The 56,995-nt window shown below is 49.3% G+C and carries 57 protein-coding genes, 1 tRNA gene and 3 pseudogenes (1 of these 61 cut by a window edge); 10 read left to right on the top strand and 51 right to left on the bottom strand.

Going from position 1 to position 56,995, the window contains the following annotated elements; translation table 11 throughout:
* From DWZ44_RS00325 to DWZ44_RS00310, 4 genes are all read right to left on the bottom strand, one after another.
* A protein-coding gene (locus DWZ44_RS00325; protein ID WP_117804014.1) for a DUF2298 domain-containing protein crosses the window boundary here: on the bottom strand, positions 1-24 show its start. The gene continues 2,340 nt to the left of window position 1, outside the view; only the first 24 of its 2,364 coding nucleotides appear in the window; it begins with the start codon at positions 22-24; the stop codon falls past the left edge of the window.
* A 2-nt stretch (positions 25-26) separates the two neighbouring features.
* Complete coding sequence (locus tag DWZ44_RS00320) at positions 27-1,658, bottom strand: ABC-F family ATP-binding cassette domain-containing protein (RefSeq protein WP_022462526.1); 1,632 nt, start codon at positions 1,656-1,658, stop codon at positions 27-29.
* A gap of 121 nt (positions 1,659-1,779) precedes the next feature.
* Positions 1,780-3,849 carry an LTA synthase family protein gene (locus tag DWZ44_RS00315; RefSeq protein WP_117804013.1) on the bottom strand — a complete coding sequence of 690 codons (2,070 nt, stop codon included), beginning with the start codon at positions 3,847-3,849 and terminating at the stop codon, positions 1,780-1,782.
* Positions 3,850-3,880: 31 nt separating this feature from the next.
* Entirely contained in the window at positions 3,881-4,654 is a 774-nt protein-coding gene (locus tag DWZ44_RS00310; RefSeq protein ID WP_117509116.1) for a DUF6062 family protein, read from the bottom strand.
* A gap of 238 nt (positions 4,655-4,892) precedes the next feature.
* Between DWZ44_RS00310 and DWZ44_RS00305 the strand changes: the two genes are divergently transcribed.
* Positions 4,893-5,126, top strand: coding sequence for a helix-turn-helix domain-containing protein (locus DWZ44_RS00305; protein WP_022462523.1), 234 nt, complete (start codon positions 4,893-4,895; stop codon positions 5,124-5,126).
* Between the two features lie 87 nt (positions 5,127-5,213).
* Here the strand turns inward: DWZ44_RS00305 and metA are convergent, their stop codons facing one another.
* The 12 genes from metA to nrdR form a co-directional block, all read right to left on the bottom strand.
* A complete protein-coding gene (gene metA / locus DWZ44_RS00300) occupies positions 5,214-6,146 on the bottom strand; it encodes a homoserine O-acetyltransferase MetA (RefSeq protein WP_055228462.1) in 933 nt (310 codons plus the stop codon).
* Positions 6,147-6,297: 151 nt separating this feature from the next.
* Positions 6,298-8,253, bottom strand: coding sequence for an NAD-dependent DNA ligase LigA (gene ligA / locus DWZ44_RS00295; protein ID WP_117804012.1), 1,956 nt, complete (start codon positions 8,251-8,253; stop codon positions 6,298-6,300).
* On the bottom strand, positions 8,250-8,951 hold the full coding sequence (locus DWZ44_RS00290; protein ID WP_117509172.1) for a pseudouridine synthase: 702 nt from the start codon (positions 8,949-8,951) through the stop codon (positions 8,250-8,252). Before DWZ44_RS00290 ends, ligA begins: the two co-directional genes overlap by 4 nt.
* 75 nt (positions 8,952-9,026) lie before the next feature.
* Positions 9,027-9,905: a hypothetical protein gene (locus tag DWZ44_RS00285; protein ID WP_117509117.1), complete on the bottom strand. Its 879-nt coding sequence runs from the start codon at positions 9,903-9,905 to the stop codon at positions 9,027-9,029.
* A 144-nt stretch (positions 9,906-10,049) separates the two neighbouring features.
* Positions 10,050-10,122 (bottom strand) — tRNA-Arg (locus DWZ44_RS00280).
* 127 nt (positions 10,123-10,249) lie between these two features.
* The gene (locus DWZ44_RS00275) at positions 10,250-11,161 is read right to left on the bottom strand and encodes a DUF5688 family protein (RefSeq protein WP_118666314.1); all 912 of its coding nucleotides are present in this window, start codon (positions 11,159-11,161) and stop codon (positions 10,250-10,252) included.
* Positions 11,162-11,430: 269 nt separating this feature from the next.
* Positions 11,431-11,988: an elongation factor P gene (gene efp / locus DWZ44_RS00270; protein ID WP_022462517.1), complete on the bottom strand. Its 558-nt coding sequence runs from the start codon at positions 11,986-11,988 to the stop codon at positions 11,431-11,433.
* An 84-nt stretch (positions 11,989-12,072) separates the two neighbouring features.
* A complete protein-coding gene (locus DWZ44_RS00265; protein WP_117509173.1) occupies positions 12,073-12,597 on the bottom strand; it encodes a YqeG family HAD IIIA-type phosphatase in 525 nt (174 codons plus the stop codon).
* Positions 12,598-12,671: 74 nt separating this feature from the next.
* Positions 12,672-13,559, bottom strand: a complete 888-nt coding sequence (locus tag DWZ44_RS00260) for a patatin-like phospholipase family protein (protein WP_055218274.1) — start codon at positions 13,557-13,559, stop codon at positions 12,672-12,674.
* Between the two features lie 104 nt (positions 13,560-13,663).
* Complete coding sequence (locus DWZ44_RS00255) at positions 13,664-15,022, bottom strand: citrate/2-methylcitrate synthase (RefSeq protein ID WP_117509174.1); 1,359 nt, start codon at positions 15,020-15,022, stop codon at positions 13,664-13,666.
* Between the two features lie 130 nt (positions 15,023-15,152).
* Entirely contained in the window at positions 15,153-15,788 is a 636-nt protein-coding gene (locus DWZ44_RS00250) for a DUF3786 domain-containing protein (RefSeq protein WP_117509119.1), read from the bottom strand.
* Positions 15,789-15,802: 14 nt separating this feature from the next.
* On the bottom strand, positions 15,803-16,255 hold the full coding sequence (nrdR, locus tag DWZ44_RS00245) for a transcriptional regulator NrdR (RefSeq protein WP_022462512.1): 453 nt from the start codon (positions 16,253-16,255) through the stop codon (positions 15,803-15,805).
* Positions 16,256-16,397: 142 nt separating this feature from the next.
* Between nrdR and DWZ44_RS00240 the strand changes: the two genes are divergently transcribed.
* Entirely contained in the window at positions 16,398-16,649 is a 252-nt protein-coding gene (locus tag DWZ44_RS00240; RefSeq protein ID WP_022462511.1) for a YlmC/YmxH family sporulation protein, read from the top strand.
* Here DWZ44_RS00240 and DWZ44_RS00235 read toward each other — a convergent pair whose 3' ends face one another.
* The 3 genes from DWZ44_RS00235 to DWZ44_RS00225 all read right to left on the bottom strand — a co-directional run bounded on the left by DWZ44_RS00235 (position 16,650) and on the right by DWZ44_RS00225 (position 20,883).
* A complete protein-coding gene (locus DWZ44_RS00235; protein WP_022462510.1) occupies positions 16,650-16,955 on the bottom strand; it encodes an acylphosphatase in 306 nt (101 codons plus the stop codon). It abuts the gene before it with no gap.
* Positions 16,956-16,982: 27 nt separating this feature from the next.
* Positions 16,983-18,149 (bottom strand): GNAT family N-acetyltransferase, encoded by a 1,167-nt coding sequence (locus DWZ44_RS00230; protein WP_117509120.1) that lies wholly within the window; start codon positions 18,147-18,149, stop codon positions 16,983-16,985.
* Positions 18,150-18,342: 193 nt separating this feature from the next.
* On the bottom strand, positions 18,343-20,883 hold the full coding sequence (locus DWZ44_RS00225) for a heavy metal translocating P-type ATPase (protein WP_117509121.1): 2,541 nt from the start codon (positions 20,881-20,883) through the stop codon (positions 18,343-18,345).
* Between the two features lie 253 nt (positions 20,884-21,136).
* Here DWZ44_RS00225 and DWZ44_RS00220 point away from each other — a divergent pair, with 253 nt between their 5' ends.
* Positions 21,137-22,024, top strand: a complete 888-nt coding sequence (locus DWZ44_RS00220) for a LysR family transcriptional regulator (RefSeq protein ID WP_117509122.1) — start codon at positions 21,137-21,139, stop codon at positions 22,022-22,024.
* Positions 22,025-22,123: 99 nt separating this feature from the next.
* Here DWZ44_RS00220 and DWZ44_RS00215 read toward each other — a convergent pair whose 3' ends face one another.
* From DWZ44_RS00215 to DWZ44_RS00135, 15 genes are all read right to left on the bottom strand, one after another.
* Positions 22,124-22,405: a hypothetical protein gene (locus tag DWZ44_RS00215; RefSeq protein WP_022462506.1), complete on the bottom strand. Its 282-nt coding sequence runs from the start codon at positions 22,403-22,405 to the stop codon at positions 22,124-22,126.
* A gap of 35 nt (positions 22,406-22,440) precedes the next feature.
* Positions 22,441-23,133 (bottom strand): YoaK family protein, encoded by a 693-nt coding sequence (locus tag DWZ44_RS00210; protein ID WP_242991102.1) that lies wholly within the window; start codon positions 23,131-23,133, stop codon positions 22,441-22,443.
* A gap of 249 nt (positions 23,134-23,382) precedes the next feature.
* Complete coding sequence (locus DWZ44_RS00205; protein WP_117509123.1) at positions 23,383-25,281, bottom strand: ABC transporter ATP-binding protein; 1,899 nt, start codon at positions 25,279-25,281, stop codon at positions 23,383-23,385.
* Between the two features lie 2 nt (positions 25,282-25,283).
* Complete coding sequence (locus DWZ44_RS00200) at positions 25,284-27,056, bottom strand: ABC transporter ATP-binding protein (RefSeq protein WP_158554957.1); 1,773 nt, start codon at positions 27,054-27,056, stop codon at positions 25,284-25,286.
* A 330-nt stretch (positions 27,057-27,386) separates the two neighbouring features.
* On the bottom strand, positions 27,387-28,913 hold the full coding sequence (locus DWZ44_RS00195) for a Na+/H+ antiporter NhaC family protein (protein WP_117509125.1): 1,527 nt from the start codon (positions 28,911-28,913) through the stop codon (positions 27,387-27,389).
* Between the two features lie 34 nt (positions 28,914-28,947).
* Positions 28,948-30,195, bottom strand: a complete 1,248-nt coding sequence (locus tag DWZ44_RS00190; protein WP_117509126.1) for a 3-isopropylmalate dehydratase large subunit — start codon at positions 30,193-30,195, stop codon at positions 28,948-28,950.
* Between the two features lie 18 nt (positions 30,196-30,213).
* Positions 30,214-30,705: a LeuD/DmdB family oxidoreductase small subunit gene (locus tag DWZ44_RS00185; RefSeq protein ID WP_022462500.1), complete on the bottom strand. Its 492-nt coding sequence runs from the start codon at positions 30,703-30,705 to the stop codon at positions 30,214-30,216.
* A gap of 45 nt (positions 30,706-30,750) precedes the next feature.
* A complete protein-coding gene (locus DWZ44_RS00180) occupies positions 30,751-32,001 on the bottom strand; it encodes a 3-isopropylmalate dehydratase large subunit (RefSeq protein ID WP_117509127.1) in 1,251 nt (416 codons plus the stop codon).
* 5 nt (positions 32,002-32,006) lie between these two features.
* Positions 32,007-32,489, bottom strand: coding sequence for a LeuD/DmdB family oxidoreductase small subunit (locus DWZ44_RS00175; RefSeq protein ID WP_055218301.1), 483 nt, complete (start codon positions 32,487-32,489; stop codon positions 32,007-32,009).
* A 139-nt stretch (positions 32,490-32,628) separates the two neighbouring features.
* On the bottom strand, positions 32,629-33,273 hold the full coding sequence (gene pcp / locus DWZ44_RS00170) for a pyroglutamyl-peptidase I (RefSeq protein ID WP_117804011.1): 645 nt from the start codon (positions 33,271-33,273) through the stop codon (positions 32,629-32,631).
* 48 nt (positions 33,274-33,321) lie between these two features.
* On the bottom strand, positions 33,322-33,594 hold the full coding sequence (locus DWZ44_RS00165; protein ID WP_191892600.1) for a hypothetical protein: 273 nt from the start codon (positions 33,592-33,594) through the stop codon (positions 33,322-33,324).
* Between the two features lie 333 nt (positions 33,595-33,927).
* Positions 33,928-34,923, bottom strand: a complete 996-nt coding sequence (locus DWZ44_RS00160) for an asparaginase (protein WP_117509129.1) — start codon at positions 34,921-34,923, stop codon at positions 33,928-33,930.
* 416 nt (positions 34,924-35,339) lie between these two features.
* A complete protein-coding gene (locus tag DWZ44_RS00150) occupies positions 35,340-35,555 on the bottom strand; it encodes a hypothetical protein (RefSeq protein ID WP_022462490.1) in 216 nt (71 codons plus the stop codon).
* A 270-nt stretch (positions 35,556-35,825) separates the two neighbouring features.
* Complete coding sequence (locus DWZ44_RS00140) at positions 35,826-36,035, bottom strand: hypothetical protein (protein WP_243001817.1); 210 nt, start codon at positions 36,033-36,035, stop codon at positions 35,826-35,828.
* A gap of 292 nt (positions 36,036-36,327) precedes the next feature.
* On the bottom strand, positions 36,328-37,629 hold the full coding sequence (locus DWZ44_RS00135) for an MFS transporter (protein WP_117760423.1): 1,302 nt from the start codon (positions 37,627-37,629) through the stop codon (positions 36,328-36,330).
* A gap of 617 nt (positions 37,630-38,246) precedes the next feature.
* Between DWZ44_RS00135 and DWZ44_RS00130 the strand changes: the two genes are divergently transcribed.
* Complete coding sequence (locus tag DWZ44_RS00130; RefSeq protein WP_117804163.1) at positions 38,247-39,089, top strand: 4Fe-4S binding protein; 843 nt, start codon at positions 38,247-38,249, stop codon at positions 39,087-39,089.
* Positions 39,090-39,138: 49 nt separating this feature from the next.
* On the opposite strand, the gene DWZ44_RS18100 is transcribed toward DWZ44_RS00130, so the two are convergent.
* From DWZ44_RS18100 to DWZ44_RS00080, 10 genes are all read right to left on the bottom strand, one after another.
* Positions 39,139-39,300, bottom strand: coding sequence for a hypothetical protein (locus tag DWZ44_RS18100; protein WP_158565074.1), 162 nt, complete (start codon positions 39,298-39,300; stop codon positions 39,139-39,141).
* Between the two features lie 172 nt (positions 39,301-39,472).
* Complete coding sequence (locus tag DWZ44_RS00125; RefSeq protein WP_055228476.1) at positions 39,473-40,507, bottom strand: alcohol dehydrogenase; 1,035 nt, start codon at positions 40,505-40,507, stop codon at positions 39,473-39,475.
* 4 nt (positions 40,508-40,511) lie between these two features.
* Positions 40,512-41,162, bottom strand: a complete 651-nt coding sequence (locus DWZ44_RS00120) for a vWA domain-containing protein (RefSeq protein WP_117804010.1) — start codon at positions 41,160-41,162, stop codon at positions 40,512-40,514.
* Positions 41,163-41,351: 189 nt separating this feature from the next.
* Entirely contained in the window at positions 41,352-42,368 is a 1,017-nt protein-coding gene (locus DWZ44_RS00115) for an O-acetyl-ADP-ribose deacetylase (protein ID WP_117804009.1), read from the bottom strand.
* 780 nt (positions 42,369-43,148) lie between these two features.
* Entirely contained in the window at positions 43,149-43,409 is a 261-nt protein-coding gene (locus tag DWZ44_RS00110) for an ArsR/SmtB family transcription factor (RefSeq protein WP_256359688.1), read from the bottom strand.
* Positions 43,410-43,418: 9 nt separating this feature from the next.
* A complete protein-coding gene (locus DWZ44_RS00105; protein ID WP_117509135.1) occupies positions 43,419-45,419 on the bottom strand; it encodes a heavy metal translocating P-type ATPase in 2,001 nt (666 codons plus the stop codon).
* A gap of 98 nt (positions 45,420-45,517) precedes the next feature.
* On the bottom strand, positions 45,518-45,736 hold the full coding sequence (locus tag DWZ44_RS00100) for a cation transporter (protein WP_117509136.1): 219 nt from the start codon (positions 45,734-45,736) through the stop codon (positions 45,518-45,520).
* A 50-nt stretch (positions 45,737-45,786) separates the two neighbouring features.
* Entirely contained in the window at positions 45,787-46,215 is a 429-nt protein-coding gene (locus DWZ44_RS19415; protein ID WP_117804008.1) for a FeoA family protein, read from the bottom strand.
* Between the two features lie 197 nt (positions 46,216-46,412).
* Positions 46,413-47,330: a radical SAM mobile pair protein B gene (locus tag DWZ44_RS00090; RefSeq protein ID WP_117804007.1), complete on the bottom strand. Its 918-nt coding sequence runs from the start codon at positions 47,328-47,330 to the stop codon at positions 46,413-46,415.
* 254 nt (positions 47,331-47,584) lie between these two features.
* Positions 47,585-48,130 carry a flavin reductase family protein gene (locus tag DWZ44_RS00080; protein WP_243002013.1) on the bottom strand — a complete coding sequence of 182 codons (546 nt, stop codon included), beginning with the start codon at positions 48,128-48,130 and terminating at the stop codon, positions 47,585-47,587.
* 112 nt (positions 48,131-48,242) lie between these two features.
* On the opposite strand from DWZ44_RS00080, the gene DWZ44_RS00075 reads away from it, so the two are divergent.
* The gene (locus DWZ44_RS00075; RefSeq protein WP_117800764.1) at positions 48,243-48,596 is read left to right on the top strand and encodes a winged helix-turn-helix transcriptional regulator; all 354 of its coding nucleotides are present in this window, start codon (positions 48,243-48,245) and stop codon (positions 48,594-48,596) included.
* Positions 48,597-48,763: 167 nt separating this feature from the next.
* Here DWZ44_RS00075 and DWZ44_RS00070 read toward each other — a convergent pair whose 3' ends face one another.
* Genes DWZ44_RS00070 through DWZ44_RS00060 form a run of 3 tightly spaced genes read right to left on the bottom strand, consistent with a single transcriptional unit; the run spans position 48,764 to position 51,475 of the window.
* Entirely contained in the window at positions 48,764-49,600 is an 837-nt protein-coding gene (locus tag DWZ44_RS00070) for an NAD-dependent protein deacetylase, SIR2 family (protein WP_117804005.1), read from the bottom strand.
* 16 nt (positions 49,601-49,616) lie between these two features.
* A complete protein-coding gene (locus DWZ44_RS00065; protein ID WP_117800762.1) occupies positions 49,617-50,498 on the bottom strand; it encodes an NAD-dependent protein deacetylase, SIR2 family in 882 nt (293 codons plus the stop codon).
* A complete protein-coding gene (locus tag DWZ44_RS00060) occupies positions 50,495-51,475 on the bottom strand; it encodes an NAD-dependent protein deacetylase (protein WP_173841546.1) in 981 nt (326 codons plus the stop codon). Before DWZ44_RS00060 ends, DWZ44_RS00065 begins: the two co-directional genes overlap by 4 nt.
* Positions 51,476-51,602: 127 nt before the next feature.
* Here DWZ44_RS00060 and DWZ44_RS00055 point away from each other — a divergent pair, with 127 nt between their 5' ends.
* Genes DWZ44_RS00055 through DWZ44_RS00045 form a run of 3 tightly spaced genes read left to right on the top strand, consistent with a single transcriptional unit; the run spans position 51,603 to position 53,607 of the window.
* Positions 51,603-52,145 (top strand): Rrf2 family transcriptional regulator, encoded by a 543-nt coding sequence (locus tag DWZ44_RS00055; RefSeq protein WP_243002012.1) that lies wholly within the window; start codon positions 51,603-51,605, stop codon positions 52,143-52,145.
* Between the two features lie 53 nt (positions 52,146-52,198).
* Entirely contained in the window at positions 52,199-52,585 is a 387-nt protein-coding gene (locus tag DWZ44_RS00050) for an ArsR/SmtB family transcription factor (RefSeq protein ID WP_055228485.1), read from the top strand.
* Positions 52,582-53,607, top strand: coding sequence for a helix-turn-helix domain-containing protein (locus DWZ44_RS00045; protein ID WP_117804004.1), 1,026 nt, complete (start codon positions 52,582-52,584; stop codon positions 53,605-53,607). The genes DWZ44_RS00050 and DWZ44_RS00045 overlap by 4 nt, the downstream gene beginning before the upstream one ends.
* Before the next feature lie 95 nt (positions 53,608-53,702).
* Here the strand turns inward: DWZ44_RS00045 and DWZ44_RS00040 are convergent, their stop codons facing one another.
* The gene (locus tag DWZ44_RS00040; RefSeq protein ID WP_442857661.1) at positions 53,703-53,840 is read right to left on the bottom strand and encodes a hypothetical protein; all 138 of its coding nucleotides are present in this window, start codon (positions 53,838-53,840) and stop codon (positions 53,703-53,705) included.
* A 273-nt stretch (positions 53,841-54,113) separates the two neighbouring features.
* Between DWZ44_RS00040 and DWZ44_RS00030 the strand changes: the two are divergent.
* Both DWZ44_RS00030 and DWZ44_RS18955 read left to right on the top strand, forming a co-directional pair.
* Positions 54,114-54,269: pseudogene (locus tag DWZ44_RS00030) on the top strand (winged helix-turn-helix transcriptional regulator); the annotation flags it as partial.
* Positions 54,270-54,446: 177 nt separating this feature from the next.
* Positions 54,447-54,647 (top strand): annotated as a pseudogene (locus DWZ44_RS18955) (transposase); the annotation flags it as partial.
* A gap of 258 nt (positions 54,648-54,905) precedes the next feature.
* Here DWZ44_RS18955 and DWZ44_RS00015 read toward each other — a convergent pair.
* The 3 genes and pseudogenes from DWZ44_RS00015 to DWZ44_RS00005 form a co-directional block, all read right to left on the bottom strand.
* Positions 54,906-55,321, bottom strand: a pseudogene (locus DWZ44_RS00015) (AAA family ATPase); the annotation flags it as partial.
* A complete protein-coding gene (gene mobQ, locus DWZ44_RS00010) occupies positions 55,318-56,814 on the bottom strand; it encodes a MobQ family relaxase (protein ID WP_117804003.1) in 1,497 nt (498 codons plus the stop codon). The pseudogene DWZ44_RS00015 and the gene mobQ, both read right to left, overlap by 4 nt.
* The coding region (locus tag DWZ44_RS00005; protein ID WP_117804002.1) for a DUF3847 domain-containing protein at positions 56,780-56,995 on the bottom strand (216 nt) is incomplete at its 5' end. The genes DWZ44_RS00005 and mobQ, both read right to left, overlap by 35 nt.

The following is a 56,995-nucleotide window of genomic DNA, read 5'->3' as shown; positions in this document are numbered from 1 at the left end:
GGAAACTGTCGTCTTTTTGCTCATCTTTAATTATCTTCCTCTGTCATTGTATAGACATGACGTTTTCTTGCCATCTCATCGCTTGCAAGATACTCGTCGTAGGTGGTCATCTTATCGATCAGCGCGCCGTTCGGAAGGATCTCCATGATACGGTTTGCTGTAGTCTGTACAAACTGATGGTCGTGGCAGGTGAACAGCAGCACGCCCGGGAATTTGATCAGACCGTTGTTCAGTGCAGTGATGGACTCCATATCCAGATGGTTGGTCGGCTCGTCAAGAACGAGAACGTTTGCACCGGAAATCATCATCTTGGAGAGCAGGCAGCGCACTTTCTCTCCTCCGGAAAGGACTCTGACACGTTTCACGCCGTCCTCACCGGCAAAAAGCATTCTTCCGAGGAATCCGCGGACATACGTTACGTCCTTGATCTCGGAATACTGGGTCAGCCAGTCTGCGATCGTCAGGTCGCAGTCGAATTCTGCGGTGTTGTCCTTCGGGAAGTAAGCCTGTGTAGTGGTTACGCCCCATTTGTAGTAACCGGAATCCGGCTCTTCTTCTCCGGTCAGAATCTTGAACAGCATGGTGATCGCCTGCTCGTTGCTTCCGACGAAAGCAACTTTATCTTCTCTTCCGAGGGTGAAGCTTAAGTTATCCAGGATTTTCACGCCGTCTACGGTTTTGGTCAGTCCCTCTACCTGCAGAACGTCGTTTCCGATCTCACGGTTCGGACGGAAATCGATGTAAGGATATTTCCGGCTGGACGGTTTGATATCGTCGAGCTGGATTTTCTCCAGGGCTTTCTTACGGGAAGTAGCCTGTTTACTCTTCGATGCGTTGGCGCTGAATCTAGAGATGAAGTCCTGTAACTCTTTGATCTTCTCCTCTTTCTTCTTGTTCGCCTCTTTCATCTGTTTTACCAGCAGCTGGCTGGACTCAAACCAGAAGTCGTAGTTTCCGGCATAGAGCTGGATTTTTCCGTAATCTATATCTGCGATCTGGGTGCAGACTTTATTCAGGAAGTAACGGTCGTGGGATACGACGATAACGGTATTCTCGAAGTTGATCAGGAACTCCTCAAGCCACTCGATCGCATCGAGGTCCAGGTGGTTGGTCGGCTCGTCGAGAAGAAGGATGTCCGGGTTTCCGAACAGGGCTCTTGCAAGAAGAACTTTGACCTTCTGGCTACCGGTCAGGTCTGCCATCTGTGCGTAGTGCAGTTCCGGCTCAATGCCAAGGCCGTTTAAGAGCTGCTCTGCATCGGTCTCTGCCTCCCAGCCGTTCATCTCTGCAAACTCACCCTCGAGCTCGCTCGCTTTGATACCGTCCTCATCTGTGAAGTCTTCTTTTGCGTACAGCGCCTCTTTCTCTTTCATGATCTCATAGAGACGGGCATTTCCCATGATAACGGTGTCGAGTACCGGATAGCTGTCGTATTTGAAGTGGTCCTGCTCGAGGAAGGAAAGACGCTGGCCCGGTGTGATGGTTACGTCTCCGTTTGTCGGTTCAAGCTGGCCGGACAAGATTTTCAGAAAGGTTGATTTTCCCGCTCCGTTGGCACCGATCATGCCGTAGCAGTTTCCCTCGGTGAATTTGATATTGACATCTTCAAACAACGCTTTTTTTCCGACACGAAGTGTCACATTATTTGCTGCAATCATACTTTTTAAAACCTCATTTTCTTATTCTTAATTGTAAACGTGAAGTTACCGCCGGGGTTTCCCGGTCATACGGAGTATAGTCTACCATAGGTTTCCGTTTTCTGGCAAGTAGGGAAAGCCCTTATTCTTCGTCTTTTTCACCGGAAATTGTAAAAAAGCTGTCATCCCGGTCTTTTTTGTCGATCAGTTCATTGTACTGCAGGCATTCATACTGCCGTTCGTACTCGAGATCCTCCTCCGGCGCATCGCTGTCGTTCCAGCGGTACCAGGTTCCGTCACTTGCTAAAAAGCCGAGGTGATTGAGCGCCGGCATCTTCTCGCGCAGGTCAAGCAGATACTCGTTGTACGGCGTCAGTTCCAGGCCGGTAAGGCTTAACGCATAGCTTGAGAGATAATTTGTGCTGATCCAGACATTGCTCTCGGATTTCATGCTGTAGTTGGTCCAGATGAAGAACGGGGTTCCATAGAACTTCTCCTGATCCTCGACCGAAAGATTCTGATAGGCGTCTCCGGCAATCCATGTTTCAAACGCATCCGGCAGTTTCGGGGAATGATCGCCGAACATAATGATCATCGTCGGCTCGTCCACCTGCTGGAAATACCGGATCAGATAGGAAATTGCCTCATCGGAAAGCTTTAACAGGGAGAAATACTGATCGGCCTCATCACTGTCGTAGCCGTTGCAGTTGATATCCGCCTGGAAATAACGGTTCGTGTAGCCGCTGTGGTTCTGCATCGTCACATCAAAGAGGAAGAACGGGCTGCCCGGCTCCTTGTTCTCGTAGGTTTCCACGATCTTCTCATAGTTCGCCTGATCGCTGATCATGCCGCGGTACCGCTTGGCCGTATCGGAGAACTGATCAATCGAGATGAAATCATCAAAATCAAGGAAACGGTATGCCGTGCTCCGCTTCCAGTTTGTCGCCTTGTTCGGATGCATCGCAATTGCCTGATAACCCTGGTCTTTTAACGTCGTGACAAGGGAATACTGGCTGTGCGTAAAGTAGCTGACGTACGGCACCATGCCCGGGAACCGCTTGCAGGAGTTTCCGGTCAGGAACTCATACTCCGTTTTTGCTGTTCCGCCGCCCTTGGTACACGTCAGCGTGTGCCCTTTGATGATATTTTCGGTCAGCGAGTCGAGGAACGGCATGTAGCTCTCGCTCGTCTGCGGATCGCCGACGGAACGGTAGTCAAACCACGACTCGTTCATGATCGCGATGATGTTGACGGGTGTCACGCTATCCGCATTATCTTTTCGAAGATCTTCTGTTTTCGTCTCTTTCTCGCTCGTATCGGCAATCGCTGTCACTTCGTCTTTCGAATAGCCGTCCGGCGGTGTCAGGCGCATGTATTTGGCGACCGCGGTAAAACCGACTGTCGTTCCGTACTGGCGGTATGTCTTCGCCGGATTCCAGAGGTCACTGATGACACCGAACTCGGCGTTCCAGTTCAGATTCATGTACGCCAGGTATGTTCCGAGCGTCAGCGCAGCAGCAGCCACGCGGAGCAGAATTTTATTTCTCGTTTTCCGTGCAAAACGATATTCCCGGCTCTGCAGCCAGAGGCGCACAACGAGCATCATCGTGATAAACGAAGTCACGATTTCACCTGTGATCTCGAATTTGTAGCCGCCGACTACGTCCGCCGCCGTCGCAATGCTGTACAGGTCGATGAGCTGGAACGCTTCTCCGCGGAACAGATAAACATAGTAGAATACCAGACTCATGCAGAAATAAAAGATGTTCATGAAAATCATCGCGCGGCGGATGGAGTTCAGAAAGAGGGAAACGAGAATGGAAAGTACGAAAATGACACCGATATTCAACAACGCATAATACCATTTCATCTCCCGGAACTGGCTGTTTGTGACAAATTCCAGTGTGGCAAACAGATAGGCTGCGTTTGCCAGCATCAGAATCGGCTGTTTCCATCCCACATAGCGCGGTTTTGGTTTCTGGTCCGGCTTTGCAGCAAACCGGCAGAAACTGACAACTGTCGTCAGTATGATACACGCCAGCAGGCATGGGAACAGAAAGTGAATACTCCACTCCCGGTCTGCCGCCGTCGTATCCAGCAGCGGGCGCGCCAGAAACAGCAGCACCGCCAGCACGCCGAAATCCAAAACAAGAAACGCGCACCGGGCGCGCTCCTTTTGATTCTCTTTTAATCTCTGATAAAACTTCTGCATCGAAACTTTATGCTCCTTTTATAAACAAGAATTATAATCCTTCCGTAAACGGCTCGTCCGCCGGATAGCCGCCGCCTAATTTTTGCATACAGCGCTGGATGGAATCTTTTGAATTTCCCCAGTCCTTATCCTTGTTGCGGTAATCGAATTTGTCAGTAAACCATGTTACCTCTTCCTGCAGCCGCTGGTAATTTTCTTTCATGATTTTGAACAGAGTCGGGTAAAATTCCGCTTTCTGTTTATCATTCAGCTTTTTCTCCGCCGTTTCTACCAGATCCGCAAAATGCGGCAGACAGAAGCCTTTTCCCTCGCGGAACAGTCTTGCAAACTCCTCGTCTTTTTTGTAGAGATCAAAGAACGTATCAAGATAGCGGTTATAGTTTGCCTTGAAGTGATCGCAGACGTAGCACGAATGCGTCTTCTCATCAATCCACTGGCCGATCGCAGTCTCACGGCCCTGTTTGTCGAGGGATGTCTTCTGCATCCGCTTGAACACCGAGGATTTTCCCGGTGCAAACAGATCCATCTGTGCGGCAAGCTCCTGGTTCAGTTTTTTCAGATGGGTGGATAAAATCAGACCGCTTCCGAGACGGTTTCCGTAATCGTACATCATTTTATAGTGGTGGCGGCAGAATCCCATCGCGTCTGTTTCCGCACGCACATCATCCTCCATATAGGATGCGCCGGAACCGAGCGCAAACGAAATCGCATGCTGCTCTGCTTCCCGCTCCAGATAGCAGAACGGGCACTCATCTTCCGCCTTGAATGCATCCATCAGCGGAATGGTATGGATCGACTCTTTCATAATGTAAAAACCTCCGATTTTATTTGTTGGTGCTTTCTACAGCATACACAAAAACCTCTCATTTGTCAAAAGAACTCTTTTTCCTGTTTTCCTATTATTCTGATGGATAATTTCTATATTTTGCACAATTTACATGTGCATTATAAAAATTTAAAGTTGTTTCTTTTTGGTATTTAATCGTTTAAGATAAATATTATATAAGTCTTTGTATCACTCTGTTCAGAAAGGAGCCATAGCAATGGGAGAACGTCATACGGAGGAGATGCGCCTCCTCGGTCTTACCATCGCTTTTTATCGCAGAGCACGCGGATTAACGCAAAGTGAGCTTGCCGAAGCTGTCCAGATCAGCCGTACACATATGAGCAACATCGAAGCGCCAAACAGTCATACCTCTCTGTCTCTAAACAAGCTGATGGATATTGCGGAAGCACTCGAAATTCCGCTGAAAACATTATTTGATTTCAAACGGTAAGCCCGGAAAGCTTTCCGTTTTTTATAGCAGATTTTTACAGCAACCCCCCGCAGCCGGTGTGCGCCCGGTGCGGGGGCTTTTTCTCTCTTATTTTCCCGAAAAATCCGGAGTTCCGTCAAGATTATACGGGGTCACCTGGTATACATAGTAGTTCAGCCAGTTCGTGTACAGATTGTTCGCATGTGACCGCCATAAAAGCACTGGTTTTGTATTTGGATCGTCGTTTTTATAATAGTTCTTCGGAATCTCAATCGGGAGTCCTTTGTCTTTATCGCGGTGGTACTCGCCGTCGAGCGTCATACGGTCGTACTCCGGATGACCCATCACAAAAATCTTTCTTCCCTCTTCCGCCATGCCAAGATAGAATCCGGCTTCGTCGGACTCTGCGAGAATCGTGACATCTTTGCAGGCACGGATATCGTCGATCGGTACTTCTGTGTGGCGGGAATGCGGTGCCAAAAACTCGTCATCGAAGCCTCGCACAAGCGGGATCTTGCGGTTGTTGACTTTGTGCCAGAACAGCCCGAATTTCTTCTCCGGAAGCATCCGTTTCTTCAGTCCGTAGAAATGATACAGACTCGCCTGGGCTCCCCAGCAGAGGAACATCGTGGAGGTAACATGTGTGTTCGTCCAGTCCATGATCTTTGTCAGTTCATCCCAGTAGTCAACTTCTTCAAATTCCATCTGCTCGACCGGTGCACCGGTGATGATCATACCGTCGTAATAATTTTTCCGCACATCCTCAAATTTCACATAGAACGTGTTCAGATGGCTGGTCGATGTATTTTTCGCCTCGTGGCTTGCCACCATCAGAAAGGTGACATCAACCTGCAGGGAGGTGTTGGAAAGGGAGCGCAGAAGCTGCAGCTCGGTATCTTCTTTGAGCGGCATCAGATTCAGGATCATAATCTTCAGCGGACGGATGTCCTGATGAACCGCTCTTGTCTCGTCCATGACGAATATATTTTCGCTTTCGAGTATTTCTTTTACAGGTAAATCTGCCTGAACTTTAACCGGCATATTCTTTTTCCTCGTTTCTATTCTTCTTGATCTGCCGCGCTTTTCTCTGCGCAGACAGGCGGTTTGCTTTTTCCGGCAGGAATTTCTGCCGTCTGCTTCCGATTATAGCAGATTCCCGCGCGGGATGCAAACCGCCTTTGCAGATATTTCGTTATTCTTCTGTCATCTTCAGAAATTCCTCTTCTGAGATCACCGGCACGCCGAGTTCGCGCGCTTTCCGGTTTTTGGAGGAACTGGATGTCGTGTCGTTGTTGATCAGATAGCTCGTCTTTCCCGTTACACTTCCGGTGGCTTTTCCGCCGAGCTCCTCGATTCTTGCCTTTAATGCATTCCGGTTCGGGAAATGTTCCACACTTCCGGTGATGACGAAGGTAAGACCGGCTAATTTCTGTTCTTCCTGGCTTGCCTGCGGCTTCTCAATCGTCAGATACGACAGAAGGCGCTCAAGGCGTTCTTTATTTTCCTCATCCGCAAAGTAATCCACGATGCTTTTTGCAATCACTTCTCCGACACCGTCGATCTGCGCGAAATCCTCCGCCGATGCATTCCGGATCCGGTCGAGATCGAAATCGAAGGCTTTGCAGATCATTCTCGCGTTTGCAAGACCGATATTTAAGATGCCAAGTCCGAAAATCAGACGGGGCAGCGTTGTGTTTTTCGCGCGCTCGATGCTGTCGATCAGATTCTGGTATGATTTTTCACCGAAACCGTCCATCTCCACAATCTCGTCGCGGTAGCGGTCGAGACGGAAAATATCGGCAAACTCACGGATGAAGCCGTGGCCCACGAATTTTTCGAGCGTTGCCTCCGACATGCCGTCGATGTTCATCGCGTCGCGGCTTACAAACAGGGTGAATGCCTTCATGAATTTTGCCGGGCACTCCGGATTCGTACAGTAGAGGGTCTCGACATTGTTCATCATCTGAATCCGGGTGGCACCGCCGCAGGCAGGACACGTTTCCGGAATATCGCGCACACCGCTTCTCGTCAGATTCTCTGAGATCTGTGGAATGATCATGTTTGCTTTGTAGACAAGGATTTTATCACCCACACCGAGATCCAGCGAACGCATGATACTGATGTTGTGGACGCTTGCGCGGGAAACCGAAGTTCCTTCCAGCTCGACCGGCTCAAAAACCGCAACCGGATTGATGAGACCGGTTCTCGACGGGCTCCACTCAATTTCAAGCAGAGTGGTCTCCTTCTGTTCATCCGCCCATTTGAAGGCGAAAGCGTTCCGCGGGAATTTCGCGGTTGTGCCGAGTGATTCTCCGTAGGCGATATCGTCATACAACGTGACAAGGCCATCGGACGGGAAATCGTTTGTCTCGATTTTCGTGGAGAAATATTGCATCGCCTCGTCGAGGTTATCTTTGGTGACAACCTTGTATTCCACCACCTCGAAGCCCTGCTCTTTCAGCCACTCCATCTGACGGATTCTGGAATTTTCGAAATCCTGTTCCGGAGCGCTCACAAGCGCAAATGCCATAAAATGAACGTGGCGTTTTGCCGTAATCTCATTGTTCAGCTGGCGCACAGAACCGCTGCAGAGGTTCCTCGGATTCTTGTATTTCGCATCGACATCCTCAATCTCCTCGTTGATCTTCTCAAAATCGGAATAGCGGATGATCGCCTCGCCGCGCAGAACCAGCTCTCCCTGGTACGGGATTTTTAAGGGAATATTTTCAAACACTTTTGCATTGTTCGTGACAACCTCTCCGATCACGCCGTTTCCACGGGTGACGGCCTTTGCGAGGGTACCGCCGCGGTACGTCAGAACGACGGTCAGACCGTCCATCTTCCAGGATAGCAGCGTTTTGTGATCCCCGATGAAGCTGCGGAGCACTTCCACATCTTTCGTTTTATCAAGGGAAAGCATCGGCGACTCGTGCGCTTCTTTCGGCAGTTCGTCCATCGCCTCGTAGCCGACTTTTGTGGTCGGGCTTCCGGCGAGTGTTACGCCTGTTTTTTCCTCTAATACCTGCAGTTCGTCATACAGCGTGTCGTACTCCAGGTTGCTCATGATCTCCCGGTCTTCCTGGTAATAGGCTTTTGCCGCTTCGTTCAGCTTTTTGACCAGTTCCTTCATCCGTTCTGTCTCGTTCATCGCTTTTCCTCCCCGATCTGCTTTTTCAGTTCTGCTAATTCTTTTTCCGTTAAAGGGCGGTACTCCCCTGTTTTCAGGTCTTTCAAGTGAATATTCATGATCCGCACACGTTTCAGCTTTGTGACACGATATCCTAATGCTTCGCACATCCGCCGGATCTGACGGTTCAGCCCTTGCGTCAGAATAATCGTAAAGCTGCGCTCTCCCGTTTTCTGGATCCGGCACGAGCGCGTCACGGTATCGAGAATCGGCACGCCGGATGCCATTTCTTTCAGAAATTCCGGTGTAATCTCTTTGTTTACCTCGACCTGGTATTCTTTTTCGTGGCGGTTTCTGGCACGCATGATACCGTTTACGATCGCACCGTCGTTCGTCATCAGAAGGAGGCCTTCGGAATCTTTATCGAGTCTTCCCACCGGGTAAATCCGCACCGGGTAGGACAGATAATCGATGACGTTGTTTTTCTCCCGTTTTTCCGCAGTACAGACGATGCCGCGCGGTTTGTTGAAGGCGAGATAGACTTTTTTCTCCTCCGGGACAACGGTTTTGCCTTTCACGACAACAACGTCGCCAGACTCCACCTGCATGCCGGTTTCCGCGCGTTTTCCGTTTACCGTAATCTCGCCCGCTTCTGTCAGACGGTCCGCCTCCCGCCGCGAGCAGACGCCCGCATCACTTAAGTATTTGTTTAAGCGCATGGTTTTATCCTTCCAAAAAAGCAGTTTCATAAAAACCAGAAACTGCTTTTTTTGTTTTGTATTATTCTATTGTTCCTACTGAATGCTCTCTACATATACTCTCAGGGAAGCATCTGCATCGAGTGCATTCCGATAATCGTTCTGAACCTGTTCGATCAGATTTTTGACTTCTTCGTTTTCGAGCGCCGCTTTCATAGCCTCGGTTACGGCCGCATCGCTGTCAGTATCATCCATGATTTTCAGGCCGCCGTCTTCTGTCGTGTAGAGATAATACTCCGAAAGCATCGGCAGGGTCTGGTTGATTCCCAGATATTTGCATCTGCTGCTGACAAACGCGATGTACGTTCCGTCGCTTGGACCGCTGATCGTGTAGACCTTTACATCTCCGTATGACTCCACATCGCTTTCTGCCTCAATCTGCGCCTGCTCCTCCGCGGTCAGATTATCTGTTACTGCAAAAAGACCGTTGATATCCCTTGCACCGAGCGCGGTGTAATACTGCTCCAGCACGGTGCTTACTTCCGGGACATTGTCCGTGGCAAAGGAGACAGCCGTATTATCGGTATTCTCTGTATTACTGGTATCGTCTGCCGCTTCCGGCTCACTTGTCGGCTCAGCCTCTGCATCCGGCGCGCTGGCAGTATCGGTACTGGAAGCATCTGCACTGGAATCATTCGCGGAATCCGAAACGTCCGATGAAATGCCTGTGCTGTCCTCAGAATCTGCTTTGCTGTCTGCTTTTACCTGTGTCTTTTTATCCGGCACATTGTTTCCGGTGCTGCTGCTTGTTACGGTTCCGCCGCTCGATTTTCCATCGTTTTTTGGTGACACCAGATGAACGATGAGAAGAACCGCTGCCACAATCAGGAGAATTGCTCCGATCAGAAGCATGTAGCGCAGATTATCGGAAATCCATTCCCGGATTTTATCTTTTGTTGTCATTGGTTTTGCCATATTTTTCCTCCTTCATCAAAACTGATCCGCCGGATCAGTTATTGATATGCTCAGCAAGCAAAAAAACCTCTACTTCACACCGAAGCAGGGGCTTTCCTTATCCTGCGCCGGTCCTGCCCGCCGCAGCATGCCATGTAGCAAAAACGCGTCTGGAGGGATTCGAACCCCCGACACACGGTACCGGAAACCGTTGCTCTATCCCCTGAGCTACAGACGCTGATGTGATCTGTTTTCTCAACCACACTATGATAGTTTACCACAGACTCCTGCAATTGTAAAGTATTTTTCCCACCCAGCCGCCCATTTTTTTCTTAAATTATTCGCAGACTATTCTGCCACACAGCTTACGTTTCTTCCTCACACAGCGTCAGTTCCCCGCTTTCCCGGTGGTAATAATAAACGTGATCCGACAGAATCTCCTGCGGCTTGACCGTCTTTTCATTCACGTCCCGTACCATGTCGGAAAGACACTCCTCTGGGAACACATCATAATCTGGAATCACCATGCACTCATGGATACTGCTCGGAATCACATAAAGACTTGCCTCAAAGCGCTGCGAAAGACTCTCCAGCACGCCGGGATAGCACATGCAGATTGCACCCAGCTTTCCTCTGCGGTTGCTGACCAGGTAAAACTGTTCCGCCAGCGGACCAAGCTCGAACAGGGGAAATGTTACTCCGTACTCCTCTTTCAAATACACCATAAGGCTGTCTGTGCGCACCGGCAGATCCCGCAGGGTGTTCTCCCAGGCACGGGCATCCAGCTCCTCCGCCGAAATTCCCCACAGCTCCCGGTGCGTCTCGTGGATCAGAATTGTCGCATCCGGCACGCGGTTTCCCCGCATCTGGTAATAGTACACGACCGCGAGATCGAGAAATTTTCTGTGCGGAACTTCGGAGAGCAGCGTACGGTTTTTCTCCGCATGAATGAGCTCGCAGTAGATCTGCGGCGCAGCATTTTTCCAGTTGGTAAAAAAGGCAGCTTTCTCCGGTCTTCTCGCCTCCGCTTCCACTTTCCGGTACTGCTCCAGTACCTTTTCTGCAATCTGAGAAAGCGGCACGCCCTGCAGACAGCATTCATACAGAAGCTCCACGTAGATCGTCGGTGCAATCCAGTCCTTCTTTCTGCTGATGACAAACGCCTCTTTTTCGATACCGTTCAGCTTCTGCACCGATTCTATCTTCACCTCAAAATCATCGCCGGCTTTTCTTTTCAGCAGCGCGGCAAGCTGCTCTTTGAACATCTGATAGTCCATTTTTTCCCACCTTTCCTGTTTGATTGCCTTTTGTATTTTTGCTTTACGGAACAAAAAAAGCTCCGAAAAACACAACTTAAAAACCTCTGTACAGATCTGTATATGCCAGAGATTCGTTGGTTCGCGGAACTTCGAACGATGAGAAAAACGGGCCCGGACTGCTTCCGACAGCCTTTATCAGCCATTTTTCAGACGAATATTCTATTTATTTAGAAAACCGTGTCCGCCACAAAGAAAGTTGTGACGGACAACGGCGGGAACAGTCTTACTTATACACGGGACAGATATTCACCTGTTCTGGTATCAATTTTGATTTTGTCTCCCTGGTTTACGAACAGCGGAACGCTTACGGTAGCACCAGTCTCAACGGTAGCCGGTTTGGAAGCACCCTGTGCGGTATCTCCCTTGAAGCCTGGCTCAGTCTCGGTGATCTCAAGCTCTACAAACAGAGGCGGTTCGATTGCGAATACATTTCCGTTGTAGGAACATACTTTAACCATTTCGTTTTCTTTTACAAATTTCAGAGCATCTCCGATGGTCTCTTCGTTCAGAGCGATCTGCTCATAGTTTTCTACGTTCATGAAGTAGAATAAATCACCATCGCTGTACAGATACTGCATGTCTACACGCTCGATACGAGCCTGCGGGAATTTCTCAGTCGGACGGAAGGTACGCTCTACCACACCACCGTTGATGACATTTTTTAATTTTGTTCTTACGAATGCAGCTCCTTTACCAGGTTTTACATGCTGAAATTCAAGAATCTGAACGACCTGACCATCGATCTCGAGGGTAACGCCGTTTCTAAAATCTCCTGCTGAAATCATTCTGATTTTTCCTCCTTAACATAGTACGATGCGCCAAATGCGCACCATAGGCTTATCTTATAATATAATATTTTTCCCGATTTTTCAACTGTTTTTTTTCGTAATCCTGCCGCGGGCCAGATCACGCTCATAAAAGAACAGTACAATGTGCTCCAGATACCGTTTCAGAACGATCTGAATTTCCTCTTTCGGATTGATCGGCTCGGTCAGAATATTGTAAAGTCCGGTCCGTTTTGCACCGTACACATCGGTGAAAAGCTGATCCCCGACAAAGACCGCCTGCTCCTCTTTGATCCCCATTCTCCGGCATGCCTCCTGGTAGTTTTTCACCGAAGGCTTGTGCGCATTTTCGATATAGATAGAACCGACCGCATCGGCAAACGGAGCCACACGCGGTTTCTGATTGTTGGAAAGCAGACAGGTGGAAAAACCAGTCTCCCGAAGAGACGCAAAGAACGCAGCCGCCTCCTTCGTTGCCGGCGCACCGTGCGGAACAAGCGTATTATCGATATCAAAAATCACGCCCCGGTATCCTTTCCGGTACAGATCCGCGTAATCGATCGTATAGGCACTTTTTTCTCTCCGGTCCGGGTAAAACATCCGCATCAGTATAGTTCCCCGGTTCTTCTGGTTTTTTCCACTCATCTTCTTTCTCCAATCCTCTTTTCGTTTATACAGTAACTTTATTCTTCTTTCAGAAACTCCTGCAGAGCCTCAAAATTTGCTTTCATCTGGTCATAGCCGTGCTGGTAAAATTCCCGCAGCTTCTCCTCGTCCTTTTCGAGACGCGATACCGCCGGTATCTCCGGGCGGATCACAAAGACGGAGCCTTCTTCTTCCCATTTTTCGATGCATTCGAGTACCTGGTTATAATGTTTCGCGCGGTTTACAAGCGCACGCACGAGATTCGGGTATTTGCGGAATGCCGCCACATACAGCTCCCAGCCTCTCGTTCCCTCTTTTTTGCGGTAACCGAAATTCCGTGTCAGAATAATGACATTTTTTCGGTGTCCCGTCTTTAAGGAACGGATAATCGGGATCGAATCGGCAACACCGCCGTCGACGTACTCGTTTCCGTCGATCTCCACCATCGGGCAGGCGATCGGCATGCTCGATGATGCACGGCCAATTGCAAGCAGACGTTCTTTATTTTCGCGGTCATCCAGATATTCCGCGCGTCCCGTCTCACAGTTTGTCACAACCAGCTCACACGTCTGCGGCGATGCAAAATACGTATCAAAATCAAATGGAAAAATCTCATACGGATACCGTTCGAACACCATATCCATGTCGAGCAGTGCTTTTTTCTCAACGATTGTCTTGATATTCTTATTGACGTAGCGGTTTTTCTCATCCGTGACAATCATACAGTCCCTCGTTCTGCCAATCTGGCGCGATACATAGTCCAGCGCATTGCAGGCTCCGGCGGAAACGCCGATCACATGAGGGATATAATACTCCTGCTCCATCAGAAAGTCCAGCGCTCCTGCTGTAAAGACGCCGCGATTGGCCCCTCCTTCCAATATGACTGCTCCGGATTTTGTTATGCTGTAATTTTTTGTCTCATTCATTCTCCTGCACTCTCCTATTTTTCACAATGACACATTACTTCCTGCACAGAGCAATGCCGGAGCAGATCGGAAAATCCCGACACGCTCCGGCCCTTCTGCCTGTTTTATCTGTTTTCCAGCGGAACATAGTCCACTTCATCTTTGACACTCTTGTACGCCGGGCGGATGATCTTGTCGGTGTTGATCAGTTCCTCCATCCGGTGTGCACTCCAGCCGACGATACGCGCGCAGGCGAACATCGGGGTGTAGAGCTCCAGCGGAAGATCCAGCATGCTGTAAACGAAGCCGCTGTAGAAGTCGACGTTTGCGGATACACCTTTGTAAATATGGCGCTCCTCGCCGATGATCTTCGGAGCCAGTTCCTCGACCATAGCGTACAGCCGGTAATCTTTCTCTCTGTGTTTTTCTTTTGCCAGCTGCTCAACGAAGGTCTTGAAGATGCGCGCACGCGGGTCGGAAATGGAGTAAACCGCATGGCCCATACCGTAAATCAGACCTTTCTGGTCGAACGCCTCTTTGTGCAGCAGCTTTCTTAAGTAATTCGATACTTCTTCCTCATCCGTCCAGTCTTTGACGTGTGACTTCATATCGTCGAACATCCGCACAACCTTGATGTTTGCACCGCCGTGCTTCGGTCCCTTTAAGGAGCCGAGCGCCGCTGCAATTGCGGAGTACGTATCGGTTCCGGAAGAAGAAACAACATGTGTTGTAAAGGTTGAGTTGTTACCGCCGCCGTGCTCCATGTGGAGGACGAGGGCAAGATCGAGGATCTTCGCCTCCAGCGGGGTGTATTTCTGATCCGGGCGGAGCATCAGCAGAATGTTTTCTGCGGTGGAAAGCTTCTTCGACGGATTGTGGATATATAAACTTTTTCCCTTGATATAATGGTTGTACGCCTGATAGCCATAGACGGACAGCATCGGGAAAACAGAAATCAGGTTAATGCACTGGCGAAGCACATTCGGAAGGGAGGTATCATCTGCGTGGTTGTCGTACGCGTACAGGGTCAGAACGCTTCGGGACAGAGTGTTCATCATGTCCTTGGTCGGCGCTTTCATAACAACGTCACGCACAAAGTTCTTCGGCAGGGACTGCTGCTGTTTTAAAATCGTCTTAAAATGCTTAAGCTGCTCTTCATTCGGCAGATTTCCAAACAGGAGCAGATAAGCGACTTCTTCAAATCCCATACGGTTTTCACTCAAAAATCCCTGGGTCAGTTTTTCCACGTTGATGCCGCGGTAGTACAGACGTCCGTCACACGGTGTTTTGACGCCGTCAATGATATCCGAAGACACAACGTTTGAAATCTGTGTCAGTCCCGCAAGGACGCCAACGCCGTTGACATCGCGCAGTCCGCGTTTTACATCGTATTGCCCATACAGCGAAACATCCATTTTGGAGTTATCCAGACAGATGTTTGTCAGTTCCTCTATTTCCGGTGTTACTTTCATGCTAAAAGCCATATGCATTCCCCTTTCTCTTCTCTTTTTTTACTCACTTTCGCTCATTATAGCATTAAACCAAGGGATTCGTATACTGAAATTTTTATAAACATTCGAAAAATTTTCGTAAGATTTTGTCTCACAAAAGGTATCAGGCTTCTGTTTTACATGCATCGAAGGCTTGATCCAGTGCGTCCAGGAAATCTCCCATCACGTAATACAGCGTCTCAAACCGCAGATAATCGAGGACGTTTTCATCCCACATAAACTTCAGCACCGGCGGGAATTCCTCATCGGACTCCCAGAACTGGAAGACGAGCGGCAGAAACGGAAAGACATGAAAAACAAAAGCAGCGTCTCCCGGGAAATATGGTTTTCCGCCAAGGGAAACGCATGCTTTTTTCAGCTGTTCCACATGCCCGTCATACCGTGCGGCGCGGCTGTCGTGAACGCCGGACGCAATCGTGCGGCCTTTGATCGTTCCCTTTAAGGAATTGGTACGCGCATACGTGCCGGCGAGCACAATCTCCTTCTTTCCGCAGCAGAGCAGGTCGAAAATCGTCAGCGTCTCATTGAAACTGCCCTGATGTACATGAAGAAAATGGTCTTTTGATCCCTCTACAACGCCGGTATGGCGGTTCACTCTCCATTCTTCAAAAAGATACGGCACATAGAAATAATCGCCATCAAACGCAAAGCCATACTTTCCTTCGATCTCCTTCTGATCGTATGTCAGAAAACGTTCCTGCATCTGATCACGCATTTTAATATAGTTCGACACTTCCATTTTTTTGCCTCCCGCTATTTGTCGAGCATCTTTTTCAGCTCGTCCATGAACGTGTTGACGTCCTTGAACTCACGGTAAATCGACGCAAAGCGGACGTACGCCACCTGATCCAGGTCTTTTAAGTAATGCATGACCTTCTCTCCGATCACAGAGCTTGGAATCTCGCGTTCCTCGCCGTTGAAAAGCTCCGTCTCCACCTTGTTGACCATCTCGTTGATCTTCTCGGCGGACACCGGCCGTTTGTGGCAGGCGCGCAGGATACCGGTCTCGATTTTCGAGCGGTCATACTGCTCGCGGTTCATATCTTTTTTGATGACGATCAAAGGGATCGTCTCCACTTTTTCGTATGTCGTAAAGCGTCTGCCGCAGACATCGCACATCCGGCGGCGGCGGATCGCATTGCTGTCTTCAATCGGGCGTGAATCCACAACCCGGGTATTATCCTGATTACAAAATGGACATCTCATATCTTTCGTCCTCGTTTCTAAATAAGTATTTCGGAAAGTTTTCTACTTTTACAGTATACGCATTTTTCCGTGAAATTCAAGTCAACTGCAGCAACATTTTCGCATATGTTTTTCCATAGGAATCAGTAAAAAGGAGCACCGCATGCGCGTTGTAGATCTCCGCCAGAAAGAAGTTATCAATATCTGCACCTGCAAAACGCTCGGCTGTCCGATTGATGTGGAATTCAATCCAAAAACGGGACATCTTACCGGACTCGTTCTTCCGGGTCCTGTGAAATTCTGCGGCTTTTTCTGCCACGGCGAGGATTTTGTGATCCCATGGGACCGCATCTGCCAGATCGGCAACGATATCATTCTCGTCGAAATTCCGGAAAAAGAGAAAAAACAGCCCTGATCAACGGATATGAAAACCGAATTCCGATTCCAGCGGAATCTTCGTCCATTTTGCATCCGTGATTTCGATGTAGCTGGAGGTGCGGATCCTTTTGATCATCTCCGTGATCGTCTCCTCATCACCCTGCACCTCCATCTCCACCGTCTCATCCCAGCAGTTTCTCACCCAGCCTGTCAGCCCGAGCTGGTAGGCAGCATAATACGCCCGGTAACGGAACCCCACGCCCTGCACCTGGCCGTAGAAAATCACATGGTACCGGATTTCTTCTTTTTCGTCTCTTCTGTCTCGTTTCGCTGTCTCGTTCATATTTCTCTGCCTCCCAACAGTCATTGCCTAAAATTCGTCTGCCGTCGCACAGTACAGCGGAAGCGGGAACCAGTCGGATGGAATGTTCTTCCAGATTTCAGATGGAACCTTGCTTCCCTTACTTGCCAGCGGTGAAAGAAGCAGTTCCTGCGCCTGCTCCCGGTTGAGTACATCTGCCCCCGGATGGGCTTCCCGTGTCACGGTCACAGTTCCATCTTTTACCGTCACGGTCAGCGGCTGTCCCTCCAGTACGGCAGACCACGTTCCATCGCTGATGCCCATCGTCTCTGCTTTCATGGTCAGCATTGCCTCGATGACGTCTGCAAATTGGAAAATACGGTACATCGCGGAACCGCAGCGCTCTTTTGTGAAGCTTTCGCAGACTTCCGATAACGCTGCTGCTTTTCCGGTCTCATACACCGGAATGGAAATGAAAAGAGAGTCAAGCGCATTTTCTTTTAAATAAGCGGCAAGTGCAGGAACGAAATCCTGTTCCTCCAACACTTCTGCTTCCACAACCTGGTTTCCGCCGCAAAGTGCCAGATATCCGATCCGCTCACCGTTTTTCCAGATTGCAATTGCCTGCTCGCCGAACGTTTTCAGGCAGGCTTTCACATCCTCTCTTACCACGTAAAGCGGTTTTTCCTCATTCAGCTTCTTTGCAAAGGCTGCCGCCTCTTCGTCCGCTTCGCCGTTTTCCGGAAACAGCGGCGCAAAGGTGTAAGCGGAGAGTTCCCCGTTTTTCCAGGTATGGCGCACATTTGCCACATCCAGGTAAAACGTGTATTTTTCACTTCCCGGCGTAAAGCCAAAGTAGGCATACCGCTGTCTCTGGCCGTCCAGTGCCAGAAGATCACACGTTCCTTCCAGATCCGTAATCCAGTCGCCAAGAAGACGCTTCATGTGGCCTTCGCCCCTTGCCTTTGGATGCACGGAAACGCTTCCCACATATCCTGCGCGGAGCAGCTTACCCCCTGCTGCCATTTGCTGCGGAAGCACCGCAATCTCGGCCCGGAGTCTGCCGTTTTCCGCAACAGCGACGCGGTGGATCCGTGCCATTTCCGGTCCTGCCTGATAAACCCTTGGAATTAACTGCTCAAAGTCGTGCGGACGGTGTGCCGTGCTGAACACGTAGTTTGCAAGTTCGATGCAGTCCTCCCACTCTTCCGGCTTTGCAAGTCTGTACTCTGTCATAATGTAAAAACCTCCTGATCCTAAAAACCCTTTTGTTTTTGCTCTTCTTTTTCTCTATCCTAACGGATTTTTGTCCTTTTGTCACGAAAATTCCGAACAAATTGCAATATTTTTGCTATATCTGGTAAAAAAAAGAAACGCGCCCGGAAATTTTCATTCCAGGCGCGTTTCCCTTTTCTCAACGTTTCCTGTTTTACTGGATTCCTTTTACGGTGTAATCCTGTGCCTCTACGGCTGTTTTCAGCACATCGTCTGATACAGGAGCTGTCAGTGTTACAACGGCTGTTCCTTTTTCATGGCTTACTTCTGCGGATGCAACACCCTCGATTGCCTCAAGTGTTTTCTTCACTCTTGCCTCGCAGTGGCCGCACATCATGCCCTCGATTGTCATGGTTTTTACCATTCCCTGTTCTGTTGTCATGTTCAGATCCTCCTTTAGAATTTCGTTTTTGATTCTTTTATCTTTTGACGCGTCGTGCATCCGAAACAGATTCAGACGCAGGGCGTTTGTCACAACGCAGAAGCTCGAAAGGCTCATCGCCGCCGCACCGAACATCGGGTTCAGCTTCCAGCCGAACAGCGGGATCCATACGCCCGCAGCCAGCGGAATACCGATGATATTGTAAATGAAGGCCCAGAACAAATTCTCGTGAATGTTCCTGAGGGTCGCACGGCTTAAGCGGATCGCTGCCGGTACATCGGAGAGGCGGCTCTTCATCAGGACAACGTCTGCCGCATCGATCGCGATATCGGTTCCTGCTCCGATGGCAATACCGATATCCGCACTGGTCAGAGCCGGTGCATCGTTGATGCCGTCTCCTACCATCGCTACTTTTCCTTTTTCTTTCAGGCGGCTGATGACCGCTTCTTTTCCATCCGGCAGAACGCCTGCGATGACTTCGTCCACACCTGCCTCAGCGCCGATGGCACGCGCGGTGCGCTCATTGTCTCCGGTCAGCATCACGACACGGATTCCCATATTCTGCAGCTCTTTCACCGCACGCGGGCTGTCCTCTTTGATGACATCCGCAACCGCGATCATACCGAGCATCTTTCCGTCTTCACTGAAGAACAGCGGTGTCTTTCCTTCTTCGGAAAGTTTTGCTGCCTGCTCTTCCATCTGTTTCGAGAGAACCGCTTTTTTCGTAATCAGTGCGCGGTTGCCTCCGCAGAGCTCTTTTCCGTTCCGTTTTGCCACAAGGCCGTTTCCAGGAAGCGCAGAGAAATCACTGACTTCTTCGCGGGCCAGGCCTTTTTCCTCTGCAAGTGCAAGAATCGCACGGGCCAGCGGATGCTCACTTTTCTGCTCCAGTGCAAAGGCACCTTTTAAAAGCTCCTCCTCACTTACACCGTCCGCCGGGACAAGATCGGTTACCTGCGGCTCTCCGCTTGTGATGGTTCCAGTCTTATCGAGTGCAACGATCTGTGTTTTTCCTGTCTCCTCGAGAGAAACTGCGGTTTTGAACATCGTTCCGTGTTTTGCTCCCATTCCGTTTCCGACCATGATCGCAACCGGTGTTGCAAGGCCGAGCGCACACGGGCAGCTGATAACGAGAACGGAAATACCTCTTGCAAGAGCAAAGCTGACGCTCTCTCCTGCAAACAGCCAGATCACAATCGTAGCAAGTGCAATGCAGATAACGGCCGGCACAAAAATACCGGAAACTTTATCGGCCACTTTGGCGATCGGCGCTTTTGTCGCTGCCGCATCGCTGACCATCTGAATGATCTGGGAGAGTGTTGTGTCTTCTCCGACTCTCGTCGCCTCACAGGTCAGGAAACCGGACTGGTTTAAGGTCGCCGCCGATACGCGGTCGCCGGCCTCTTTATCCACCGGAATACTCTCGCCAGTCAGCGCGGATTCGTTGACGGCACTCGTTCCCTCCAGGACAACGCCGTCCACCGGAATATTTTCGCCCGGGCGGACGATGAAATGATCGCCCTTTTTCACCTGATCAATGCCGACTTCCACTTCTTTTCCGTCTCTTAAGAGAACGGCGGTCTTCGGAGCCAGCTTCATCAGACTCTTTAACGCATCGGTCGTTTTTCCTTTGGAAATCGACTCCAGCATTTTTCCGACGGTAATCAGGGTCAGAATCATGGCTGCGGACTCGAAGTAAAATTCATGCATATAGCTCATGACTGCATCCATGTCCCCCTGTACCTGCGCTCCCGTCATGGCAAACAGGGCGTAGACGCTGTATACAAACGATGCGGTAGAACCAAGCGCTACCAGCGTGTCCATGTTCGGTGCTTTATGCCAGAGACTCTTGAAACCGCTGATAAAGAATTTCTGGTTGATGACCATGACCGCAATGGTAAGCAGGAGCTGTACCAGTCCCATTGCGATGTGATTTCCTTCAAAGAATTTCGGCAGCGGCCATCCCCACATCATATGGCCCATGGAGAAATACATGAGCGGAATCAAAAGAAGAACGGAGCTCAACAGACGGCGTTTCATGACCGGTGTTTCCTTGTCTTTCAGCATCTCTTCGTATTCTGCTGTGGAAGCCGACTGTGATGTGCTTCCCTTCTCGCCTTTTTTCGACGCACCGTAGCCTGCATTTTCCACGGCGGCAATAATCTCTGCCGGGGAGGCCGTTCCCTCCACGCCCATGGAATTTGTCAGAAGGCTGACTGCGCAGGATGTGACACCGGGTACCTTTGACACGGCTTTTTCGACACGGGTCTGGCAGGCGGCGCAGCTCATGCCGGTTACATTGTACTGTTCCATCGTATGTCTTCCTTTCTGTAGTTCTGGATTTTCTATTTCATATACCCTAATGGGGTATCTTGTTTTCTTCTACACTATATACCCTGTCCGGGTATTTTGCAAGTGTTTTTTCAAAAAATTTCCACTTCTCTTCTGCCATCCCCCGCACAATCCGGCCGGACCATCCTCAGAAATCCCTTGACAACCCGGCGCATGTATTTTATATTGAAGCAATCATGGATGATTTTTTCTTCTTCATCCTTCGGAGGTTTTTATGATTACATATGATTATTATCGCATTTTTTACTTCGTAGCACAATATCACAGCTTTACAAAAGCCGCGGAAATTCTGAAAAACAACCAGCCCAACATCACACGGTGCATGAACAATCTGGAAAGTGAGCTTGGCTGCAAACTTTTTATCCGTTCCCACCAGGGTGTCACACTGACAGCGGAGGGCGAAAAGGTGTATGAGCGTGTGGCCGTTGCCTACGAACAGCTCCGCACGGTTGAGGAGGAGCTGGCTCTTGAGCGGTCTCTTGAGAGCGGCCTTATCACAATCGGTGCGAGCGAGACGGCACTTCGTCTGATGCTGCTCTCCCGCCTGGAGCACTTCCACACCCGCTATCCGCACGTCCGCCTGCGCATCTCCAACCACTCGACGCCGCAGGCCATCCAGGCGCTCGAAAACGGTCTGGTCGACTTCGCAGTCGTCACAAGCCCGGTGGAAATCCGCAAACCGCTGCACAAGATCCCGATTTTCCCATTCCAGGAAATTCTGATCGGCGGATCGAAATATGCATCCCTTTCCGCAGAGCCGCATCATCTCGGCGAATTGTCAGAATATCCTTTTATCTCGCTTGCCAAAGACACCGGCACGCGGGAGCTGTACGCCGAGTACTTTCTGAATCACAACCTCGCCTTCCACCCCGATATGGAGGCGGCGACAACGGATCAGATTCTTCCTATGGTCGAGTATAACCTCGGCATCGGATTTTATCCGGAGGAGCTGGCACGCGATGCCTTAAAGAGCCGTACCGTCTGTCGGATTCCGCTCATCGAGGAGGCCCCCAAACGTGAAATCTGTCTTATCATCAACCCGCGGCAGCACCAGAACGCGGCGGCAAAAGAGCTGATCGAGGAGCTTCTGGAACGCGTATAAGATTTTATGAACTTTTGTTTGAAACAGAAAAAGACCCTGTCTACCGGCGGACGGAACATCGCTGCTCCATCCTTCCCGTATACAGGGTCTCTTTTTTATTTATGCCTGCTGTCCGGCAATCTGCTCTTTTTTATGCGGCATGGCAAATACCATCGCCGTGTAGGAAAGCATTGCGCCTGTGATGTAGAAGAACATCAGAAATCCGCTCCGGTTCAGCACAGCGATGCGGACAATTCCAATCCAGAAACCGACGTTGGACGCCAGGGAGAACACACGCGCAAACATCATGTTTTTCTCCTCACCCTTTGCCAGGCGGACGATCAGCAGCAGCATGGCCGCTGAAAAGAATAGTGTCATACAGCACTCCAGAAATACTTCCATTTTTTCAGCCTTCTTTCTTCACTCTCTCTTATTTCTCAGCGGTACTTTTCCAGTGACATCAGAAGGAAGCTCACCAGAAGAAGTCCGCAGGAAATCCAGATTACATGGATTCCATACAGCATGGAGAACACGCCTCCGATTCCGGCGCCGATGGCGAAAGCCAGAATCACGCCGAAATAGTATCCGGCCTGACGGAGCTGTTCTTTTTTCTTATCCCGCATATACATAGACAGCGCTGCGGTTCCGCTTCGCAGGTTTCCGATGCACATGGTGCTTGCATACGAATAACCGCCGACCTTGCGGAAGGTCTGTACCTGAATCGCGCACGCAAACGATACAAGCATCGCCGCGAGCATATTATAAGAAGACGGAATAAATCCGACGATCGCAAGGATCACAATTTCCGCCGCGAGAAGTACCTGCCGCCAGTGCAGCCTCTTTGCATACCGGTAATGCTCCTGGAAATTTTCTGCCAGAAATACACCCATCGCAAAAAAGAGGATCGGGAAGAGATACCGAAGACCTGCCGTAAAGTTTCCTTCCAGAAAGTTCTGGCTCATCAGCACAACGTTTCCCGTCTGGGCATTTGAGAATACTTCATCTCTGCAATTGTACGTGTAGGCATCCTGAAAACCGCCGGACAGCGCCAGAAACATACTGTTGATAAATGCTTCCGACATCTGATTTTCCGAGAGCAGGCGTCCTACAAGGCTTGCTTTCTTTTCCATAAATTTTCCCTTTCTTTCAACAGACGGCCCGGCTTTTTGGTGCCTGCCGTTTTGCTTCCCTTATTATAACCGCCCGCTTTTTGAGATGGAAAAACGGATATCGTATTATGCTCATATATTTTTCATATGACTATATTGATTTAAAATCATTTTAATATGATACACCGTAAAAAAAGGAGAAATTTTGTCACTTTGCACAAACAAAATTTCTCCCTTTTTGTAAATTGTCTTTATTGTTCTAAAATTTTCTTACTTTCTTCCTCTCTGTTTCTCACTCTGCTCGCGGTGGTACTGCAGCGTGTAGAGCTGGTAATATCTTCCCTGCGCTGTTAAAAGCTCCTGATGCGTTCCATGCTCCACGATTTTTCCGTGGGACAGTACGATAATCTCATCCGCATGCTGGATCGTCGAAAGACGGTGCGCTACGATCAGCATCGTTCCGATGTTCTTCATCTTTTCCATGGAATCCTGGATCAGAAGCTCGGTTTCGGTGTCGATGTTCGCCGTCGCCTCGTCAAGGATCATGACCGAAGGCTTATGGATGATGGTACGCGCAAACGAGAGAAGCTGGCGCTGTCCGGCGGAGAAGTTGTTTCCTCTCTCCCGCACCGGCTCGTCGAGGCCGTAATCCAGCTTGTTGATAAACTGGTCAGCATTCACGTAATGGCAGACGTCCATGATCTCTTCATCGGAAATCCCCTCCTCGCGGAGAATAATGTTGCTACGGATCGTTCCCGAGAACAGGAAGACATCCTGCAGCATCTGGCCGAATTTTTTCCGCAGGGAATCGATCTTGATCTTTCGGATGTCGATGCCGTCGATCAGAATCTCACCCTTCTGGAACTCGTAGTTCCGGCAGATCAGGGAAAGAATCGTCGATTTTCCGGAACCGGTGGAACCCACAAATGCGATTGTCTCTTTCGGGTTGACGTGGAATGAAACGCCTTTTAACACCCACTCGCCCGGGATATAGGAAAACCATACGTCGCGGAACTCAATTTCGCCCCTGATGTCGGTAAGCTCGATCGCATCCGGCGCATCCTGCATTTTTGGCTCGAGATCCAGAATCGAGAATACTTTCTCGGCGGATGCAAATGCGGACTGCAGCCAGTTGAACTGCTCCGCCAGGTTCTGGATCGGGTTGAAGAATTTTGAAATATACATGTAAAAGCTGACGATCATACCGCTGGTAAGCGTCTGGCCGAGGAACGACGTTCCCTCCAGATAGCCCTTGCCGCCTAAATACAAAAGGCAGAGCACGGAGCTGATATACAGCATGTAGACGAGCGGACGGAAAATACCAAACACGAAAATCTGCTCCTGCTGTGCGCGGCCGAGTGCGTTGCTCTTGTCGGTAAACTCGCGCATCTTGGCATCCTCGCGATTGAAGATCTGTGTGATTTTCATACCGGAAAGGTTCTCCGACAGATACGTGTTGATGTCCGTAGTACAGTCTTTTACTTTCCGGTGTGCTCTTCGCGAGAATTTGCGGAAAATAATCGAGAACAGCATGATAAACGGCACGAAGCAGAGCACCATCAGCGTCAGCTCATAGTTCAGAAACAGCATCGCAATCAGAATACCGATGATCACGAAGAAGTTCTTCAGAAGATTGACCAGAAGGTTGGTGAACATCAGCGAAATCGCGTTCGTATCGTTTGTCGTTCTCGTGACAAGCTTTCCGACCGGAATCTCATTTAACTGCTCGTGGGAAAGGCGCTCGATGTGGACGAACAGATCCTCCCTCATATTGGAAATAATTTTCTGACCCGTCTTCTGCAGAATCACGGCCTGGAAATACGTGCACGCCATCGAGACAAGAAGGATTGCCGCATAGCCCGCTACCCACAGAAACAGGGCATTCAGCGCGAATTTTCCAACGACGAGCTCCTCAATTTTGCCGACGATCAGCGGCGAAATGATATCGTACGCGATCGAAAACAGCATCAGAAAACCAACAACGATAAACTGGCGGTAAAACGGCTTTGCGTAATCCATCAGACGCTGCATGATTTCACTGTCTTTCATGTTCCGCTCAAAGCCGGTTTCTTTTTCTCCATCTTTCACTACAAACGCGGCCACAATCAGCAGGGTGGAAATCACGCCGATGATCGCGCCGACCCAGAGAATCGGATAATAATTGTGCATTTCTACTCCTCCCCCGCTTCCTCTTCAAGTTTCTGCAGATCGACCATCTTGCGGTACGCCGTGCAGGTCCGGTACAGATCCTCGTGTTTTCCGACTGCATGGACTTCTCCGTCCTCGACGAACACGATCTTGTCCATCTGCTCCACCGTTGAAATCCGGTGTGCGATCAGAATTGTCGTCAGTCCCTCACGTTTTTTGAGATTGTCGAGAATCGTGCGCTCTGTTTTGGTATCGACCGCAGAGACGGAATCGTCGAGAATCAGAATCGGTGCGTGTTTCATCAGCGCACGCGCAATCGAGATTCGCTGCTTCTGTCCGCCGGAAACCGTCACACCGCGCTCGCCAAGAACGGTGCGGTAGCCCTCTTTGAACTCTGCGATATTGTCATGGACATCGGACATCATCGCCGCATCCTCAATGGCCTCCTGGTTTTCGTCATCAAAGGCGAAGGAAATATTGCCGGAAATCGTGTCGGAGAACAGGAAGTTGTCCTGCGGCACGTAGGCACAGCCCTCACGCACGGAGTGAATGGAAACGGTGTTGACATCGTGGTCATCAATAAACAGCATTCCGTCCGGCACGTTGTAGGTGCGGAGCAGCAGATCGACGATGGTCGTTTTTCCGGAACCGGTCTTTCCGACGATGCCGACACTCTCGCCCGGCTCAATGGTAAACGATACGTTTTTCAGCACATCGTACTCCCCGTCCGGATAGCGGAAGGTCAGATTGCGGAACTCGATTTTTCCATGGATGAACGGCAGATCCTGCACACCGCCGCGGTCCTTCACATCGACTTTTGCGTCAAGCAGTTCCGTAATACGATTTAAGGACGCTTTTCCACGGGATGTCTTCTCAATCAGCATGGAGACCGCCATGATCGGCCATACAACGGCCGAGAAATAGCCGATATACTCGACAAGCTGGCCGGCGTCGAAGCTTCCGCAGTAAACGAGATAGCCGCCGTAGCCTAAGATTACGCAGATGACGGACTCGACGAACAGCGTTACCATAATGTTCAGCAGTGTGGAAATTTTGGTATATTCTACGTTGATGTCCTCGTTCTCGCGGTTCAGTCTGCGGAACATCATCAGCTCTTTCGTCTCTTTGACGAATGCTTTGATGACAGCAAGACCGGAATAGTTTTCCTGCGCGAAATCGGACAGCTCGGAAAAGGCCGCCTGGCGCTCTTCCCACTTTTTCATCAGGTATTTGCCGAGCGTTGTGCCGGCGGCCATCAGAAATGCCATCGGGATCATGGAAAGGCCGGTCAGGAAGTGGTTCATGCGCCACATTTTGATCACGGCAAGCAGGCCTAAAAACAGCGCATCGCAGAACATCAGAATACCGTCGCCGAAGCACTCCTGCACGGTATCGAGATCGTTCGTGTAAAGACTCATCAGGTTTCCGACTTTGTTGACCTGATAATACTCCTGGGACAGCTCCTTGCTGTGCGCGAACATGCAGGTACGAAGATCGGTCACCACGCGGATCGCGGAGCCGAAAAAGCAGACTCGCCACAGGAAACGGCCGACTACCATGACGATAATGGTAATAATCATGGGCCGGCAGACCTGATCCAGCAGAAATTCCATATCAAACACCGCCGCCTGGCCGTTGACCAGAACAGGGTCGCCGTTCATGCCGTTGATGACCATGCGGTACAGCTCCGGTATGAAAAGCTGGAAATAATCTACGAGAATCAGCGCTGCAAGACCGAGAATCAGAATGGGCGCATTCTTCAGGTAGTATTTGTTAATGTACTTTCCAAATATCATATATTTTCTCCCTCTTTTTGTTTTTGCCATTGTCTGCTATGATCTTTCTGACCATAACAGTCCTTCCCTTTTCCAAAGCGTTTTCGCCCCGGAATGCCTCCTTTCTTCTCCTGCATTTCACAGCTCCGATGCAATTTTAACAGAGATAAACAGAAGGAACTGGACTTTGAAAAATCCAATTCCTTCTGTTCCAATTCACATTCCTGCTCCAAAAGCGTTCCGCTTCTTCTTTGCAGGACACCGTTGTCCTGTGAATGTTTGTTCTATTTTTTAGTATACGGTTCTTTTTCTCTCCCGTCAAGCATTTCACGCGTTTTTCTGTTTTCTTTTTTATTTTTTGCCGTTTTCCGCTTTTTTTGCGCAAAATCTGCGCATTCCGGTTAAAACAGCCAAAAGAAGAAAAAGGCTGACGCCAAGTGTGATCCACCACGTTCTGGTCACGGCTGCAATCAGATATCCCACCAGGCAGACACACGCCGTAACGGCCGCATACTGCATCTGCGTCGATACGTGGTTCAGATGGTTGCTCTGCGCACCCGCACTTGACATAACCGTCGTATCCGAGATCGGCGAAATATGGTCACCGCAGACCGCCCCTGCCAGGACGGCGGATACCGAGATAATCATCATCTCCAGATTTGTTCCGGCGGCGAACATGCCCGTTGCAATCGGCACAAGAATCGCGAACGTTCCCCAGGAGGTTCCCGTCGAAAAGGAAAGGAACACCGCCACGGCGAACAGCACCACCGGGATAAAAATACTTGCGGATGCATGGTCTCCCACGACGCTTCCGACAAACTGGGCCAGGCCCATCGCATCACCGACGCCTTTTAAGGTCCACGCAAAGACGAGAATCGTAACCGCCGGAACCATCAGCTTGAAGCCCTCGGACAGGCTGTCCATAAAGCTCTTGAAGGTGATGACCTTCCGCGGCAGATACAGCGCCATCATAAACAGGATCGTCACGACGGAGGCAAAAATCAGACTCGTCTCTGCATCACATCCTGCGAACGCGGAAATCACATTGTCCGCGCCGCCGAGGAAGCCAGTGTAAACCATCGCTCCAATCGCTGATACAATCAGCACGGCAACTGGGAGCACGAGGTCGATGACTTTTCCGTTCGGATTGACCTCCTGCTCGGAAACCTGCTCAAACTCCTCGCCTCCGGTCGTGAAAAGATCACCTTTGGCGGCATTATCCTCGTGGAGCTTCATCTGACCAAAATCAAAGCCGGTGTAGCAGATGTAAAAGACCATCGCAATTGTAAGGATCGCATACAGGTTATACGGAATTGTCCGCAGAAACAGCTGGAATCCACTGATTCCCGCATCCGCCGGCACATACGAGTTGACGGCTGCCGCCCAGCTTGAGATCGGCGCGATAATACAGATCGGCGCTGCGGTGGAGTCGATGATGTATGCGAGTTTCGCGCGGGAAACCTTGTGGCTGTCCGTGACCGGGCGCATGACAGAGCCGACTGTCAGACAGTTGAAATAGTCATCCACAAAAATCAGAACACCAAGCCCCATCGTTGCCAGAAGCGCACTCCGCTTCGTTTTGATCTTCGTCCCCGCCCATTTTCCATACGCCGCTGAGCCGCCGGATTTCGCCATCAGCACGACAACCATGCCAAGCAGGATATCGAAGATCAGAATGTTGATGTTCATGCTGTTCCGTAAAATTTCAAAGAAGCTTGTGAACGCATCCCACGGATGGAAGCCGGTGTACAAAAGGACACCGACTGCCGATCCGATGAACAGGGAACTGTAAACTTCTTTTGTGACAAATGCAAGCAGAATTGCAAGCAGCGGCGGGACGAGTGCCCACCAGGTTCCGATAAACATTGAACCATTCATGTCGTCTGTTTTCCCTTTCTGCTGTTAAGTTCGTTTACACTTCCGGCGTCACAATTTTTCCAGCTACTGCACATGCTGCCGCTGTCTTTGGAGATGCCAGATAAATTTCAACTTTAGAAGTACCCATTCTTCCAAGAAAGTTTCGGTTGTTCGTTGCTACAACACGCTCGCCGTCAGAGAGGATTCCGCCCGCTCTTCCGCAGCACAGGCCGCATCCCGGATGTGTAATCATGGCGCCTGCCTCTGCCAGTGTATCGAGAATGCCCATTTTGCTTGCCTGCAGATAAATCTTGCGGCTTGCCGGTGTTACGATCAGTTTTACGTAGTCGGCTACTTTTTTGCCTTTTAAAACCTCGGCTGCCGCCTGCAGATCCTCGAGACGGCCGTTCGTACAGGAACCGATGAAGACCTGATCGATCGGGGTTCCCTCGAGAACGCTGGTATCACGGATCTTGTCTACCTGGGACGGGCATGCCATAACCGGCACAAAATCCTCGGCGCGGTAGGTGATGGTGCACAGATATTTTGCATCCTCATCGCCTTTTAAGCTCTTCTGATAGTCATTGAGTTCGATCTCGCAGTATTCTGCGGTCTTCTCATCCGGGGTAAAAAGTGCACATTTGGCACCTGCCTCGATCGCCATGTTGGCAATCGTCATACGGCTTGCCACGGTCATATTTTCTACGGTGCTTCCTGAGAACTCCAGTGCGCGGTACGTTGCGCCGTCTGCACCGAGGTCACCGATCAGACGCAGGATAATGTCTTTTGACATCACATTTTTCGGCAGCTCGCCTTCGATGACAACTTTGATCGTCTCCGGCACTTTGATCCACATCGTACCCGTTCCAAGGATGCTCGCCATCTCTGTGTAGCCGATTCCGGAAGAGAATGCACCGACACAGCCGTATGTCGTCGTGTGGCTGTCGGTTCCGAAAACAACGTCGCCCGGTTTTACGTAACCTGCCTCTGTCATTAACTGATGGCAGATTCCGTCGCTTCTGTGTACGTTTTTCATGCCATATTTCTTTGCAAATTCATCGCCTTTGTGGAAATGTCTCGTATCGTCCACCTGGCTTGTCGGAACGAGGTGGTCGTAGATCAGAACGACTTTATCCGGGTCCCACAGTTTGGTAAAGCCCATCTCCTCGAATTTATCGCCGACAAACGGGATGAAGATATCATGAATCATGACTCTGTCCACGTTGACCGTCACAATGTCGCCCGGTTTTACGTCTTTTCCGGTGTTGTGGCGGATGATTTTTTCAATTACTGTATTGCCCATCGTTTCTTCCTCCCGCTCTTAATCCAATCCGTTGCGCTTGCGCATTGCCTTTACCAGGCCGCCTGCCTGAATGATATCCATCAGGTTCTCCGGCAGAGCTGCGATCGGGTATGTTTTTCCGTTGTAATCAACATGCTCATTCATCTTGACGGTGATGGTGTCGCCCTCTTTGATATCATCGTGCAGATCCGGCTGCTCGATCAGAAGAAGGCCGTTATTGATGGAGTTGCGGAAAAAGATCCGAGCAAAGGATTTCGCGATAACGCAGGAAATGCCGAGCGCCTTGATGATCTCCGGTGCCTGCTCTCTCGAGGAGCCGCAGCCGAAGTTCTTTCCTGCCACGATGATGTCGCCCTTTTCGATCTGTCCGGCCAGTTCCGGGCGGAGCGGGGAAAAGCCGTACTGTTTCATATCGTCAATTGTCTTTAAAGCAAGATACTCGGTCGGGATAATGATATCGGTATCAATATCGTCTCCAAGCACCCATACTTTTCCTGTAAATGCTTCCATATGTTTATTCTCCCAAAAATATTATGTATCCCTCAAAGAAAATGGTCAGATCTGATCTGCCGTCGCAATCTTTCCGGCAATCGCGGATGCGGTTACCGTAGCAGCGGATCCCAGGTATACTTTGGAGCTTGGATGACCGGCACGGCCCTTGAAGTTACGGGTTCCGGTGCTGATCAGCACTTCGTTCTCGCCGATGACACCCTGGCAGCTTCCCCAGCAGACGCTGCAGTTCGGGTTCATGACGATGGCTCCGGCCTCCATGAAGGTGTCGATGATGCCTTCTTTTAATGCCTGACGGTAGATCGTCTGGCTTGCCGGAACAACGAGGAAACGGACACCCTCTGCGACCTTCTTTCCGCGGATGATCTCTGCGCCGACACGGAGGTCTTCGATTCTTCCGTTGTTGCAGGAACCAAGGAATGCCTCATTGATTGGCGTTCCGCACGTTTCCTCTGCCGGAACAACGCGGTCCACAAAGTCTGGCTTTGCAACAACCGGGCGGACTTTGGAGAGGTCAAAGGTATACTCTCGGACGTATTTTGCATCCGGGTCGCTGTGGAAGACTTCTTTTGGCTCTCTTCCGTGCTCTTTCAGGTATTCCATGGCTTTCTCATCTGCCTCAAAGATACCGGTCTTGGCGCCGGCTTCGACTGCCATATTACAAAGTGCCATACGGTCACTGATGCTCAGCGTTTTTGCACCCTCACCGGTAAACTCCATCACCTGGTAGTTGCATCCGTTTGCGCCGACCTCGCCGATGATGGTGAGGATCAGGTCTCTCGCATAAACGCCCTCCGGCAGTTTTCCTACAAGATTGAATTTTACGCTTTCCGGTACGAGTACCCAGGAAGTTCCCGTTACCATGCCGTACAGGAAATCGGTACAGCCGACACCGGTGCCGAATGCGCCGAGTGCTCCGTAAGAGCAGGTATGGCTGTCAGCGCCGAAGATCAGCTCGCCCGGGCGGACATAGTTCTCGATCATCACCTGATGGCATACGCCTTTTCCTTCCCAGAAGTCAATGTTGTTCTCTCTTGCAAAATCACGCATCTTTTTCTGGGATGCTGCTGTTTTCGGGCTGTCGGACGGCACGTTGTGGTCGACGATGAAAACGAGCTTTTTCGGATCCGCAATGTGCGGGTGGTTTAATTTGTTGCGGTACATATCAACCGTCAGATGAGTTGTTCCGTCGTTGCTCATCAGACGATCCAGTGTTACGGTGTGGATATCTCCCGGTTTTACTTCCGGAACGCCGGCTGCAGCGGCGATAATTTTCTCTGCAATTGTCATTCCCATGGTTCTTACTCCTCCTCGCGGTTCAAAGAGGCAATCAAGCCTCCCTGATTCAGTATGTTCTGCATATATTCCGGCAGTTTGGTGCAGGTGTACGTTTTGCCGTTCACCTCTGCGGTTCCCTCGGACATATGGAGGACCATGGTGTCCCCGTCTTCTACGGCATCCGGCAGGTCTTTACAGACAATCGCCGGCAGACCGATGTTGATGGCGTTGCGGAAAAAGATTCTGGCAAAGGATTTTGCGATAACAGCCTGTACACCAAGTGCCTTTAAAACGCCCGGTGCCTGCTCTCTTGAGGAACCACAGCCAAAGTTTTCTCCTCCTACGACAAAATCTCCCGGTTTTACTTTTTTTGCAAAGTCCGGATCTAACGATTCAAACGCATGACCTTTCATCTCATCCAGATTCGGCAGAAGCAGATACTGGGATGCGATGATCTGGTCTGTATCAAGGTCATTATGAAATTTAAAAATTTTACCCTGTTCCATTTTCTTTCTTTCGTTCCTTTCGCATAAAAATTCTGACGAATCTTATTGTATCACAAAAGATATAGTTTGCAAAAGAGAAAATAGCAAAAAAAGCAGACCGCCGCACCAAAATTCCGGTACGACGGTCTGAAAGTCTGTTTTAGTGGGTAGTTCCCATTGCTTCTTCTACTTCTTCTTTGTTGGTTACGACTGCCTCGATGCAGTATTCCAGAGATTTTGCAATCGTTTCCAGCGGCATGCTTGCCATGGTGCTTGCTTTTCCGACTACCTGCTCGCATGCGAACGGTACGTGGATGAAGCCTGCGCGGATGTTCGGATATTTCGTTGCGCACAGGTGAAGCACATTGTACATGACGCAGTTGCATACGTAGGTGCCTGCGGTGAAGGATACGTGGCACGGAAGGCCGTGTTCGCGGACGTTCTGAACCATTGCTTTGACCGGAATCGTTGCAAAGTATGCGGTCGGGCCGTCTGCCTGCAGCGGTTCATCGGACGGCTGCTCTCCGGCGTTGTCCGGGATTCTTGCGTCTGCAAGGTTGATGCCGACTTTCTCTACGGTTACGCATGCGCGTCCGCCTGCCTGTCCGACATTGATGACAACGTCCGGATTGTGCTCTTTGATGGCTGCTTCCACGCAGGAAATACTTCTGGTAAACTCGGTCGGGATCTCAACTTTTACGATCTCTGCTCCGGCGATGGTATCCGGCAGAAGTTTGATGGCCTCGAATGCCGGGTTCACGCTCTCTCCTCCAAATGGGTCAAATCCTGTTAATAAAACTTTCATCGTCTTTTCTCCTTTTGTCTCTTAATTTTTGTCTCCTGGTTCTGTCCTTTAGTATAACACAGGCTCGGGTGCAATAATCTTTCCCCGGTCCATAATCTGACGGTTATCGGTAAAAATATCGGGTTCCCGGCAGACCAGGTCGAAGTGGCCTTTCGCATTCTGCACGCCGCCGAGCGCGATATTGCGTCCAAGCCCTACGTGGAAAGTTCCATACGCGGATTCATCCTCAATGTAGCAGTTGCCGAGGCAGTTCGAGCACGAATTCAGTCCGATGCCAAGCTCTCCTGCGATATAAATCCGTGGATCGAAATATTTCTCCATATACTTCTTTAAGCGGATGCCGGTCGGTGTCTCCTCGATATCGACATATGTTGTAACTGTAACCAGCGGTTGGATTCGTCATCCAAAATCCGCCGTTTTCCGCACTGCATCATGAATTCAATTCTACTAAAATGTTCAAAAGATATCAACCTGTTTCTGATTTTTCTATGAAATTTGCACAATTCTTCCAATAAAAATCAATTTTGCGTCCGTACTGTCTGAAAATTTTGCAGAAAATTTCTTTTTCCTCAAAAAGAAAAAGAGGCGTTCACAGCCAGCAGAAACATTTCTTTCCTGCGGACCGTGACAGCCTTTTTGCCGTCTTTCTTTTTCTTATTTCCAGACCGTATCGTAGTTGATCGGTTTATAGAATGCTTTTTCCCGGCTCTCATGATCATCCGGACGGTTGCCGAGAAGCCACATGGTTTTAGTTGCGACTGCCTCCGGGGTCATATCGTATGACTCGAGAATGTTGCACAGGGTTTTCATCTCATGGCCGACTTCATAGACGGTCATATCGCTTCCCTCGTGAGAAACCTGGGTACACATGATGATGAGTTTTTCCGGGTACTTCTGGCAGAGCTCGTAAAACGGCTCCTTGATGCTCGCCGGAATACCGCCGACACCGAAGCTCTCCACAATGATCGCATCGTAGTGCTCAAAAATCGCCGGAAGCAATACCGGGCTGATTCCCGGGATCAGTTTCAAGAGAAAAACGTTATCGCTTAAGTTTTCATAAAAACGAACCGGCTTTTCATACGGCAGCATCGGCAGATACCGCAGAATCCTGCGGTCCTGTATTACCGCAAGGTACGGGAAATCGATGCTGGAAAAGGCATTGTAGCTCTTCGTCCGCACCTTCTTCGCGCGCGTTCCCGCGATGACTTTTCCGTCGAACACAATCTGTACACCCTGGGATGCATCATCACAGGCGTAATAAAAGCTATCGGACAGGTTTGTCTTTGCATCCGTGATATCCAAATTGATCGGCCGCTGTGCTCCGGTGATGACGATCGGCTTTTCCGAATTCTGAATCATATAGGAAAGCGCCGCCGCGGTGTACGCCATCGTATCAGTTCCGTGCGCGATGACGAAACCGTCGTAATCCTCGTAATGCTCCTTCGCCACTTTCACCAGCGTGCTCCAGTTCTCCGGAACCACATTCGAGCTGTCCAGATTAAACGGATTCACCGCCGTAATCTCACAGAGGCCTTCCACCTCCGGAATATAAGACAATAACTCCTCCGGCGTAATCTGCGGAGTCAGACCATTTTCCGTCTTCTTCGAAGCGATTGTGCCGCCGGTTGCGATAAATAAAATCTTTTTCAATGTAAATCACTCCTGTTTTCTCGTTTGGTAACAAGTTTTCTTTATCTTAGCAGACTTTGGGGACGGCGTAAATGATGAATTTGGAAATCGAGAAACCAATCCTTTCCATTGACGCGAAAAATTCCGTTTGCTATACTGAATTTTAGACACAGAAAATCCTTATCTACGAATTTTACATTCAGAAAGCCAGGCTTCCTATGAATCATGAAAATCATCCCGGTCATCCATATCTTTATTCTTTTCTTCTTGTTTTCGGTCTGACGCTGATCTGCGCTCTGCTTGCGGGATCTTCGTATTGATCGGAGCGTGAAAAACAGGAAGCTGCCGAACAGCGCAGAATCCAGGAGCTGCATAATGAATTTCTGACTCAGAAAGATTAAACACATGTTAAACATACGTGAAACGCCCTTTACCGGCTACGCCTTCAGCAACACCTTCTGCCCGCAGACCGGGATTTCCTCGAGATACTTAAAATACCACTTCTTCCTCCGCGCCGAATACCGCACCACCACCGGAATCCAGCAATTTTCCACTTTCAGATACACATACTGCCCGGAAGCCACTTCCACCTCGCCGTTCTGCTGCTCTACAAATGCACGGTTTTTCTTTATTTTTACAATGCCTTTCGTCATAATGATCATCCTTTCTGAACGGGTTTGAAAAGATACTCTACCTGTATTGTATGCAGAGGGGATAGGAAATTTCCACTTTTCAGGGGCAAAAAAACAGGACACGGGATTCCCCCATTGTCCTGTTCTCCTTTTATCACACACCTGCTTACCCCTCAGCATCGTTCTGCTGCCAAACTTTATCGCTCGAATCAGAACAGCTGCCCCAGCAGTTTCAGCTTTTCCTTTTTGGGGAATGCGGCTTCAAATTTTTCAAAAGCTTCCGGGTTCTTGTCACAGATAAAACTCCAACGCCAGCTGCATGGCCGTTTCATCAGAATCCGCCAGCTTACGAAAAATCACCGCCATATATTTCAATGGTCCGCCCGCCAGATAATCATGATGAAGCTGCGCAAGTTTTGAATCGCGGTATTGTTCCAGCGTCAGCATTTTGCGAAAATTGGCAGAGAATGTTTCTTTCGTCCAATGCTCAAACTGCGCCATGCTGTAATCATGAATCTGTGCAATCGGGGTCTGCAGATAGAAGTGTAATGGGGTCTGGTACCAATGTGCAGCTCCTCGGTGTCCAGAAACGCATCCTTGTGATCGACTCTTCCGGCTTTCCGGATCTGGCCTGTCTGTGCTTTTTTCAGGCAGCCACATTCCCGGCAGCCCGACTCACTGATTATCGTAACACGTAACCTCTCTTTGTGAAACCCCGGAGTCAAAAACAAAAAATCTCAAAACCAGTTGCTCTTGTTCTCCTGGTTTTGAGATTTTTTATGCTGTGTATCTTTTATTTTTCACCCGCCATCGGCTGATGGTCTGCAATTTTCAGAAAAACAAATCCAAGCGCAAAGAAAACCGCCAGACATGCAACCGCTACGTTGATCGTTCCTCCCGCCAGCTTTACAACTGCAATGACTACAGATCCAAGGAAGGAAGCGCCCTTGGCAAAAATATCGTAGATGCCAAAATATTCTCCCGAATTCTCCGCCGGAATAATTTTGGAATAATACGACCGCGACAACGACTGAATTGATCCCTGAAAGCATCCCACTCCAAATGCCAGAATCGCAAAGTGCACCAGCGTCCGCAGTGTCAGCGCATAGAGGCAGATGACAAAATAGCCTGCGATACAGATCAGAATCAGGGATACCGTGTCTTTTTTCCGCGACAATTTTGCAAAAAACAGAGATCCTCCAAAAGCGACAACCTGCGTGGCAAGCAGGAAAACAACCTGTCCGACCGTATTCAGATTCAGATCGGTTCCGATGTTGATGCAGTTGTCAATGATAGTTCCAACCCCATCAATATAGAGAAAGAATCCAATCAGAAAGAAAAATACTTTCCGGTCCGAAACTGCGATTTTTTTCAGGGTTCTGAATATTTTTCCAAATGTCTGACCGACGGTAACCGTTCTCATTTCCACGTAATTCTTCTGCCGATACTCCTTCAGCAACGGCAGCGTCACCACCAGCCACCAGAGAGCCGTCACGCAAAAGCCAATCATCTTAGAGACAAAATCCGGCAGCACCCCGACCATATCCGGCCCCAACACGTAAGCAATCAGTGCTACAAGAAACGGAATGCAGGATCCCAGGTATCCCCACGCATAGCCATAGGAGGATACCTCATCCATACGTTCCTCCGTCGTCACGTCATTCAGCATGGAATCGTAAATCGTCAGCGATGCATTATAGCAGACTCTTGTCACAATATAAATGACCAGAAACAGCACCCAGCTCGTCGCAACGCCATTCAGCACACATCCTGTGATGCCAAGACCTGCCGTTGTGGTAAAAAAGATCTTTTTCTTATCCTTACGATCCGCCAGCACACCGCAGACAGGACCGATCAGTGCCACCACCACCGTAACAATTGAAATGGCAATCGAATAATACGCCGTCGCCTGATCCGAACTGATTTTTCCCGGCCCTGTACCGATTGCCAGACTCTTAAACCAGATCGGAATCAGCGAACAGGCAAGCATAATAAATGCCGAATTTCCCACATCATATAAAACCCATGCAAACTCCTGCTCCGTCAGATTTCGAAACACTTTTGTCCGATGAAGAGCCCGAAACAGACCACTCATACTCCAATCCCCACTTTCTTTTATTTTGTCATGCAGTATCAGTGTAGCATAGATTTCTTGATATTCAAAGTATTTTTTGTATGAAAGTAGGCAAAATCATTTGCAAAACGCCAGTTTTCCCATCCTTCCATGATCCGCCGGAAATTTCACAGCAGATCATTTCGATTTCTCAGATTAATGCCGGTGTCTGCGCCAAAACGGAAAGGATCGCAATCACCGCAAAAATCACAGCAGCTGCCACTGCAGCAATCATAATTTTTCTTTTCATAGCATACCTGCTTTCTCTATCATGTTTGCGGAATATTTTGTTTTCGTAATCATATCTTTTTTCCTAAAGACATTATACCCTATGCATAGGAATACATCAAACTTTTCCAGTCCAGGCCATTTCCAGACAGCTTTTAAAAACAGTCTGGCATGACTCCAAACGATTACAGGCGCAGGCGGTCATAACCGTCTGCGCCTGTAATCGTTTCACTTTTTTTGCAGATGTTTTATAAGAATCTGATTACTATTTTTTCATTTCTCTGCTATACTTATAATAAGATGTCGGGCGTTGCACCGGCCCGGCAGTCAGTGTATTGAAAAAAGCAAGAAAGCAGAGGATCAAAGAGAACATGAGAATCTATCACAGACTTCACAAATACGTGCCATCTATGCTGCTGTTTCTGCTGTTTGAAGCAGTGGCTATTACGTTGTGGCTCACAAAGGACAATTTTTTCTATCTGCTGAATTTCAGCTACATCGGAGCCTGCCTTGGGCTTGGAACGGCACTGTTTACCGCCGGGAAACGATATGCCCGGCATTTCGTCCAGTTGGCGGTGGGCAGCTATATGTTGCTGTACCTTGGCGTGATTTCCCGTGAAAATATGCAGATCGAAGGGTTCTGGTACTACCTGTTTCTCGGCGTTTTCGAAGCAGCAACTATCCACTACGCGGTTGCAAAAATTTTCGGACCGTTGCTTTTTGGGCGTGGCTGGTGCGGTTACGCCTGCTGGACAGCTATGGTGCTGGACTTTCTGCCCTACAATCAGCCGCAGAAGCCACGAAAAGAAAAGCTGGGCTTCCTTCGCTATGTGATGTTTCTTCTGTCTCTGGCGTTGGTGTCTGGGCTGTTTCTGATGCAGGTGGCACATCTGGAGCAAATCATGTTCTGGCTTTTCCTGGCCGGAAATGCGCTTTATTACCTTGTCGGTATTGTGTTCGCCTTCCTGTTTCAAGATAACCGGGCATTCTGCAAGTACCTGTGTCCCATTACGGTTTTTCTCAAACCTATGAGCTATTTCTCTCTTCTGCGCGTCCACTGTGATGAGGATAAGTGTGTCCATTGCAGGAAGTGTCTGCAGGTCTGCCCCATGAACGTGGAGGTTAATAAGGAAACCCGCAAGCGGAAAAACGGAACAGAGTGTATTCTCTGCTATGAATGCACGAAAGTTTGTCCCTCAAAAGCACTGCATTAACCGTTTTCCTCTTCCGTAAATTTATTCCTCGCTTCAGCCGTCAGATCGTTCAGCTCAGAGAAAACAGCGTGGCAATTAATTCCTTCTCTTCCTCTTCGGTCGGCAGATCTGCCATATCCATCCATCGTTCATATTCTCCGGCAAATCCTCCGGCAGCCATTGCCTCCATGCGAAAAGACGATACAGCCAGAAGTACGGATTGTCGCCACATCCGGACCCAGCGGATTCATAAAACCGATCCCTTAATTACCTATACATAATTTTACCTGATTTTTCATGGATCGTATATACTAATGGTTGGAAATCCCCCTGTTATAACAAAATTCCAATCATTATCATACCATATATAGTACATTAATGATTGGAATTATCTATATCTTCTTTTAGCATTCTACTGCTACCTTAATTACACCGTCCCGCTTACCTTCAAAGAGTTCATAGGCTTCCTCTATCCTTTCTAAGGGATAGGTATGGGTGATAAGCGGCTCTGTGTTCAGTTTTCCCTCTGCAATCAACCGTAATGTTTCTTCACAGTCACAGCCATCCACCCCTCCGGTTTTAAAGGTAAGATTTTTTCCATACATATCCGGAAGCGGCAGGATCTGTGCCTGATCATAAAGAGCAACCACCGTCACCAGACCATTGGGTCTCGCGCATTCCCAGGCCAGACGGAAGGTAGCTTCCGCCCCCGCAACCTCCAGCACAACGTCAGCTCCCCCATGATCGCTGTTTGCCCGTACAAACGCTTCACACTTCTCCGGAGAAACCAACAAAATCTCCGGATAATGCTGTCGGATAAACTGCAGACGATTTTTATCCTTTTCACACACAATAATCCGTCTTGGTTTTTTCAGCATTACCGAAAGCAGGGTACAGATACCGGTGGGGCCGGCTCCGATGATCAGCACCGTGTCCTGCTCTGAGATCTCTGAAATACGCGCTGCCCAGTAACCGGTAGCCAGAACATCGCCCACCAGCAATGCCTGTCGATCCGTAACGCCATCCGGAATCTTATTCAGTCCCTGATCTGCAAAAGGCACACGCACATATTCCGCCTGGCCGCCATCAATCCGGCAGCCCAGCGCCCAACCGCCATTTTCATCTGTACAGTTATTCACATACCCTTTCTTGCAGAAAAAGCATTCACCGCAGAAGGTCTCCACGTTTACTGTCACCCGGTCTCCCGGTTTTACCTTGGTAACTGCCTTTCCAACCTCTTCCACAATCCCCACCATCTCATGGCCAACCGTGATCCCGGGTACTGCCCGCGGAACGCTGCCATGCTTGATATGCAGATCGCTGGAGCAAATGCTGGCGAGTGTCACTTTGACAATAGCATCCCGCTCCTGCATCAGGGTCGGTTTTGGCTTCTCTCTTAATTCGAATTTTCCTTTTGAAACGTAGGTATACGCCTGCATATTTCTATTTTCCTCCACGTTTTTTATAATCCTCATCTATACGTTTTTTCCAGTCTGCGTTCAACGGGGCACTGCACCGGACAGAGCTGATTGCTTCGCTGACCACCTCATAATTCAACGCAGTTCCTTCGCTGTCGCACTGATAGTTGACTGCACGGTCTGCACCGATTCCGAACTGGCTTGCGGTCTCTACCGCGTCAATATTAGCACCGAGGAACAAAAACTCCCAACCGTATTTCGCTTTCTGCCGCTCGATCATCTGCCTCACTTTTTCGCTGTTGTACCGGCGGCTGGCATTTTTCATTCCGTCCGTAGTGATTACGAACATGGTGTGTTCCGGTACATCCTCCGGTCTTGCATACTTATGAACATTTCCAATGTGATGAATCGCACCGCCGATGGCATCTAAGAGCGCTGTGCATCCGCGAACTGTATAATCCCGGTCGGTCATCGGTCGGATTTTCTTTACATCTACACGGTCGTGCAGGACTTCACTCACATTGTCAAACAGTACCGTTGAGATCAATGCTTCGCCCTCTGCTTTTTTCTGCTGCTCAATCATAGAATTGAATCCGCCGATGGTGTCCCGTTCCAGTCCGTTCATGGAACCGCTGCGGTCTAAGATAAAAACGATCTCTGTTAAATTCTTTCTCATATGCTTGTCCTCCTCCAAAAAGATCTCGCCCTTGCGGGCTCGCTGTCGCGGTATTCGCCAAGGTTTCGAGCAAGCTCGAACTTTGGCTCATTACACGCGCATATGGCTGCTCGGTTTTGTACCTTACAGTCATAGTATAGCGATTTTCTTTTGTGGAGTGGTCGCATGGAAAGCGACATTTCTTTGTTCTTATGCTCCGATCAGACTCTGGTCAAAGGCAAACAGTGCCTCGTTAATTTCATACACATTATAATTTCCCCGTTCGACAAAATATTCTACAATGATGTCAAATTTACTTGAATGGGACAATGTGAATCCTGCCTTGCCGAGCATCTCCTGCATCTGGGCAAGCGGCAGCTCCAAAGCGAGGGCAAATGCCAGCACCGTAGGTTTGGATGGCTTATAGAATCTATCCGAACGGATTTTTGAGAAGAGCTTCCTGTCAATATTTGCTTTCTTGTAGCACTGTGCATCCGTCATACCGCTTTCCTCAATCTTTCGAAGCAGCATTTCTGAAAAGCTCTCATCCATCTGCCCCAGCGCCTCTTCCAGAGACTGACTGCTGCAGGATTTACAGATTGCTTCGGGCGGCAGCGGGACAGATGCAGCTTCAAAGCAGGATTCCTCTTGCCATGCTTCGGAACACCGACTCTGTTCTGCCCTCCTGTCGGTATGTTCTTCCACATACCTGTCATCTATGTACACTGCGATGTCATCAAACAGCTTTCCGCTAATCTGATATGTCTTTCGGTCAAAAATAACGATATAGACCATCATCTCGTTTTCCAGCAGAAATTCGCTGATGGTATCGACTGCAACCTTCAGAGCCTGGTCTTTTGGATAGCCGTAAACACCGGAGGAAATCAGCGGAAAGGCTACAGACTGACAGCCATTTTCTTTCGCCAGATTCAAAGATGTCCGATAACAGGATTCCAGAAGATCCTGCTCCCGATGCCTGCCATCCCGCCAGCGCGGACCGACTGCATGGATCACATATTTGCAGGGCAGACGGTATCCCTTTGTAATTTTTGCACTGCCGGTTTCGCAGCCATGCAGCGTACGGCATTCTGCAAGCAGTTCCGGTCCGGCCGCACGATGAATGCAGCCGTCCACACCGCCGCCACCCAAAAGGGACGTGTTGGCCGCATTGACAATCGCATCAACACTCATTTTTGTAATATCGTTTCTGATAAGCTGCAACGGCATGAAGCATACCTCCCATTCGTCCAGCAGTTGAAAATCAACATTAGTAAATAGAATATCCCATAACATAAGCTTCTTTAAAAACACTTTGATTCTTGACTCCAGGAACTTTATCGAGATATTCCATGTCATTACTTGCAATCTTAACTCTTTTTAAGTTAAGATGCAATATTTGAGTTAAGAGCAGTTAAAAATCAACATTATTAAAAATTATTTTTATAAAAAACCGATGCAACATGAGCATTACACCCACACTGCACCGGACATTCCATCATCAACTGCTCTGTCTATTTTCTTCTTCCTTCTGCACTTCCTGCTCATGCAGCTGCTCTTTTTTCTACTCGTCCCCTTTCAGGATTTCCTGCACAGTCTCCTGGGCTCCAGGCCAATCCTGCATTTCCGATTTGATTTTCTCTTAGAAATCCCCCGTACACCTTGTACTGATCAAAGAGCCATTCCCCAGAACATTGTTCATCACTTATTCTCCAAGGGTTGCTCCATCTTATTTCCATTCTCGCATACAAACCCATGATATCATATTTACATGGAAATCACCTACTGGACGACGGCTTTTTTCTTTTGCTGTCGTCCGGCAGATGAGTCAAGCAGATATTCGCAATCCGCTTCGCTACTTGCTCATAACCGAATAACTGCTCCGCAGTTTATCAGAAGGAGCTTGCACTCCTCCTGATACAAGCAAGTCCCCACCCACTGCTTATTGCTTTTCGCAATGGAAGCAGGGGACTTACTTGATTCGGTTAAAATTATTTGTTTTTCTCCCTACTAACTAGCGAATTCTTTAATATGTTCATATCCCTGAAAGATAATTGAGCGAATATGGTCATCTTTAAGAACATAGTAAATAGCCTTTCCACTCCTGCGCCAGCGAACCAAACCGTTCATGCGTAAAATATGGATATGGTGAGAAACAGCGGACTCTGACATATTCAGTTTGTCTGCAACTTCACTGACACATGCTTCCGAGGGTCCAATTTGAAATAAAACCTTCATGCGGGAAGGGTCCCCCTTTCTGTTTTCGTTTATTTCTGAACTTTAAAGATTTTTCACAAACAGCGCCCGGATAGCGTTGAGGACGGCTATAATCATCACGCCCACATCCGCAAACACGGCCAGCCACATATTGGCGAAGCCCAGAGCGACCAGCACGAGGCAGGCCAGTTTTACGCCGATGGCCACCACGATGTTCTGATAAACGATACCAAGGCACTTGCGGGAGATTTTGATTGCTTTGGAGATCTGCAAGGGGTCATCATCCATTAGAACCACATCAGCAACCTCAATGGCGGCATCAGAACCCATGGCACCCATGGCGATGCCGATGTCTGCCCGGCGAAGCACCGGGGCGTCGTTGATGCCATCTCCCACAAAAGCCAGTTTTTCTTTCTCTGGTTTGTTCTGAATCAACTGCTCCACTTTCTCCACCTTGTCAGCAGGAAGCAGTTCACTGTAAACTTCATCCAACCCCAAAGCGGAGGCCACACTGTCAGCCACCTTCTTGGCGTCACCAGTAAGCATCACAGTCTTGCGAACCCCAGCCGACTTTAATGCCTGGATGGCTTCCTTGGAGTGAGGCTTCACGATGTCGGAAATAACAATGTGTCCGGCATATTTCCCGTCAATCGCCATGTGAATGATCGTCCCCACACTATGGCACGGAATAGCCTGGACCCCCAAACGATTCATGAGTTTGTCGTTTCCAGCTGCGACCTGATGATCATCCACTGTGGCAATCACTCCGTTGCCGCTGAGCTCCTGAATATTGGTTACACGGCTGCGGTCGATTTCCATGCCATAGGCTTTCTGTAAGCTCTTGCTGATGGGATGGCTTGAAGCGCTCTCTGCCAGAGCGGCGTATTCCACCAGCTTGTGCTCATCCATCTCATTGTGATGGATCGCATTCACCTCAAATACGCCCTGAGTCAGTGTGCCGGTCTTGTCAAAGACCACGATCTTAGCCTGTGACAGGGTCTCCAGATAGTTGGACCCCTTCACCAGAACGCCCGCCTTACTGGCTCCGCCGATGCCTGCAAAGAAAGACAGAGGAATGGAGATGACCAGAGCGCAGGGGCAGCTGGCAACGAGGAAGGTCAGCGCCCGATAGATCCAGGTCTCCCAGTCTGCATCCAGTCCCATACCGAACATCCGCACCAAAGGAGGCAGAATTGCCAAGGCCAGTGCGGCATAACATACCGCAGGGGTGTAAATTTTTGCGAAGCGGGAGATAAAGTCCTCCGACTTGGACTTCCGGGAGGAAGCATTCTCCACCAGATCCAGAATTTTGGAGACAGTGGACTCGCCAAATTCCTTGGTGGTCTGGATATGGAGCAAGCCTGTCATATTGATACAGCCAGAGATGATCTCATCCCCGGTTTTGACCTCGCGGGGCAAGCTCTCGCCTGTGAGGGCAGCGGTGTTCAGTGTAGATTCACCCTGAACCACCGTACCGTCAATAGGAACTTTTTCGCCGGGCTGTACCACAATAATGGTGCCGATCCCCACTTCGTCCGGGTCTACCTGTTCCAGTTTTCCCTCCCGTTCGATATTGGCATGATCAGGACGGATGTCCATCAGATCACTGATATTCCGGCGGCTCTTGCCCACAGCATAAGACTGGAACCATTCGCCCACCTGGTAGAACAGCATAACCGCGATGGCCTCCAGATAGTCGCCGTTTTCATATATGGCCAGGGCAAGCGCACCCAGCGTAGCCACCGCCATCAGAAAGTGCTCATCGAACACCTGACCGTTGCGGATACCTTTTCCGGCTTTTTCCAGAATGTCGTAGCCAATGACCAGATAATCCACCATGAACACAGCCAGACGTATCCAGCGGCCTGCCGCGCCAAACACTTCAAATGCGCCTGCGCCCAGGACCTGCAAAATTAACAGTAGAACCGTAGCAGTCAGAATCCGCCACAACATCACTTTTTGTTTTTTGGTCATACCGGCGGTGGGCCGCGTGCCGATGATTTGAAGAATCACGGCCAGCAGAGCCACCACGACCAGCAGACCGTTGATGATATACTCCTGCATTTCGTTTTACTCCTTTCACGATTGCTTATTCGTTTATTTGTCTAAGAGAAAGAACGCCCTGCAAGCTGCCGCTCAACAGGGCATTTCGTTTCGCTGGCTTACAGGAAGATCTCGCAATCGGGTTCCACCTTCTTGCAGGCTTTGCGAACCTCCTGCATAACAGCCTTGGGGTCCTGACCTTCCTCGAACTCCACGTTCATCTTGAGGGTCATAAAATTCACCGTAGCGCTCTGTACGCCGCTGGTCTTGCGGGCTGCATCCTCCATCAGGTTGGCGCAGTTAGCGCAATCCACATCAATTTTGTAAGTCTTTTTCATTTTGAAAATCTCCTCTCCGAGTAGTAATTTTGTGTCAAACAATTAAATCATTATTTAACTGTATCTTCATCATACGCAGGAAAACCGTCCTCGTCAACGGTTTGAACCCATATCCTGCTATTCGGGAAAAGGGTTCTTCTGTTTGGGCAAAATGCAGCTTTTATCGGCACATTCCAGTGCCTTGATAAGGGCAACCGGAACACTTTCCGCGATTTTCTTTGCGTCGCTTTATAATACGTCGTAGCGACCAGATGCACTTCACCTTCTTCCACCGTAATATTTTTGGTAATGTTATACCCCAGGGCAAACCGGGTGCCCCGCAGTTTAATAATCAAAATTCCCTTTCCTTTTCGGTTCAGCACAGAGATGGCGGTCTGACGGGTCATGCCCAAAGCCTCCAAACGCCGCTCAAGCTGAAAGGGAAGATGAATGGACTTTACGGTATAAGCCCGTCCAATCTTCGCATCCTTCAAAAGCATCTTTCTCACCTCTCAATATCAATAAACAATCATTTAATCGTTCTGTCTACATTGTAGAGCGAGGAAAATCGAAAAACAATGGACGGAGTACAAGTCCTTCCAAGAGGGATAAGAAAACTTCTGAATGGGTAAACAGTGCTAAAAAAGGTTCTGACATTGAAGCACAGCTCCATGTCAGAACCCATTTATTTCACAAATTATTTTTTGGGGTTGCGTCGTCCGGTGTTTTCCGAGCCACGCACTTCCTCATGGTAAAAGTAATCCACAATGACCGGGTGCCCAGGCTCTGCCCGGCCGTAGGGCAGCTCGTTGTCCACGAAGGGACAGCTGTTTTCTTTCGCCAGCCGTTCCGCTTGATCCTCCAAACCACGGAAGTAGCTTCTGTCTCTCTTGTTGTAGATAGCGTCGTACAGCGGAACCAAGTCAGGATATTTTTTACAAATATAGTCCATGATGTCTTTTTTGAATCCGCCTCGCAGGTTTAGATTTTCTAGCCATATCAGGTCGCATTGATTTCTGACCTGATGGAAGATAGCCTCAAAATCCGTGATACCCGGAAAGACAGGGGCAATAAAGCAGACGGTGCGAATGCCCGCATCATAGATCTGCTTCATGGCATCCAGCCGTCGCTTGATGCTGACGGCATTGTCCATATCGTTTTTGAAATCCTCGTCCAGCGTATTGATCGACCAAGAGACCGTGACCTTTCCCAGTTCTTTCAGAAGATCGATGTCACGGATTACCAAGTCTGACTTGGTGCAGATGAGAATTTCCGCCTCGCTGCCCCGGAACTGTTCAAGAAGCTTTCGGGTGTTCTGAAACTGAGCCTCCTGGGGCAGATAGCCATCGGTCACAGAACCGATGACTACGCGTTGCCCTTTGTACTTTTGCGGATTTTTGATTGCTGGCCAATGTTTCACATCCAGGAATGTACCCCACGGTTCGGTGTGCCCGGTAAATCGCTTCATAAACGAGGCGTAGCAGTATTTGCAGCCATGGGTACAGCCCACATAAGGATTGACGGAATAGCCGCCCACCGGCAGGGTGGATTTTGTCATAATATTTTTGGTTTCTACATCCTGAATCAGAATGCTGCTCTCTCTCACTTCTGCCACGTCTTCTGTTCCTCCAATACCCGGTAAAAAGCCGGGGGAAATTCTTGTACCATCTGTGCCTCTCCCATGATAGGAAGCAGATCTTCCTTCATAAATACAGGGATGCCAAGCTCATGGGCCTGATGTGTCAGGTTCCACACCCATTCCGGTTTCGATACGGCTTTGCCCTTCCTATGTCCGGTCTCAGTCCCAATGACGATCCACTCAATTTAATACAAACGGCCACCGCTGATGCCTCCTTACCGTTTTAAGATTTAGCCTTCTGCCGCAGGCGCAACTTTCCCGAAGCCGTTCCAGGCATACAGCCCCTTCTTGTCCTCATCGCCCAGGAACTTGTCCACCTGACAGATGTGCAGGATATGGTCGCCCACCTCCACCGACTGCTGCAAGATAGCCACCATCGCCAGCCGGGTGTCCGCCGGAATCTGGATATCACTGCCATCCACAGCCATCATCTCGATGTTGTTGGCGGCCACCTTGTCGGTCTCGGCACCGGTAGATGCTCCGCAGGCCATTACTGCGCCTGCCAGACTCTCACAGGGAACAGTGACAATGACTTTGCCGGTCTCACGCACACGCTTGCCGGTGTGGGACTGTTTGCCAGTGGCGAAACCCACCATAGGCGGATTGAAGGAGAGGTAAGACACAAAGCAAATGGGAGCCAGGTTCGTAGAACCATCCTCCTTTTTAGAGCAGATCAATGTCAGCGGATTGGGGGAGGTCAGAACAGTAGCCTCCATAATGTTCAGTTCTTTCATATCATTCAGACCTTTCTGAGAAATTTCAGTCGTTGACTGCATGGCCAACCAGTGATATATTTATTATACTTGACAGCAATTTTTGTTCAAGTACGCAAATTATTTGTACCTGGTATCAAAAAGTATACTGCAAAAGACGAGGAACGATCCAATCATGACTTATGAAGAATTCAAAGAAAAGGTTGGCAGTGTCATTCTAACCGATGATGGAAACTGCCCGGTCACACCGGTGGTTCAAATGCTGCAGGGCAAATGGAAACTCCAAATTCTCTATGAACTATGCATCAAGTGTCCCATGCGGTTTGGGGAACTGAAAAAAGTTCTCAAGCCCATCACCAATACAGCCCTGACCAACGCCCTGAAGGAGCTGGAAGCGGATGAATTGATCCAGCGCATCCAATATAATGAAATGCCTCTGCGAGTGGAGTACTCCCTCACCGAAAAAGGGCGGGACCTGCTGCCGGTCTTTTACGCCATTTCCCAATGGGGAATGAAATATATACCATGATTCTAACTATATTAATATCTGCCTGATAATAGCCGGGAGGCATTGACAATTTGAGTCAACTTCCCGGCTTTTTATGCATTCTCTACTGCTGCAAAGGATTCAGGAAGCAACCTGATTCATGAGAGTTTATGCATTTGTATAGTCATTTTGAACCTGCTCCGAAATCGTCATACCTCACACGCCTCCCGGAGAGCAGGCAGCAGCTCATCCAGCCGCCCGTCCAGACCGAAGGACTTTTCTTTGATATTGTCCGTAATGTAGATCTCACCAAGATTGAGGGTCACATAAGTGGCGTTTGGCTCGCCGGCCACCAGGCGCATCATCGGGGCCTTGATCAGCTGATTGCGCCAGCCAATGCCCATCTCCAGAACCACCAGTTTCTTTCCGTGGTAGGTTTTCAGAAAGTTTTGGAACCGTGCCTGGGCAGCGGCATCCGGGATCATTCTCTGACCCGCGCCCATGTGGATGTCCATGGGACCTCCGCACTTGGGACAACGCGGCACCAACTCTGTAGGCACATGGCCGCCCTGTTCGGCAGCCGATAATTTTTCGGCCACCTCTAAACTTGAATAGAGGGTATCGTGGCAGGGGCGGGCACACTGCATAGTAATCCAGTTGCCCTCAATCTCATAGATTTTCGTCGGATTGAAGCCACACAGTTCAAAGTGACCTTCTCCGTTTGACGTGACGACAAAGTAATCTTTTTCTCCTACAATGGCCTTCAAATCGTTCATCACCGGCGTAGGCTGGTACTGCCCACAGTAACGATGGATGAGCCGGGCCCAGAAGGCCCATTTTTCCTCCTCGCTGGGCCATCCGGCCATCATGCCCTGCAAAATACAACGTAAGCCGTATTTTTGTTTGAAATCCCCAAACAGTCTTTCAAAAGTCGCATTGTCCGCAAACAAATGCAGTCCTTCGGTGATGGACAGGCCGTTACTGGCTCCGATCAGGATAGCGTCCGTTTCTCTGAATTTTTTCGCAATAGGGTTCCAATCAATCATATTTGTTCGCTCCTTTCTATTTTATGGTTGCTGCGATGGATCGCTCCTGCCGGAGGGCAGCCAGAGTTTCCGCCAAATCTCCTTGCAGATACAGGCTGCGTCCCCGCAGATGCTCTGGCCTATGAGCTGCCTCTCGATTAAGACATGCATAAAAGACGTTTTCGTTTTTGGCAGTAAGTTCCCAGAAGGGCAATTTGATGATACTGGGTGTCATCTCACCCACGCCAAGTTCCAACAGCAGGACTTTTTTGTCGGACTGATCCATTATCCAGTGTCGCAGGAATCTATGGTAGCGATGCAGACTATCCTGCCAGAAGGTTCCCTCCAGAAAGGTATCATCTCGTACCCAGGGCACCAGCACCCGCCCGCAATCCGGGCAACGAGGAACAGCCTCCTCCGGCAGGCGAACACCTGCCAGGCAACCAGTCAGTTCCTTCACCAGTTCGCGGTTTTCCCCAATATCATCCCGGCAGGGCTGACTGCATTGGCAGTAGCTAAAGTCTCCCTGAAAGGCGCAAATTTGTTTCTGGGGAAATACTCGAAAAAACTGCTGATCCACATTGGTGGTCAGAACAAAAGCAGGTTTGTCCGCAACAAGCGCCTGCAGGTCCAGATAGGGCTGCCCAGTAGGGGCTTCCCACATGAAGCGGATATATTGACTGTAATACCCCCACTGTTCCCCATAGCTGGAAAAGCAATGGTAGAATCCAGCCAGCGGAGAGGTAAAGCCATACTGTTCGCGAAAGGGAGCCAATGCCTCCGAAAGTGCCGGGGACCAATGGTAGTGGTCGTATCCAGCCGCGCTTGACAGGCCGGAGCCGCCTCCGATCACAACAGCATCTGCTTGATCAATACGCTCGGCAAGTTCCTGAAGCGTCGCTTGGTTTGCAACCCTCATCGATCGTTATCTCCGCTGTCCATGGTATCCCGTGCATCCCGCAGCACTTGAGCAATGTCGGCCACAATGGTCATGCCCTTGTCCTCCAACTGCTTGGGCAGGAAGTCATACTTGTTGTTGACAGCAATATATCGAGCATGGGGAAAGCTGAGGGTCATGTTCCAGAAAGGTTCTTGGATAAACATGGGAGTCATTCGGCCCACGCCCAGCTCCAGGAACAGAATTTTGCTGTCTTTGTGTTCCAGCACATAGCGAGAAATTTTTTCGTACTGTTCTTCGTATTTCTTTCCTTGCAGAAAATTCCCATATCCTCGCACCCAAGGGAATGCCTCGCCGCCGCAGTGGGGGCATCGGGGAATGAGATCCGTGGGAATCTTCGTGTCACTCCCCATAGCGGCTACCATATCAGCCACCGGCTTTACCGCATCCCAAGTGTCATCGGTACAACAGGCGGCACACTGGAAGAAGCGGTGATCCCCCTGAATCTCTGCCACCTTCTCCTCCGGGTAGAGTTTGACAAACTGGGTATCCTGGTTCGTGGTGAGGATGAAGAAGTCCTTGCCTTTCAGCAAAGCGTCTAAATCCAAATAGGAATGACGCACAGGTGCGGTCTGGGTGGTGTGAAGGAATGTGGCGAGATACCCCCAATACTCTTCCCTTGTCTTCCAGGGGTGCATCATCCCTGCAAAAGCACCTTTGAAGTGGTACTTCTCGGCAAAAGGGCGGAAGTATTTGCGGTAAGAGTCGTTGTCCTCGTAGTAAAAATCTCCGCCACCGGCAGCGGACAGGCCGGAGGCCCCGCCCACTACCACACAGTCAGCTTCCTTTACCTCCTGTACCAAACGATGGATCTGTTCGCTATACGGCAGCGGCTTTTTGTCAGTCAGCTGATAAGGCGTACCGCCGGAAGCATAGATATGATAGTGCCTGGAATAATTCATCTGGGTCTGCATGACCAGATCATCATAGAAGTTCATTGTCACCATTCCTTTCAAGTGGATGTTATTTTTATTCTTACTTCAAATTATTTTAGCATCCTCTTGCGTCACTGTCAATATGTTGTTATAATAAAAATAACATCAAAGTAAAAAAGGAGATCAGGCTATGAAATATTCTACCCGCCTTAGCGATGCTGTTCATATTCTGGCTTTTATCGCTCTGTACCCAGACTGCGACCTGACCAGTAACAAGCTGGCAGAGAGCATTCAGACGAATCCTGCCTATGTGCGCCAGCTCATGTCCGCCCTGCGGAAGGGAGGACTGCTGGTCAGCGTGAAGGGACATCCCCGACCTGCTCTGGCTCGTGAGCCGGAGAAAATCACTCCACTGGATGCCTATCGGGCAGTAGAGGGCAACAAGCCCCTGCTCCATCAGGACATCCACACCAATCCTGCCTGTGGCGTGGGTGTAAATATTCAACTGGTGCTGCGGGATTTTTACTTGGACATTCAAAAAACAGCGGAACAAAGAATGCAAGGAATCACGTTGAAAGATGTGCTGGAACAATATCACATGACTCCCATTGGTTACCCCTGTCCTTTTGCCAAACGTATGCGGGAGCTAGTGCAGAAAGAGATAGGTGATGGTGTCCGTATCTTGGATTACACCCATGACGCTGGTCCTGAACCAGAAATATTTCAGAAGTAAAGTTTCTTTTTCCTTCAGCCTATGGTAAGATAGACTTTAAGGAGGAGTGCTAAATGATTCAGAACCCCTTACCACACGACCACGGACAAACTATCGAGCAGGAACTGGAACATATGCCCAGCGTAGAAAACTTTCAAACCGTAGCTGATATTTTCAAGCAGCTGGGGGATGGCAGCCGTATTCGCATTTTTTGGTTGCTTTGCCACTGTGAGGAATGTGTTATCAATCTTTCAGCCATGGTAAATATGAGCAGTCCTGCAGTTTCTCACCATCTCAAGCAGTTGAAATCAGCAGGTCTGATCGTTAGCCGCCGGGACGGAAAAGAGGTCTATTATAAAGCGGCCGATACCGAGCAGGCCCGAAATTTCCATCATATGATTGAGTGGCTTGTAAAAATCGCCTGTCCGTCGCAAGTAGAAAAACAAAAAGGAACGCCATGAAAAAAGAAGAATCCAAAGTTATCGCTCAAAAATTTCAAAAGATTCCAAACGGCACCCTCGCCTTGAAGCATTGCCGGGCTGGCGGAACGGGTACCACACTCTTTGGAGAACAGTTTCGAGCGGTTACCGCTGGAAAAGAAGGGGTTATGGAGGCATATGAAACTTTTCCTGGAATAGAGGTATCCTTCAATGTTTTTCTTGCTTCAGAGATCAAGTTTCAGCATGATGCTTCGGATTCTGTTTTAGAAATTTACTATTGTCGCAGTGGTCGCGTGGGTTGGAATATGCAAGACGGTACTGCCGTCTATTTAGGTACAGGTGATGTGACAGCACATAGTATGGCCTGCTGCGCGGATTCCGCCATGATGTTTCCCCTAGGATATTCAGAGGGAATTTCCATTTCCGTGGATCTGAAACAGCTCTCTTCCATTTGCCCGGAAGTTTTAAAGAATGCCGGTGTGGAGGCAGACCAGTTACGGGATCGATTTTGCTCCGGAAAACCATCCGCAATCCCGTCCTGTTCCGATTTAGAGCACATTTTTGCCCCACTCTTTTCTGCTCCTGTATCCGTTCGAATTTCCCTCTTGAAATTAAAGGTGCTGGAAATTTTGATTTATTTGAGCAACATGAAATCGGAGCATAAAGAATTGACTCAATACTTCTCCCAGCAAACCGAATTGATAAAAGAAATTCATCAACAGTTGACAGAGCACTTGGATCAACGATTTACGATCGCAGAACTTTCCAAACAGTATTTGATAAATACCTCCACTCTAAAGGAGATATTCAAGGCAGTCTACGGCCAGCCTATCGCCACCTATATGAAGGAATTTCGAGTGCGTCAGGCTATGAAATTATTACGGGAAACAAATGACACTATCGCGGATATTGCTTCCCAGGTAGGCTACCAAACCCAGGGAAAATTTTCAAGCGCTTTTCAGTCTATAGTCAAAATGTCACCCAGAGAATACAGAAAAATCCAGGGTATAGCTCCATCGGATTCCTTTAGCAAAACACTGTAATGAAAAATTCTGGTAGACTACTGCCAACAAAGCCAAGTTCTTCACTTTTGATGTATAGTCGATCAGCGTTGTCATCCTAATCTGTGCTGACTGCATCAGCAGCCGTTTTCCACATACTGAACATAGGAGATCAAACCGTCTGTTCTTACAGCATCCAGTGTTTTTACGCTGATTCCCAGTATACTGGCTGCTTCCTTCCTTGTAATCAGTTTATCCATCGCCTTCTTCGTCATAGTTCATAGCGAAAGCTCCCTTCCTGTGATAGCTACATACTACCACAAAAGTAATTATCTTTCACTGACAACTATCCTAACACACAGGGATAACTTGAATAGAGTAAAATGCTCGCATCTATCATTTCAAGCAAGAGAAAATGAAGTGAAATGCTTGCATTCTCTAATGATTATTATGAATTGATTTTTAGGGCAACACAATCCGTCGAATTATTTTGCGCTTACTTTCAAAAAATCTTGAAACGCATATTTTTAAAAATGCAGATGTAGACTGTCAAGGAGCTGGAAGCGGATAAACTGATCGTCCGCACCGAGTATCCGCAGATTCCGCCGAAGGTGGACTATACGCTTTCGGAACGAGGAAAAACGCTGATGACTGTGCTGGATCAGCTCTGTGTCTGGGGCGAGGAGAATCGACTGACAGAGTGACAACTTCCAATGGAGCAGTGAAGCACACTGCCGCCTGTGAGAAATCCTACATCTCTGGGGTGATAAGAAAAAGTACAGAGAAACCATATTTTCAGAAAGCACTGCCGGGTGCTGTATCAGCATGATACTTGGCAGGCTTTATCCATATCAGTGTATGGAGATTGGAGACAACAGCAAATGAAAGAAAACTGTCTATGGTATTGGCAAAAAAAGAGACAGGGCAAATGTCGAAAGGATAGTCCAGAATTAAAGGATGCACTCCTCAGGAGGATGCTTCCACCAAACAATGAATCTATTACCAAGATATCCAGAGAAGAAGGAATCTCTGAACAGACACTTCGTAACTGGCGGGATAAAGCCAGAAAGGAAGGCTATGCTGCTCCTGGTACGGATGCTGTTCCTGATGACTGGAGTACACAGGATAAATTTTTAGTTGTTGTTGAAACAGCAGGTATGAATGAAACGGAACTTGCCGAGTATGCCCGTAAAAAAGGTCTTTATATCGAGCAGATCAAAGCCTGGAAAGATGCCTGCATGAATGCCAATGGTGGCATCGCTAAAGAAGCTTCCCGGCTTAACCGCGAACTTAAGGATTCTGAGAAAGAACGCAGAAAACTTGAAAAAGAATTACAGCGCAAGGGCTACGTCTGCTTCCATCAATCGGGGCTTGACCGTATCGCCCAGACCGTCCTCGGCGGTCTGATAGATGATATTGAAAGGTTCAAGTGTCTCCATACCGGGCAAAGGCTTTCGATTGGTGCAAGCCGCCGCAAGGCGCATGGCAAAGTAGGTCTTGCCCTCGCCGGGATTACCCTGGATAATTGTCAGCTTTCGGGAAAGGACTTGCCGTAAAACTCTATGACAAAATCAATGGGATAGCCGCCCTTGCTCTGGCTGTGGCGAAACCACTTGTTTCCCCGGACGGTCAGACTGTCATGTTCTTTCCAGCGGTATTCTCGTCCGCTTTTTATCAGTGTCTCTCCCTGTGTGCGGAGAAAATCTTCCAGACTGACGGCATTTGCCCGGTCAATCTGCGCTTGGGTATAATTCATCGGGATAGTTCCTCCTTTTTCTGTCGTGTTTGGGGTCGATTTTGGAGCTTTTGTTCCTCTGTACGCTCGTTAAATCGGGCGGCAGTATCTACACATGACTTGACCTTCCAAAGGCGGTGTAAATCGTCTCTGACAGCCTTAAACTCGCCGTAGGTGCTTTCGTGTGCCTGTTCCAGCTCGTCATACTCGTCGGACAGCTTTTTCATATCCACCTTGCCGTCCGGGAACTCCTCGGTCAGCTTTCGTCTGGCGGCGTAGAACTGTATCAGTTCCGCTTCATGCTCTGCCTTGTACTTGGCTCTGGGCTTCTCAAACTTGATTTTCTGCAAGCCGTCATAGACAGGCTTCAAGTTCTGGAAAGCGGCGGAGCTGTCATAGAGTTGCTTAATTGCTTTCATTCGGGCGGTCTGTTCGTCCAGCGTTTTCTTCAAGCTCTCTGTGGCAGCACTGTGTTCGCTGACACGGCTTTCCAAATCTTCAAGGGAGTAAATGCCGTTTGCCCGGAGATAATTGAAAGTCTCGTTCATCTCCTTTAGATTGCTGACCTTGCCTTTCTGCGAATATGCCCCGGCTCTGCGCTGGGTGTAATAGGCGCTCAGCAGCGAAACAAGGTCGGGTGCCTGCGGCTTGGCAAGCTCCGCTTTTGCTTCGGCAATCCAATCAAACAGGAGAGCGATTTTCTTCTTGATGTCCCGGATAACGGCATTGGTGGCTCTGATCCAGCGGTTGAACTCGCCTTTCTCGGTGCGTATGCCTTTCTTCTCCATTGCCTGGACGGTTGCGCCCTCATGGACGGTGGGAAAAAGCTCCACGCCCTGACGCTCATAGCTCCGGTGGTCGATACGAACATCAATACCTTTTTCCGCAAACTTGGCATTGCATAGCTCCGCCCATGCTTCACGCCAATGTTCCAGCGTTTCGGGACTGCCCCAGTCGGTAGTGGGAACGGCGTTGAACACAAACTTTCCGTCTGCGTCTCGGATACGGTTGCCGTCCTCGTCCAGCTCATACACCCGGCGTTGCTTTAGTCCCCATTTGCCGTTCTGCTCGATGGGGCGGATGGGGCAAAGCACATGAAAATGCGGATTGGGTACGCCGCCGTCCTCCCGGTCTGGCTGGTGTACGGCGAAGTCAACCACCATGCCACGGCTCACAAAGTTCTCCAATAAAAATTGCCTTGCAAGAGCGATGTTTTCCTCAAGGGAAAATTCATTCTGCAAGGCAATGTCAAAGCTGTATGCAAGCCGGGCGTTCTTTCCACGCTCGGCTTTTTCCACGGCGTTCCATAGGGTTTGGCGGTCTGCGTATTCTGGCGGTGCATGGGACGGCAAGAGAATGTCAGAGCAGATCACGCCGCCCTTGCGGGTGTAGTCGCTGTATTCGCCGTAATACTCGCTATACAATCGCTCCCCGGCTCGGTAGGCAGCAGAAGCGATAGCGGACTGTCCTGCGCTTCGCTTAGTCTGCGTGACGCTCAGATGAAATAGTGCCATCGGCTTTCAACTCCTTTTCTCTGTTTGCTTGGCTGATGTGGGTAATCGTCATGTGACGGACGGCTCGCTGGACTTCGGACAAAGAAAAGATTTGTTCCATCAGCTCTGTCATTTCGGTGCGTGTGAGATCTTTGACCTCCGGGGCAAGGCTCTCAATCGTGCCGCCCAGATTGCAAAGACG

Origin of the sequence: Blautia sp. AF32-4BH (assembly GCF_003460565.1) — a bacterium.
Classification (GTDB): domain Bacteria; phylum Bacillota; class Clostridia; order Lachnospirales; family Lachnospiraceae; genus Fusicatenibacter; species Fusicatenibacter saccharivorans.
The sequence above is the reverse complement of the archived record's forward strand: the minus strand, read 5'-3'. Positions and strand labels throughout refer to the sequence as shown.

Bases quoted from the DNA above. Each gene is read 5' to 3' on its own strand.
- DWZ44_RS00320 (WP_022462526.1), bottom strand. From the start codon at position 1,658: ATGATTGCAGCAAATAATGTGACACTTCGTGTCGGAAAAAAAGCGTTG.
- DWZ44_RS00315 (WP_117804013.1), bottom strand. From the start codon at position 3,849: ATGCAGAAGTTTTATCAGAGATTAAAAGAGAATCAAAAGGAGCGCGCC.
- DWZ44_RS00310 (WP_117509116.1), bottom strand. From the start codon at position 4,654: ATGAAAGAGTCGATCCATACCATTCCGCTGATGGATGCATTCAAGGCG.
- DWZ44_RS00305 (WP_022462523.1), top strand. From the start codon at position 4,893: ATGGGAGAACGTCATACGGAGGAGATGCGCCTCCTCGGTCTTACCATC.
- metA (WP_055228462.1), bottom strand. From the start codon at position 6,146: ATGCCGGTTAAAGTTCAGGCAGATTTACCTGTAAAAGAAATACTCGAA.
- ligA (WP_117804012.1), bottom strand. From the start codon at position 8,253: ATGAACGAGACAGAACGGATGAAGGAACTGGTCAAAAAGCTGAACGAA.
- DWZ44_RS00290 (WP_117509172.1), bottom strand. From the start codon at position 8,951: ATGCGCTTAAACAAATACTTAAGTGATGCGGGCGTCTGCTCGCGGCGG.
- DWZ44_RS00285 (WP_117509117.1), bottom strand. From the start codon at position 9,905: ATGGCAAAACCAATGACAACAAAAGATAAAATCCGGGAATGGATTTCC.
- DWZ44_RS00275 (WP_118666314.1), bottom strand. From the start codon at position 11,161: ATGGACTATCAGATGTTCAAAGAGCAGCTTGCCGCGCTGCTGAAAAGA.
- efp (WP_022462517.1), bottom strand. From the start codon at position 11,988: ATGATTTCAGCAGGAGATTTTAGAAACGGCGTTACCCTCGAGATCGAT.
- DWZ44_RS00260 (WP_055218274.1), bottom strand. From the start codon at position 13,559: ATGAATGAGACAAAAAATTACAGCATAACAAAATCCGGAGCAGTCATA.
- DWZ44_RS00255 (WP_117509174.1), bottom strand. From the start codon at position 15,022: ATGGCTTTTAGCATGAAAGTAACACCGGAAATAGAGGAACTGACAAAC.
- DWZ44_RS00250 (WP_117509119.1), bottom strand. From the start codon at position 15,788: ATGGAAGTGTCGAACTATATTAAAATGCGTGATCAGATGCAGGAACGT.
- nrdR (WP_022462512.1), bottom strand. From the start codon at position 16,255: ATGAGATGTCCATTTTGTAATCAGGATAATACCCGGGTTGTGGATTCA.
- DWZ44_RS00240 (WP_022462511.1), top strand. From the start codon at position 16,398: ATGCGCGTTGTAGATCTCCGCCAGAAAGAAGTTATCAATATCTGCACC.
- DWZ44_RS00235 (WP_022462510.1), bottom strand. From the start codon at position 16,955: ATGAACGAGACAGCGAAACGAGACAGAAGAGACGAAAAAGAAGAAATC.
- DWZ44_RS00230 (WP_117509120.1), bottom strand. From the start codon at position 18,149: ATGACAGAGTACAGACTTGCAAAGCCGGAAGAGTGGGAGGACTGCATC.
- DWZ44_RS00225 (WP_117509121.1), bottom strand. From the start codon at position 20,883: ATGGAACAGTACAATGTAACCGGCATGAGCTGCGCCGCCTGCCAGACC.
- DWZ44_RS00220 (WP_117509122.1), top strand. From the start codon at position 21,137: ATGATTACATATGATTATTATCGCATTTTTTACTTCGTAGCACAATAT.
- DWZ44_RS00215 (WP_022462506.1), bottom strand. From the start codon at position 22,405: ATGGAAGTATTTCTGGAGTGCTGTATGACACTATTCTTTTCAGCGGCC.
- DWZ44_RS00210 (WP_242991102.1), bottom strand. From the start codon at position 23,133: ATGGAAAAGAAAGCAAGCCTTGTAGGACGCCTGCTCTCGGAAAATCAG.
- DWZ44_RS00205 (WP_117509123.1), bottom strand. From the start codon at position 25,281: ATGCACAATTATTATCCGATTCTCTGGGTCGGCGCGATCATCGGCGTG.
- DWZ44_RS00200 (WP_158554957.1), bottom strand. From the start codon at position 27,056: ATGATATTTGGAAAGTACATTAACAAATACTACCTGAAGAATGCGCCC.
- DWZ44_RS00195 (WP_117509125.1), bottom strand. From the start codon at position 28,913: ATGAATGGTTCAATGTTTATCGGAACCTGGTGGGCACTCGTCCCGCCG.
- DWZ44_RS00190 (WP_117509126.1), bottom strand. From the start codon at position 30,195: ATGGGCAATACAGTAATTGAAAAAATCATCCGCCACAACACCGGAAAA.
- DWZ44_RS00185 (WP_022462500.1), bottom strand. From the start codon at position 30,705: ATGGAAGCATTTACAGGAAAAGTATGGGTGCTTGGAGACGATATTGAT.
- DWZ44_RS00180 (WP_117509127.1), bottom strand. From the start codon at position 32,001: ATGGGAATGACAATTGCAGAGAAAATTATCGCCGCTGCAGCCGGCGTT.
- DWZ44_RS00175 (WP_055218301.1), bottom strand. From the start codon at position 32,489: ATGGAACAGGGTAAAATTTTTAAATTTCATAATGACCTTGATACAGAC.
- pcp (WP_117804011.1), bottom strand. From the start codon at position 33,273: ATGAAAGTTTTATTAACAGGATTTGACCCATTTGGAGGAGAGAGCGTG.
- DWZ44_RS00165 (WP_191892600.1), bottom strand. From the start codon at position 33,594: ATGGAGAAATATTTCGATCCACGGATTTATATCGCAGGAGAGCTTGGC.
- DWZ44_RS00150 (WP_022462490.1), bottom strand. From the start codon at position 35,555: ATGACGAAAGGCATTGTAAAAATAAAGAAAAACCGTGCATTTGTAGAG.
- DWZ44_RS00140 (WP_243001817.1), bottom strand. From the start codon at position 36,035: ATGGCGCAGTTTGAGCATTGGACGAAAGAAACATTCTCTGCCAATTTT.
- DWZ44_RS00135 (WP_117760423.1), bottom strand. From the start codon at position 37,629: ATGAGTGGTCTGTTTCGGGCTCTTCATCGGACAAAAGTGTTTCGAAAT.
- DWZ44_RS00130 (WP_117804163.1), top strand. From the start codon at position 38,247: ATGAGAATCTATCACAGACTTCACAAATACGTGCCATCTATGCTGCTG.
- DWZ44_RS18100 (WP_158565074.1), bottom strand. From the start codon at position 39,300: ATGTGGCGACAATCCGTACTTCTGGCTGTATCGTCTTTTCGCATGGAG.
- DWZ44_RS00125 (WP_055228476.1), bottom strand. From the start codon at position 40,507: ATGCAGGCGTATACCTACGTTTCAAAAGGAAAATTCGAATTAAGAGAG.
- DWZ44_RS00120 (WP_117804010.1), bottom strand. From the start codon at position 41,162: ATGAGAAAGAATTTAACAGAGATCGTTTTTATCTTAGACCGCAGCGGT.
- DWZ44_RS00115 (WP_117804009.1), bottom strand. From the start codon at position 42,368: ATGCCGTTGCAGCTTATCAGAAACGATATTACAAAAATGAGTGTTGAT.
- DWZ44_RS00105 (WP_117509135.1), bottom strand. From the start codon at position 45,419: ATGCAGGAGTATATCATCAACGGTCTGCTGGTCGTGGTGGCTCTGCTG.
- DWZ44_RS00100 (WP_117509136.1), bottom strand. From the start codon at position 45,736: ATGAAAAAGACTTACAAAATTGATGTGGATTGCGCTAACTGCGCCAAC.
- DWZ44_RS19415 (WP_117804008.1), bottom strand. From the start codon at position 46,215: ATGCTTTTGAAGGATGCGAAGATTGGACGGGCTTATACCGTAAAGTCC.
- DWZ44_RS00080 (WP_243002013.1), bottom strand. From the start codon at position 48,130: ATGCAGTCAACGACTGAAATTTCTCAGAAAGGTCTGAATGATATGAAA.
- DWZ44_RS00075 (WP_117800764.1), top strand. From the start codon at position 48,243: ATGACTTATGAAGAATTCAAAGAAAAGGTTGGCAGTGTCATTCTAACC.
- DWZ44_RS00070 (WP_117804005.1), bottom strand. From the start codon at position 49,600: ATGATTGATTGGAACCCTATTGCGAAAAAATTCAGAGAAACGGACGCT.
- DWZ44_RS00065 (WP_117800762.1), bottom strand. From the start codon at position 50,498: ATGAGGGTTGCAAACCAAGCGACGCTTCAGGAACTTGCCGAGCGTATT.
- DWZ44_RS00060 (WP_173841546.1), bottom strand. From the start codon at position 51,475: ATGAACTTCTATGATGATCTGGTCATGCAGACCCAGATGAATTATTCC.
- DWZ44_RS00055 (WP_243002012.1), top strand. From the start codon at position 51,603: ATGAAATATTCTACCCGCCTTAGCGATGCTGTTCATATTCTGGCTTTT.
- DWZ44_RS00050 (WP_055228485.1), top strand. From the start codon at position 52,199: ATGATTCAGAACCCCTTACCACACGACCACGGACAAACTATCGAGCAG.
- DWZ44_RS00045 (WP_117804004.1), top strand. From the start codon at position 52,582: ATGAAAAAAGAAGAATCCAAAGTTATCGCTCAAAAATTTCAAAAGATT.
- DWZ44_RS00040 (WP_442857661.1), bottom strand. From the start codon at position 53,840: ATGACGAAGAAGGCGATGGATAAACTGATTACAAGGAAGGAAGCAGCC.
- mobQ (WP_117804003.1), bottom strand. From the start codon at position 56,814: ATGGCACTATTTCATCTGAGCGTCACGCAGACTAAGCGAAGCGCAGGA.